At 45.4% G+C, this 56,627-nt stretch carries 65 protein-coding genes and 1 pseudogene (2 of these 66 cut by a window edge); 32 read left to right on the top strand and 34 right to left on the bottom strand.

Features of this window, described 5'->3' with window-relative positions; translation table 11 throughout:
* The 3 genes in view from Q502_RS09220 to Q502_RS09230 are tightly spaced (at most 4 nt apart) and all read left to right on the top strand, a layout consistent with a single transcriptional unit that may run on beyond the window.
* Window positions 1–1,643, top strand: partial view of an iron ABC transporter permease gene (locus Q502_RS09220; RefSeq protein ID WP_102819016.1) — the 3' portion only. The gene continues 52 nt to the left of window position 1, outside the view; 1,643 of the gene's 1,695 nt are visible here — the last part of the coding sequence; its start codon lies off the left edge, out of view; the stop codon is at window positions 1,641–1,643.
* Window positions 1,644–1,647: 4 nt separating this feature from the next.
* Window positions 1,648–2,727 carry an ABC transporter ATP-binding protein gene (locus tag Q502_RS09225; protein WP_102819017.1) on the top strand — a complete coding sequence of 360 codons (1,080 nt, stop codon included), beginning with the start codon at window positions 1,648–1,650 and terminating at the stop codon, window positions 2,725–2,727.
* Window position 2,728: 1 nt separating this feature from the next.
* Entirely contained in the window at window positions 2,729–3,661 is a 933-nt protein-coding gene (locus Q502_RS09230) for a hypothetical protein (RefSeq protein ID WP_102819018.1), read from the top strand.
* A 118-nt stretch (window positions 3,662–3,779) separates the two neighbouring features.
* Here the strand turns inward: Q502_RS09230 and Q502_RS09235 are convergent, their stop codons facing one another.
* From Q502_RS09235 to Q502_RS09255, 5 genes are all read right to left on the bottom strand, one after another.
* Entirely contained in the window at window positions 3,780–4,742 is a 963-nt protein-coding gene (locus Q502_RS09235) for an HD domain-containing phosphohydrolase (RefSeq protein ID WP_258006253.1), read from the bottom strand.
* A gap of 170 nt (window positions 4,743–4,912) precedes the next feature.
* Window positions 4,913–6,004: an RNA-guided endonuclease TnpB family protein gene (locus Q502_RS09240; RefSeq protein WP_102819020.1), complete on the bottom strand. Its 1,092-nt coding sequence runs from the start codon at window positions 6,002–6,004 to the stop codon at window positions 4,913–4,915.
* A 4-nt stretch (window positions 6,005–6,008) separates the two neighbouring features.
* On the bottom strand, window positions 6,009–6,416 hold the full coding sequence (gene tnpA, locus Q502_RS09245; RefSeq protein WP_102819021.1) for an IS200/IS605 family transposase: 408 nt from the start codon (window positions 6,414–6,416) through the stop codon (window positions 6,009–6,011).
* Between the two features lie 87 nt (window positions 6,417–6,503).
* Window positions 6,504–8,723, bottom strand: a complete 2,220-nt coding sequence (locus Q502_RS09250; RefSeq protein ID WP_102819022.1) for a PAS domain-containing protein — start codon at window positions 8,721–8,723, stop codon at window positions 6,504–6,506.
* 150 nt (window positions 8,724–8,873) lie between these two features.
* Window positions 8,874–9,509 carry a 4Fe-4S binding protein gene (locus Q502_RS09255; RefSeq protein ID WP_102819023.1) on the bottom strand — a complete coding sequence of 212 codons (636 nt, stop codon included), beginning with the start codon at window positions 9,507–9,509 and terminating at the stop codon, window positions 8,874–8,876.
* Window positions 9,510–9,651: 142 nt separating this feature from the next.
* Here Q502_RS09255 and Q502_RS09260 point away from each other — a divergent pair, with 142 nt between their 5' ends.
* Window positions 9,652–10,431: a GNAT family N-acetyltransferase gene (locus tag Q502_RS09260; protein WP_102819024.1), complete on the top strand. Its 780-nt coding sequence runs from the start codon at window positions 9,652–9,654 to the stop codon at window positions 10,429–10,431.
* 232 nt (window positions 10,432–10,663) lie between these two features.
* Here Q502_RS09260 and Q502_RS09265 read toward each other — a convergent pair whose 3' ends face one another.
* Window positions 10,664–10,903: a hypothetical protein gene (locus Q502_RS09265; RefSeq protein WP_102819025.1), complete on the bottom strand. Its 240-nt coding sequence runs from the start codon at window positions 10,901–10,903 to the stop codon at window positions 10,664–10,666.
* 126 nt (window positions 10,904–11,029) lie between these two features.
* Between Q502_RS09265 and Q502_RS09270 the strand changes: the two genes are divergently transcribed.
* The 3 genes from Q502_RS09270 to Q502_RS09280 all read left to right on the top strand — a co-directional run bounded on the left by Q502_RS09270 (window position 11,030) and on the right by Q502_RS09280 (window position 13,143).
* Entirely contained in the window at window positions 11,030–11,443 is a 414-nt protein-coding gene (locus tag Q502_RS09270) for a nuclear transport factor 2 family protein (RefSeq protein ID WP_102819026.1), read from the top strand.
* Between the two features lie 121 nt (window positions 11,444–11,564).
* A complete protein-coding gene (locus Q502_RS09275) occupies window positions 11,565–12,818 on the top strand; it encodes an OFA family MFS transporter (protein ID WP_102819027.1) in 1,254 nt (417 codons plus the stop codon).
* Window positions 12,793–13,143 (top strand): hypothetical protein, encoded by a 351-nt coding sequence (locus Q502_RS09280; RefSeq protein ID WP_102819028.1) that lies wholly within the window; start codon window positions 12,793–12,795, stop codon window positions 13,141–13,143. The genes Q502_RS09275 and Q502_RS09280 overlap by 26 nt, the downstream gene beginning before the upstream one ends.
* On the opposite strand, the gene Q502_RS09285 is transcribed toward Q502_RS09280, so the two are convergent.
* The 5 genes and pseudogenes from Q502_RS09285 to Q502_RS09305 form a co-directional block, all read right to left on the bottom strand.
* Window positions 13,140–13,421 (bottom strand): metal-sensing transcriptional repressor, encoded by a 282-nt coding sequence (locus Q502_RS09285; RefSeq protein ID WP_102819029.1) that lies wholly within the window; start codon window positions 13,419–13,421, stop codon window positions 13,140–13,142. The two genes, Q502_RS09280 and Q502_RS09285, sit on opposite strands and share 4 nt — an antisense overlap.
* A 2-nt stretch (window positions 13,422–13,423) precedes the next feature.
* A complete protein-coding gene (locus Q502_RS09290) occupies window positions 13,424–13,630 on the bottom strand; it encodes a heavy-metal-associated domain-containing protein (RefSeq protein WP_102819030.1) in 207 nt (68 codons plus the stop codon).
* Window positions 13,631–13,643: 13 nt separating this feature from the next.
* A complete protein-coding gene (locus Q502_RS09295; protein WP_102819031.1) occupies window positions 13,644–16,124 on the bottom strand; it encodes a heavy metal translocating P-type ATPase in 2,481 nt (826 codons plus the stop codon).
* 357 nt (window positions 16,125–16,481) lie between these two features.
* Window positions 16,482–17,008 (bottom strand): annotated as a pseudogene (locus Q502_RS09300) (type 1 glutamine amidotransferase domain-containing protein).
* A gap of 17 nt (window positions 17,009–17,025) precedes the next feature.
* The gene (locus Q502_RS09305) at window positions 17,026–17,943 is read right to left on the bottom strand and encodes an alpha/beta hydrolase (protein ID WP_102819032.1); all 918 of its coding nucleotides are present in this window, start codon (window positions 17,941–17,943) and stop codon (window positions 17,026–17,028) included.
* A gap of 177 nt (window positions 17,944–18,120) precedes the next feature.
* On the opposite strand from Q502_RS09305, the gene Q502_RS09310 reads away from it, so the two are divergent.
* From Q502_RS09310 to Q502_RS09345, 8 genes are read left to right on the top strand one after another with little or no spacing between them, the layout of a single operon-like run.
* On the top strand, window positions 18,121–20,298 hold the full coding sequence (locus Q502_RS09310) for a bifunctional (p)ppGpp synthetase/guanosine-3',5'-bis(diphosphate) 3'-pyrophosphohydrolase (RefSeq protein ID WP_102819033.1): 2,178 nt from the start codon (window positions 18,121–18,123) through the stop codon (window positions 20,296–20,298).
* Window positions 20,295–20,741, top strand: a complete 447-nt coding sequence (dtd, locus tag Q502_RS09315; RefSeq protein WP_102819034.1) for a D-aminoacyl-tRNA deacylase — start codon at window positions 20,295–20,297, stop codon at window positions 20,739–20,741. Before Q502_RS09310 ends, dtd begins: the two co-directional genes overlap by 4 nt.
* Before the next feature lie 11 nt (window positions 20,742–20,752).
* Complete coding sequence (locus Q502_RS09320; protein ID WP_099829597.1) at window positions 20,753–21,250, top strand: OmpH family outer membrane protein; 498 nt, start codon at window positions 20,753–20,755, stop codon at window positions 21,248–21,250.
* On the top strand, window positions 21,247–21,969 hold the full coding sequence (gene lptB / locus Q502_RS09325) for an LPS export ABC transporter ATP-binding protein (protein WP_102819035.1): 723 nt from the start codon (window positions 21,247–21,249) through the stop codon (window positions 21,967–21,969). Before Q502_RS09320 ends, lptB begins: the two co-directional genes overlap by 4 nt.
* The gene (locus Q502_RS09330) at window positions 21,969–22,496 is read left to right on the top strand and encodes a TIGR00725 family protein (RefSeq protein WP_180977936.1); all 528 of its coding nucleotides are present in this window, start codon (window positions 21,969–21,971) and stop codon (window positions 22,494–22,496) included. Before lptB ends, Q502_RS09330 begins: the two co-directional genes overlap by 1 nt.
* Entirely contained in the window at window positions 22,483–23,904 is a 1,422-nt protein-coding gene (gene gltX, locus Q502_RS09335; protein WP_102819037.1) for a glutamate--tRNA ligase, read from the top strand. Before Q502_RS09330 ends, gltX begins: the two co-directional genes overlap by 14 nt.
* Complete coding sequence (locus tag Q502_RS09340) at window positions 23,879–24,295, top strand: type II secretion system protein J (RefSeq protein WP_102819038.1); 417 nt, start codon at window positions 23,879–23,881, stop codon at window positions 24,293–24,295. The genes gltX and Q502_RS09340 overlap by 26 nt, the downstream gene beginning before the upstream one ends.
* A gap of 1 nt (window position 24,296) precedes the next feature.
* The gene (locus tag Q502_RS09345; protein WP_102819039.1) at window positions 24,297–25,574 is read left to right on the top strand and encodes a HEAT repeat domain-containing protein; all 1,278 of its coding nucleotides are present in this window, start codon (window positions 24,297–24,299) and stop codon (window positions 25,572–25,574) included.
* On the opposite strand, the gene Q502_RS09350 is transcribed toward Q502_RS09345, so the two are convergent.
* Together Q502_RS09350 and queD are read right to left on the bottom strand one after the other, a co-directional pair.
* Window positions 25,564–26,349 (bottom strand): energy-coupling factor transporter transmembrane protein EcfT, encoded by a 786-nt coding sequence (locus Q502_RS09350; protein WP_102819040.1) that lies wholly within the window; start codon window positions 26,347–26,349, stop codon window positions 25,564–25,566. The two genes, Q502_RS09345 and Q502_RS09350, sit on opposite strands and share 11 nt — an antisense overlap.
* The gene (queD, locus tag Q502_RS09355) at window positions 26,343–26,711 is read right to left on the bottom strand and encodes a 6-carboxytetrahydropterin synthase QueD (RefSeq protein WP_099829604.1); all 369 of its coding nucleotides are present in this window, start codon (window positions 26,709–26,711) and stop codon (window positions 26,343–26,345) included. The genes Q502_RS09350 and queD overlap by 7 nt, the downstream gene beginning before the upstream one ends.
* 1,618 nt (window positions 26,712–28,329) lie before the next feature.
* On the opposite strand from queD, the gene Q502_RS09365 reads away from it, so the two are divergent.
* Genes Q502_RS09365 through Q502_RS09375 form a run of 3 tightly spaced genes read left to right on the top strand, consistent with a single transcriptional unit; the run spans window position 28,330 to window position 31,111 of the window.
* On the top strand, window positions 28,330–29,397 hold the full coding sequence (locus tag Q502_RS09365) for a helix-turn-helix transcriptional regulator (protein ID WP_102819042.1): 1,068 nt from the start codon (window positions 28,330–28,332) through the stop codon (window positions 29,395–29,397).
* Window positions 29,397–30,464 (top strand): helix-turn-helix transcriptional regulator, encoded by a 1,068-nt coding sequence (locus Q502_RS09370; RefSeq protein ID WP_102819043.1) that lies wholly within the window; start codon window positions 29,397–29,399, stop codon window positions 30,462–30,464. Before Q502_RS09365 ends, Q502_RS09370 begins: the two co-directional genes overlap by 1 nt.
* The gene (locus Q502_RS09375) at window positions 30,461–31,111 is read left to right on the top strand and encodes an HAD family phosphatase (protein WP_099829608.1); all 651 of its coding nucleotides are present in this window, start codon (window positions 30,461–30,463) and stop codon (window positions 31,109–31,111) included. The genes Q502_RS09370 and Q502_RS09375 overlap by 4 nt, the downstream gene beginning before the upstream one ends.
* Here the strand turns inward: Q502_RS09375 and Q502_RS09380 are convergent.
* The 4 genes from Q502_RS09380 to Q502_RS14755 all read right to left on the bottom strand — a co-directional run bounded on the left by Q502_RS09380 (window position 31,108) and on the right by Q502_RS14755 (window position 33,341).
* Complete coding sequence (locus Q502_RS09380; protein ID WP_102819044.1) at window positions 31,108–31,761, bottom strand: Crp/Fnr family transcriptional regulator; 654 nt, start codon at window positions 31,759–31,761, stop codon at window positions 31,108–31,110. The two genes, Q502_RS09375 and Q502_RS09380, sit on opposite strands and share 4 nt — an antisense overlap.
* Window positions 31,762–32,499, bottom strand: coding sequence for a GNAT family N-acetyltransferase (locus tag Q502_RS09385; protein ID WP_102819045.1), 738 nt, complete (start codon window positions 32,497–32,499; stop codon window positions 31,762–31,764).
* Between the two features lie 299 nt (window positions 32,500–32,798).
* A complete protein-coding gene (locus Q502_RS14750; RefSeq protein WP_258001898.1) occupies window positions 32,799–32,942 on the bottom strand; it encodes a hypothetical protein in 144 nt (47 codons plus the stop codon).
* A gap of 189 nt (window positions 32,943–33,131) precedes the next feature.
* Entirely contained in the window at window positions 33,132–33,341 is a 210-nt protein-coding gene (locus Q502_RS14755) for a flavodoxin domain-containing protein (RefSeq protein WP_258001912.1), read from the bottom strand.
* Between the two features lie 214 nt (window positions 33,342–33,555).
* Between Q502_RS14755 and Q502_RS09395 the strand changes: the two genes are divergently transcribed.
* Window positions 33,556–35,286: an ABC transporter ATP-binding protein gene (locus tag Q502_RS09395; RefSeq protein ID WP_099829611.1), complete on the top strand. Its 1,731-nt coding sequence runs from the start codon at window positions 33,556–33,558 to the stop codon at window positions 35,284–35,286.
* Here Q502_RS09395 and Q502_RS09400 read toward each other — a convergent pair.
* The gene (locus Q502_RS09400; RefSeq protein ID WP_102819046.1) at window positions 35,268–35,582 is read right to left on the bottom strand and encodes a hypothetical protein; all 315 of its coding nucleotides are present in this window, start codon (window positions 35,580–35,582) and stop codon (window positions 35,268–35,270) included. The two genes, Q502_RS09395 and Q502_RS09400, sit on opposite strands and share 19 nt — an antisense overlap.
* A 94-nt stretch (window positions 35,583–35,676) precedes the next feature.
* Here Q502_RS09400 and Q502_RS09405 point away from each other — a divergent pair, with 94 nt between their 5' ends.
* The 3 genes from Q502_RS09405 to Q502_RS09415 all read left to right on the top strand — a co-directional run bounded on the left by Q502_RS09405 (window position 35,677) and on the right by Q502_RS09415 (window position 38,439).
* Window positions 35,677–36,753: a ThiF family adenylyltransferase gene (locus Q502_RS09405; protein ID WP_102819047.1), complete on the top strand. Its 1,077-nt coding sequence runs from the start codon at window positions 35,677–35,679 to the stop codon at window positions 36,751–36,753.
* A gap of 5 nt (window positions 36,754–36,758) precedes the next feature.
* On the top strand, window positions 36,759–36,947 hold the full coding sequence (locus tag Q502_RS09410; protein ID WP_099829614.1) for a hypothetical protein: 189 nt from the start codon (window positions 36,759–36,761) through the stop codon (window positions 36,945–36,947).
* 154 nt (window positions 36,948–37,101) lie between these two features.
* Entirely contained in the window at window positions 37,102–38,439 is a 1,338-nt protein-coding gene (locus Q502_RS09415; RefSeq protein ID WP_099829615.1) for a cyclic 2,3-diphosphoglycerate synthase, read from the top strand.
* Window positions 38,440–38,627: 188 nt separating this feature from the next.
* Here Q502_RS09415 and Q502_RS09420 read toward each other — a convergent pair whose 3' ends face one another.
* The 3 genes from Q502_RS09420 to Q502_RS09430 all read right to left on the bottom strand — a co-directional run bounded on the left by Q502_RS09420 (window position 38,628) and on the right by Q502_RS09430 (window position 39,374).
* Window positions 38,628–38,957 (bottom strand): GyrI-like domain-containing protein, encoded by a 330-nt coding sequence (locus Q502_RS09420; protein ID WP_102819048.1) that lies wholly within the window; start codon window positions 38,955–38,957, stop codon window positions 38,628–38,630.
* A gap of 72 nt (window positions 38,958–39,029) precedes the next feature.
* On the bottom strand, window positions 39,030–39,230 hold the full coding sequence (locus Q502_RS15080; RefSeq protein WP_102819049.1) for a helix-turn-helix domain-containing protein: 201 nt from the start codon (window positions 39,228–39,230) through the stop codon (window positions 39,030–39,032).
* The gene (locus Q502_RS09430) at window positions 39,231–39,374 is read right to left on the bottom strand and encodes an AraC family transcriptional regulator (RefSeq protein ID WP_114794144.1); all 144 of its coding nucleotides are present in this window, start codon (window positions 39,372–39,374) and stop codon (window positions 39,231–39,233) included.
* Between the two features lie 54 nt (window positions 39,375–39,428).
* Between Q502_RS09430 and Q502_RS09435 the strand changes: the two genes are divergently transcribed.
* Window positions 39,429–39,623: a hypothetical protein gene (locus tag Q502_RS09435; protein ID WP_102819050.1), complete on the top strand. Its 195-nt coding sequence runs from the start codon at window positions 39,429–39,431 to the stop codon at window positions 39,621–39,623.
* Window positions 39,624–39,687: 64 nt separating this feature from the next.
* Here Q502_RS09435 and Q502_RS15085 read toward each other — a convergent pair whose 3' ends face one another.
* The 6 genes from Q502_RS15085 to Q502_RS09470 form a co-directional block, all read right to left on the bottom strand.
* Window positions 39,688–40,011 carry a DUF4332 domain-containing protein gene (locus Q502_RS15085; RefSeq protein ID WP_102819051.1) on the bottom strand — a complete coding sequence of 108 codons (324 nt, stop codon included), beginning with the start codon at window positions 40,009–40,011 and terminating at the stop codon, window positions 39,688–39,690.
* A gap of 308 nt (window positions 40,012–40,319) precedes the next feature.
* Complete coding sequence (locus tag Q502_RS09450; RefSeq protein ID WP_112109516.1) at window positions 40,320–41,246, bottom strand: 1-phosphofructokinase family hexose kinase; 927 nt, start codon at window positions 41,244–41,246, stop codon at window positions 40,320–40,322.
* 10 nt (window positions 41,247–41,256) lie between these two features.
* Window positions 41,257–41,943, bottom strand: a complete 687-nt coding sequence (locus Q502_RS09455; RefSeq protein WP_102819054.1) for a 16S rRNA (uracil(1498)-N(3))-methyltransferase — start codon at window positions 41,941–41,943, stop codon at window positions 41,257–41,259.
* A complete protein-coding gene (serS, locus tag Q502_RS09460; RefSeq protein ID WP_102819055.1) occupies window positions 41,944–43,212 on the bottom strand; it encodes a serine--tRNA ligase in 1,269 nt (422 codons plus the stop codon). It abuts the gene before it with no gap.
* Between the two features lie 15 nt (window positions 43,213–43,227).
* Entirely contained in the window at window positions 43,228–43,893 is a 666-nt protein-coding gene (locus Q502_RS09465; protein WP_102819056.1) for an LptA/OstA family protein, read from the bottom strand.
* Between the two features lie 16 nt (window positions 43,894–43,909).
* Window positions 43,910–44,368: a MarR family winged helix-turn-helix transcriptional regulator gene (locus tag Q502_RS09470; protein WP_102819057.1), complete on the bottom strand. Its 459-nt coding sequence runs from the start codon at window positions 44,366–44,368 to the stop codon at window positions 43,910–43,912.
* Between the two features lie 154 nt (window positions 44,369–44,522).
* Here Q502_RS09470 and Q502_RS09475 point away from each other — a divergent pair, with 154 nt between their 5' ends.
* The 5 genes from Q502_RS09475 to prmC are packed head-to-tail and all read left to right on the top strand — an operon-like array spanning window position 44,523 to window position 48,183.
* Complete coding sequence (locus Q502_RS09475; RefSeq protein ID WP_102819058.1) at window positions 44,523–45,248, top strand: ribonuclease HII; 726 nt, start codon at window positions 44,523–44,525, stop codon at window positions 45,246–45,248.
* A complete protein-coding gene (gene mazG, locus Q502_RS09480) occupies window positions 45,245–46,030 on the top strand; it encodes a nucleoside triphosphate pyrophosphohydrolase (RefSeq protein WP_102819059.1) in 786 nt (261 codons plus the stop codon). The genes Q502_RS09475 and mazG overlap by 4 nt, the downstream gene beginning before the upstream one ends.
* Window positions 46,027–47,049 (top strand): SurA N-terminal domain-containing protein, encoded by a 1,023-nt coding sequence (locus Q502_RS09485; RefSeq protein ID WP_258001900.1) that lies wholly within the window; start codon window positions 46,027–46,029, stop codon window positions 47,047–47,049. Before mazG ends, Q502_RS09485 begins: the two co-directional genes overlap by 4 nt.
* A gap of 1 nt (window position 47,050) precedes the next feature.
* Complete coding sequence (locus tag Q502_RS09490; protein ID WP_102819060.1) at window positions 47,051–47,353, top strand: metal-sulfur cluster assembly factor; 303 nt, start codon at window positions 47,051–47,053, stop codon at window positions 47,351–47,353.
* On the top strand, window positions 47,350–48,183 hold the full coding sequence (gene prmC, locus Q502_RS09495) for a peptide chain release factor N(5)-glutamine methyltransferase (protein ID WP_102819061.1): 834 nt from the start codon (window positions 47,350–47,352) through the stop codon (window positions 48,181–48,183). The genes Q502_RS09490 and prmC overlap by 4 nt, the downstream gene beginning before the upstream one ends.
* Here the strand turns inward: prmC and Q502_RS09500 are convergent.
* Together Q502_RS09500 and Q502_RS09505 are read right to left on the bottom strand one after the other, a co-directional pair.
* Window positions 48,158–48,913, bottom strand: coding sequence for an NAD-dependent protein deacylase (locus tag Q502_RS09500; protein ID WP_099829648.1), 756 nt, complete (start codon window positions 48,911–48,913; stop codon window positions 48,158–48,160). The genes prmC and Q502_RS09500 overlap by 26 nt on opposite strands.
* Window positions 48,906–49,499, bottom strand: coding sequence for a DUF4897 domain-containing protein (locus Q502_RS09505; protein WP_099829629.1), 594 nt, complete (start codon window positions 49,497–49,499; stop codon window positions 48,906–48,908). The genes Q502_RS09500 and Q502_RS09505 overlap by 8 nt, the downstream gene beginning before the upstream one ends.
* Before the next feature lie 144 nt (window positions 49,500–49,643).
* On the opposite strand from Q502_RS09505, the gene trpS reads away from it, so the two are divergent.
* Genes trpS through Q502_RS09525 form a run of 4 tightly spaced genes read left to right on the top strand, consistent with a single transcriptional unit; the run spans window position 49,644 to window position 52,603 of the window.
* Window positions 49,644–50,627, top strand: coding sequence for a tryptophan--tRNA ligase (gene trpS / locus Q502_RS09510; protein ID WP_112109517.1), 984 nt, complete (start codon window positions 49,644–49,646; stop codon window positions 50,625–50,627).
* A 2-nt stretch (window positions 50,628–50,629) separates the two neighbouring features.
* The gene (locus Q502_RS09515; protein WP_099829631.1) at window positions 50,630–51,319 is read left to right on the top strand and encodes a ScpA family protein; all 690 of its coding nucleotides are present in this window, start codon (window positions 50,630–50,632) and stop codon (window positions 51,317–51,319) included.
* Complete coding sequence (scpB, locus tag Q502_RS09520) at window positions 51,319–51,963, top strand: SMC-Scp complex subunit ScpB (RefSeq protein ID WP_099829632.1); 645 nt, start codon at window positions 51,319–51,321, stop codon at window positions 51,961–51,963. Before Q502_RS09515 ends, scpB begins: the two co-directional genes overlap by 1 nt.
* Window positions 51,929–52,603, top strand: a complete 675-nt coding sequence (locus Q502_RS09525) for a pseudouridine synthase (RefSeq protein ID WP_112109518.1) — start codon at window positions 51,929–51,931, stop codon at window positions 52,601–52,603. Before scpB ends, Q502_RS09525 begins: the two co-directional genes overlap by 35 nt.
* A gap of 28 nt (window positions 52,604–52,631) precedes the next feature.
* Here the strand turns inward: Q502_RS09525 and Q502_RS09530 are convergent, their stop codons facing one another.
* The 5 genes in view from Q502_RS09530 to Q502_RS09550 are tightly spaced (at most 18 nt apart) and all read right to left on the bottom strand, a layout consistent with a single transcriptional unit that may run on beyond the window.
* Window positions 52,632–53,582, bottom strand: a complete 951-nt coding sequence (locus Q502_RS09530) for a glycoside hydrolase family 130 protein (RefSeq protein WP_102819064.1) — start codon at window positions 53,580–53,582, stop codon at window positions 52,632–52,634.
* Window positions 53,583–53,586: 4 nt separating this feature from the next.
* On the bottom strand, window positions 53,587–54,468 hold the full coding sequence (locus Q502_RS09535; protein ID WP_099829635.1) for a glycosidase: 882 nt from the start codon (window positions 54,466–54,468) through the stop codon (window positions 53,587–53,589).
* Between the two features lie 12 nt (window positions 54,469–54,480).
* Entirely contained in the window at window positions 54,481–55,299 is an 819-nt protein-coding gene (locus Q502_RS09540) for a carbohydrate ABC transporter permease (RefSeq protein WP_099829636.1), read from the bottom strand.
* Window positions 55,296–56,174, bottom strand: coding sequence for a carbohydrate ABC transporter permease (locus tag Q502_RS09545; RefSeq protein WP_099829637.1), 879 nt, complete (start codon window positions 56,172–56,174; stop codon window positions 55,296–55,298). The genes Q502_RS09540 and Q502_RS09545 overlap by 4 nt, the downstream gene beginning before the upstream one ends.
* An 18-nt stretch (window positions 56,175–56,192) precedes the next feature.
* Window positions 56,193–56,627, bottom strand: partial view of an extracellular solute-binding protein gene (locus tag Q502_RS09550; RefSeq protein WP_099829638.1) — the 3' portion only. 816 nt of this gene lie beyond the right edge of the window; 435 of the gene's 1,251 nt are visible here — the last part of the coding sequence; the start codon falls outside the window, past its right edge; the stop codon is at window positions 56,193–56,195.

Consider the following 56,627-nt stretch of genomic DNA (forward strand, 5'->3'; position numbering starts at 1 on the left):
ATCCAGTTCTGCTTTTGATAATAGTCCTGATATTCGCTGCCCTGGCAATATTCATTGTCTATCCCCTATTCAGGGTTTTCGCGGTCAGTATGACCGACAAGGAGGGCAGATTTGACCTGAGCGCGTACAGCCACGCCTTCTCGAATCGATACATGAGGCAGGGCTTCTTCAACAGCCTTTTGGTGGCTAGCCTTACGGCAATATTCGGAATGCTTGTCGGGTATCTGTTTGCTTACACTCTTAACAGAACGGATATTCCGCTGAAGGGCTTTTTCAGAACCGTTGCCGTTCTGCCGATAGTCTTTCCACCGTTTATTGGCGCACTTTCTATCATAATGCTATTCGGATTCAACGGGATCATTACCGCCGGGATATTCGGGATCAGGAATTTCCCGGTGTACGGTTTATGGGGTCTCATGATGGCCCAGGTGGTCTGCTTTTTTCCGGTTGCCTTCATCACATTGGACGGCGTTATAGGAACCATCAGTCCGACACTTGAGGATGCCGCCTTCAATCTCGGTGCAAATCGATGGCAGGCCTTCAGGAAAGTAATTCTTCCGATGTCGGTTCCGGGTATTGCCAGCACAATGCTCGTTCTATTCATAGAATCGCTCGCCGACTTTGGAAATCCTTTGATTCTTGCAGGCAGCAAATTTCCCGTGCTCTCAGTTCAGGCATACCTGCAAATAACCGGAATGTTTGATACTAGAGGGGGCGCTGCCCTCGCGGTCTGGTTGCTATTCCCTTCCATAGTGGCATTCGTAATCCAGAAGTACTGGGTGGGGAAGAAGAAGTACGTCACGGTTACAGGGAAACCGACGACTTCCGTCCTGAAAAGCGTCAGTAAACCGGTGAAATGGATTCTATTCTCCCTATGTATGTTAATTGCGGTCTTCACGCTGACTATTTATGCAACTATATTCTGGGGAGCTTTCGTTAAGGCGTGGGGGATGAACAACACCTTCACCCTCGAGAATTTCAGATACGTCTTTGATGTTGGACTGGAAGCAATCAAGGACACTCTCATTATTGCTTTCACATCCACACCGATATCTGCCGTTCTTGGCATGATAATCGCGTTTCTTCTGGTTCGTAAAGTCTTTCCCGGAAGAAGAGTAATGGAATTCACTTCAATGTTAAGTTTCGCAGTTCCGGGAACAGTAATCGGAATAGGTTATATTCTTGCATTCAACAAGCCTCCGTTGCAGCTGACTGGTACTTTGGCAATACTCGTTCTCAATTTCGTCTTCAGATATATACCCGTTGGAATACAGTCGGGTGTTGCTTTGCTCAACCAGGTAGATCCTGCGATCGAAGAGGCGGCATATACACTTGGAGCAGATAACAGGCAGGTTTTCACGAAAGTGACGCTGCCCCTTATTATGCCGGCCTTCTTCTCCGCTCTAGTCTTTGCCTTTGTAAGGGCGATGACTGCAATCAGCGCGGCGATATTTCTTGTTTCGGCCAGATGGAACCTGATAACAGTTCAGATACTGAGTCAGAGTGATTCCGGACGTCTATCGGAAGCATGTGCCTTTTCTGTGCTGTTGATCGGTATGATTATGAGCTTCATTCTTATATTGAAGATCTTCCTGAAGAACAAAATTAGTCTATCCAGCGGTGGAACGGCGGGACAGGGGTGATTACATGAGTCTGATTCTGAGAAATGTTAGAAAAGTCTTCACGAGTTATGGTACAGAAACAGTCGCCGTTGACGACTTCGATCAAGAAATCGGGAAGGGGCAGCTTGTAACACTCCTGGGTCCTTCGGGATGTGGAAAGACGACCACATTGAGAATCATTGCCGGGTTCGAAGTTCCGACAAATGGTCGAGTTTTGCTGGATGGGAAGGACGTCACAAACCTGCCTCCCAATAGGAGGAGCATTTCGATGGTCTTCCAGAGTTACGCTCTCTTCCCTCACCTAACTGTGGAGGAGAATATCGCTTTTGGTCTGAAGCTGAAGAGACTTGATAAGAAAACCATGAAGAAAAAGATACGGGAGATGACAGACCTGGTGGGACTTAAGGGTCTTGAAAAGAGACGACCCGATCAACTGTCCGGCGGTCAACAGCAGAGAGTTGCATTGGCGAGAAGCCTTGTTATGGAGCCGAGCGTTCTTCTTTTTGATGAGCCGCTCTCGAATCTCGATGCGAAATTGAGGGAATCGATGAGGCTCGAAATCCGTCGAATACAGCAAGAGGTTGACATCACCAGTGTGTACGTTACTCACGACCAGGTAGAGGCGATGAGTATTTCCGATGTCATTGTGGTAATGAACGACGGAAAAGTAATGCAAATAGGAAGTCCGTTTGATATCTACGCCAGACCACAGAACAGTTTTGTAGCAGATTTCATCGGACGGGTCAATTTCATCGACGGGGAAGTGGAATCTGTCGACGGCGACTCAGTGACCGTGTTGTGCAGCTCTCTGGGAAAGAGGTTTGTAGGCAGTAAGGGAGGTGAATTCGCTGTCGGAGACAGTGTTAGGATAGTATTGAGACCGGAGTCCCTTTCTGACAGGGAAGAAGACAAGATCAATATTCTTAATGGGAAGGTCTTGAAGTATGTCTTCCTCGGATCGAATGTTGAATATGAGATAGAGCTTCCGGATGGAAAGAGGTTGAACGCAGTGACTTTCAACCCAATTGAAAGAAAGTTTCCCGTTGTAGGCAAGGAAACCGAACTTTTCTTCTCAAAGAAAAGTGCATGGGTCATAAAGAGCTGATATGGATGGTCATGATGTTCTGACCTATTACTGTCTGGATAGGCGCAAGGGCTTTCTCTCTGAGAAAGTAGAGGTTACGCCTTATACTTATGAAGAAGAAGACCCAGGCCCTTACAGTCTTTCAGAGAGAGGCTTCGAAGATTATCTGGGGCGACAGTACCTTTCCGATTCGGACGAAGAGTTGCGGTTGGATTTCTTCGAGAATTCGTTGCCGATCGAGGGCAAAGCCCCCGCCTGGCAGATAATGACCGTTTACTCTTATGAACCTGATTTTGGAATGGATAGAGACCTGAAGCTTTCTCCCCTGCAAAGGTTTGTGGGAAGCAGCGGAGCGTGGCGACATGAAGAGTTTCACATCATACTTCGCTTTGGCGAAGTGACAAAGAGATTCCTTCATTTCGATCAAATGAGCGAACTAGCTATGCAAAAGGGTGACAGGTACTGGGCTCTGAGATTTGCGGCCCGTGCCATTCACTATCTCGAGGACTGCGGAACCCCGTACCACACCTCTCCGGGGACCCTCTTCGAAGTACTCAAGATTCCTTTTCTATACAAGAGGCAGTTCAAGAAGATAAGCACATTCCACAAATTCCACGACAGGTACTTAGGCTACCGGCTTTGGAGAGAGTACGGTACGTACATTGAAGAGATCAAGACCGCGGAGCCCAACGATCCAAAATCCCTAGAAGTCGTGGCTAAAACAACGAGAAGGGAAGCATTGCGGCTTCTTCCCGAGACCGAGCGATCAATCAAGACTTTGCTCGACGAGGACCCGCCGATGTTTTCCGGAATAGAGTGCTCAAAAGATTACTATGACAATCTGGTTGCTTGTAAAGATACAAGCGAACTTGACCGAATAAGTCGTAAAGTGCTGAAGAACACCTCTTCAGCTGTGAAGACATACCTGAAGCATCTTGACCGGAGGTTCTCTTAGAAGATCCATTGGGGAAAGAGCCAAGGCACAGAAAAGCCTCTGGGGACGCAAAGCTGCCTTCGGCAGGTGGCGAGGAATCAACAACGAACAACTTCATTCTTGAGAGAGTATCAGAGCTTTAGGATTTGAACTCAAATCCCTCGTCGAAGACTTCTAGGCAAACATTAACGACCTTTCTGTCGTAATACTTGCCCGAGTTTTGGATTATCTCTTCAAGGGCCTTGTCCATTCCCAGCGAAGCTCTGTATGGTCTGTGTGAAGACATAGCTTCAACAACATCGGCTACGGTGATTATTCGGGCTTCAATTCTAATATCGTCTCCCTTAAGTCCTCGAGGGTAACCCGAGCCGTCAAGCCTTTCATGATGCTGGAACACTATTTCCGCTATAGGCCACGGGAAATAGACTCCCTTAAGTATTTCGTAACCCTTTGCAGAATGCTCTCTAACAAGGTGATACTCGAGATCGTTAAGTCTCACGGGCTTTGTCAGTATTTCTGTCGGTACCGCACTCTTTCCTATGTCGTGAAGCAACGCGGCAACTCGAATCGATTCGATAATGTCCTTGTATTTATCATTATCTGAATATAGTCTTCGGGCAATAGCAACTGAAAGCTCACTCACCCGTTTCTGATGGCCGGAAGTGTATGGATCTCTCGCCTCGACAAGAGATGACAGTGTGTTTATTAGTGATTCAAGGCTTCTTTGAACCGACTCCTCTGATCTCTTTCTTTCGGTAATATCTAGAACGATCGCGACGAATACACGCTCATATTCGTCTTCATGTAGTTGAAGTCTCACTTCCACGGGATAGGCAGTTCCGTCTTTTCTGACATGCTCGGTCTCAAAGACTTCATAGGACATCGGGTCTTTTTTGAGTCTGTTCAGAACTTCCTCAAAAACTCCTCTATCCATCTTAAGTTGCAGATCCAGAGGAGTCATTTTACGCAGTTCATCAAGAGTGTAACCCGAGTTTTCCGTAGCCCCTCTATTCGCTTGAAGGAAACGCAATGAGTCCGGGTCGAACAAATACATCTCGTTGAACGAGAGATCTATGACACTCCCAAGCCTCTTAAGGGCCATTTCGGCAATCCTTCGACTTTTGACACTCCCCATGCGTAAAGGCAGGGGATTCTTGGGTGATTAAACCGAAGTCCATTTCTGGTATCGGAGTATGACCCCAAGTTCAGGGCTGTGCCATCAGCCCGTCCCTAGGCAGAGCATATCAGCTCCTAGGGCTGGCAGACTATCGCTTACGCTACACCATCTGCCACAGTTGCGGAAATAATATTTATCGCTCCCAACCTATCCCGGTGGGTTTTAAATCCGCAACCGCACACATATTTTCTATCGTTGGCTTTGTTGCGTTTACCACATTTCGGGCATTTCTGGCTTGTATATTCGGGATTAACGTATTCTATTTTAATTCCTGCCAGAATTGCCTTGTATTCGATGTACTTTGCCAGTCGATAGAAACTCCAAGTATGCAAATTCTTCTCATTTTTGCGGCTTGTTTTTGCCGTGTTGCGGATATTCGTCAAGCGTTCCATACGAATAACTGCAACATGATTTTCTTTCGCAGAATTAACAATTCGGCGGCTGATTTTATGGTCTTGGTCTTTCATCCAGCGCTGTTCCTTGTCGTGGCGTTTTTTTATAGCTTTGAGCTTCTTGAGTTCGCCGAGTTTTCGCCGTACTGAACGATGTTTGCGCTTGATAAATTTATTTTGTCTGCCATTACCAATGAATTTGGTTTTTCCTCCTTCCACAACGGCTACAGCAGGATTTTTAAGACCTAAATCCACACCCATGATTTTATTACTGGTCTTAGACTGTTCTTCATCCATTTCTACGGCTATTTGGGCTATGTATTTACCTGATTTTTGAGTTATACGAAGACTACCGAGTTTGCCGTTTAACCGTTCCCGTTGGTAGTCGGTCAGCACTGCTTTAACTTCAATACGTTTAGACTTATCGGCAATTAATACAGGAAACGACAGGATATTTTCTTTTAGAGAATAGTTCTGGTTGTTCCAGATTCCAACAGGTTTTTTAAGAATTGGCACTCTGACTTCTTTCTGGTCTTCTGGTTTTAATCTGGCATTGGCACAAACATTCTTTTTATACTTTTCGAAAACGCTTTTAGCGTCTTGTATCGCTTGGTTTTTTACTGCACTGGGAAGCTCCGCAACAACGGTTTTACTAGTATATTTAAGGGGTGTATCGGATTTTACGAAGTCTGCTACGATGTGGTTGACCAAGCGGATGTATTCTTGAGTTGTTGCTTGAAGAAGAGTATCCTGTTCTCTAGTCGGCTCTAATTTAATTTTGACGGTGATTTGCACTTTTTCACCTCCTTTGCGAAGTTTTTTGGCTTTCGATATACTGTTTAATTGCGGAAAGTGGCGCACCGCCTACTGTAGCAGCAAAATAACTGTTTGTCCAAAGTGTAGGCAATTTCGTCGTCAAGTGTTTGAATTCTTGCCTAAGTATCCGTGAAGTATGACCTTTAATTGCTTTAATAAGTTTATGGACTCCATATTGCGGGTCTACTTCGACAAGCAAGTGAACATGGTCAGGCATGATTTCCATTTCGATGATTTCTGCTTGACGTTCGGCACAGATACTTACAATCAACTCCTCTAATCGTAGTTCTACATCACCAACCAAAACTTTCCTACGATATTTAGGGCACCAGACTATATGGTACTTGCAAGAGTGTACAACATTGTTGTTCGACTTAAATTTAGTGTTCATACATGTATTAGACCATATCACACTATCTGATACAAATAGAAGAATTAAGCCGATTGAAAAACATCGAGTTTTCTAATCGGTTGTGCCTCATATCCCCATAGCTGAAGCAAGGGGCTTTACGGCACTTTCGGTAATGTCCAGAGCGATAGCGGCGATCATCGGTTTGTCGCCTTCGGAAGGTATGGGGAATTTCTGTACATAGAGGATCTTCTCCTGACCGTCGGCAGCCATAATCCTTTCTTCCCTCACTATCTGTTCTCCATTCTGAGTTCGCAGGTCGTCGTCAAGTATATCTCTGCCTAGCTTTCCGGGGTAGTTTTCCTTCGGATCTCTTCCAATCCAGTCGTCCTTGAACCCGAACATCTTGCTTGCAAAATCGTTGAAGTATGTCATTCTCAAATTGCTGTCCGAAATGAATACTGCTCCGGGAAGTCTATCCATGAACAGAGAGAATCTTCTCTGGAGAAGTTTCTCGTTCTTCTCAAGCTTGAGCTTGCAGATTGCGTAAGAGATATCGTCGACTATTTCGGAGAAGAGGTCTCTTTCTTCCTTTGAAAGATAGAAACTTGCCTTAATGACAACTGCCATGGCCCCCATGCAGTTGTCAGCAACTCTTAAGCCTTTTGCAAACACCGCAAGATCACCGGAGTCGCTAAATGTCAAGCACTTCTCGTGGTATTCCTTACTTCCGATCGAAATAACGCCTTCCCTTTCCATTGCCTCTCTCAGCATGGGAGGAATATGACCTGATTCTAAACTGGATTCTATTTCCAGCAGTTGAGATCTGCTGAAGCCCGAGGCGGCCCAGCTTGAAAGGTCCCCATTATTGGTCAACAGAATCATGCATCTCTCAAACCCTCTGGAGCCGGTCATCAACTCGGCACTCTTCTTTATGAGATCATCGATATCATTTTCGGTAACGATCAGACGATTAACTCTTCTAATTGAGGAAAGAACTCCGCTCTGGTGTTCTAGCTGAGCTTCAATTCTCATTGATGAAATGCCGAATGAGATGTCTTCAGCAAGCTCCTCCAAGAGTCGAACTTCCTCGCTATCAAAAGCGTCTTCATACTCCGAGTAAATCACCAGGCTGCCTATTACCCTCTTATCGACTAAAAGAGGGATTGCAACCGAGGCTTTCAGCCCGTACTTCAAAACAGTGTCTTTCCAAGGCAGATAATCGGGGGAACGATCAATGCTTCTGGTAATAACGGTCATTCCGGTCTTAATAGCTTTTCCTATGGCACTTCTGCTCAGTTCGCTTTCATCCCAGGTAATTGCAACTTCAAACGGATAGTCCTTTGCCTTTCCGCTGACGGCAACCGGGTCAAGAGTCTTTTCTCCGGGCCTCTTAAAAGCTACCCAGGCAAGCGGGAAATCTCCAATCTTGGCGACGATATCACAAAGTCCATTGAGAAGAGATGCTTCTTCCTTTGCATGAACCAAGAACTCATTTGCCCTTAACATCAGTGTTAGCAACTTGTTAAGCCTTTGGAGTCTCATTTCGGCCGCTCTGTGCTGTGTTAGATCCGTATGGATCCCGACCATTCTCAAGGGTTCGCCGCTACTGTTCCTCGATACTACCTTTCCACTGTCGAGAACCCAGACAGACGAGCCGTCCTTCCCAATAAGCCTATACTCCAGCTGATAATTGGGTGTCTTGCCAGTAAGGCATTTCTCCAGAAGAGACTCCACTTCAGCGAGATCTTCCGGATGAACTCTCTTCTTCCATTCCTCTACGCTACTGGAGATCTCTTCATCAGAGAAACCCAGCATCTCCTTCCATCTTCTTGAGAAGAAAACGTGACCGGTCTTGATATTCCAATCCCACACACCTTCTTCCGAGGCGTCTATTGCAAAAGTCAACCTTTCTAGACTGTCCTTCATATCGTCCTGAATCGAGATTCTCTCTAGGGTATTTGAAAGAACCGAAGTCGCGGATAAGAGTAGCTTCCTCTCTTCTTTCAGGAAAGGTTCATCTTTGAAGAGTGATTCGTTGATAAGCGATATACTTACCTCTCCCATCTTCTTTCCATTTACGACTATGTCGGAAGAGATCGCCCTTTCGTTCGACCAATTGTCTCCAGAATTCCAGATACTCCCGTTGAATTCGATTCTTATAGATACTTGATCGGTGAACCTGAATCCTTTGGGAAGCTGATCAATTAGCAGACTGACAGCTTCATTTGCTGTCGAGGATCCGTGAAGCGCGCTGGAGATCTTGTAGATACAATCCAGTTCTTTCATTCGCTCCTGAAGAGCGAAGACGAATTTCTCCAGCTTGTCGCTACCTTCTTCAATCGTCACATAAACGCCTCGCTCTGCAGTAGTCTAGAATCATTCTAGCATTAAACAGCCAGACAACAAAAGGTTATGATGACAACGAAAATAACCGCCCCGAAGAGTGCGGGACGGTAAGTAAGTGTTTCAGAAGGCATCACTACTATGGGTATTCAATCACTCGGATCTAGAGTATGTTATTGACAGTTTAGGACACTTTTCCTTGCACTTGAGGCAAACGAGGCACTCTGAATTGTCTATCTTCATTCCATCACTCTCTTTTTCGATGGCGCTAACGGGGCAGACCTTCTGGCAGATTCCGCAGGATACGCATGAAGGTTTGTCAACCTTCATACTGAAAAACGGTTTCTTCGAGAAAAACGTTAATAGCGTTCCAAAGGGACATATATACCTGTGCCAGAACTCCTCCTCAAATATCAGAGTAACCAATACCGAAAACGCTGTGATGTAAAGAAGGAGATTGATCTTGATTTTGAAAACCCTAACCGAAATCATAAGCACCACAAAGAGTATCAGAATCGCCCATCTGAATACGCCGTTCTTGAATATCGCCGGCGTTCTTAGCCTCTTCAGCCTCAATTTCGCATACAACCAGTCTATTGGCCTGAACAGGGTCTCCATGGGGCAGATCCATTCACAATAGATTCTCCCCAGAAAGAGAGCGCCCAGAAGTCCGACGCCGAATACCAAGAACCATCTCTGCAAATCCCTGTTTCGCAGCAAGAATACGAAGAGAGCGAGAAAAAGGACCTCCACGATCACTCTTAGTGTTGCAGCTTTCTTGCTAGACATAATCATCTCTCCTTTCATTCAGAGTCTATAGCAAACAGAGAGTCAAGTACGTGACATAAGTCACGAACTCGGTATTATCAGTCGAAATCGAATTCAAGCTGGTATAGTCTTCTATATGTCCGTAAATGCGGGGGGTGTTTCTTTGAAGAAGATCGAAGGAAGTGAATGGAAGAGACTCCTACCTTTTCTGTACAGAAACAAGGAGTTCAACATGTTCATTATTGGAGATATCGAGAATACGAGTTCCGATTCAGAGCATATGGAGATATTCCTCGATGGAGATCTAGACGACCCGAAAGGTGTCCTCCTTCGTTACTACAAGTTCTTCATTCTAGCCGATTCCAGTAGAATGGATTTTCGAGAAGCTGCAGGTATCATAAAGAGGGATGTTCGGGCAATGATGCTTACCGGAAGCGTCTACGGGATAGACAAAATGGCTCCGTATCTTAGTGAGATGTGTGAGGAAGAGGACGCTCTGCGTTTTGCCGTCATGAAGGAACCCAACCTTGTCGAGTCTGTATTCGAAGTGAGAAGAGCAACGATGAAGGATGCCACAAAGCTTCTGGAATTTCTTTGCTCAGTAGAAGAGTTTCATGCTACGGAAGAAGAGTCTTTCATGGCCACACTGAGAGACGGAAGCACTCGAAGATATATAATTGAAGATAGGAGCGAAATCGTGGCTACGGCTGCCAGTACTTCCGAGAGTTGCGATATGGCGATGATCATTGCAGTTGCGACTAGGAAGGACCATAGAGGGCGAGGCCTGGCATCGGCAGTAGTATCCAGACTCTGCGGGGATCTCCTTGCCGAAGGAAAGACTCCCTGTCTGCTCTACGACAATCCTGATACGGGTAGAATCTACAATCGACTTGGATTCAGGGAGATCGGGGAGTTAAAGACGCTAAGATTCAAGAAACCATAGATTCATTTAGAAATCGATTACTAGACCTACTTGACCCATCGGGACGAAACTGGTTTCTGGAGAAATGATTCTTTGGACCACGTTCAGGTTCAACCCTAGCTGGAATCCGGCCTTAAGTCCAGGTGAGATATTTCATTTCGTTTCCAGAAGCACGCCCAGAACTGCTGCGAGACTAAACGATTCGGAGATGATCGCTCCCAGGCAACCTCTCATAAGCGCTGAAACTTCCATTCTATCCTTTCGTAGCATTATCGATGAGCAACTGTATCCCCCTGTGAAAGAAAAAGGCCAGGGGCTGCCGGTCCGAATATCGTGATCGGCGGTATGCTCCAAATCCAAAGCAAAGACCAGAATCCATCTCAAAGGACAGACCGAGTATTGAGAGACCTTCAATCCCCATCCTCAACGTAAGCCCCGGAAGTAACGAAATGAAAAGGAGAATCGCAATAATCGAAGCGAGAACTTTCCGCATGATCCACCTCCCTTCTTCGGGAAGATTATATTGTTTTGTCTTTCATAAATAGCCTCATCTTGTACACAGATGATCGGCAGGTTGATGATAAAATCTTACTAGTGACAAAGAGTGAGGTGTGAGTTGATGGAGCATGGCAAGATATCGCCTAAGGAAGTAGTTGAGAACTTCTTTGACAGTTATAGAAATCACGATCTCGAGTCAATCGAATCGCTATGCTGTGCTGATATTACCTATGTGAATCCCGAAGGGCTCGTAAGTAATGGGAAGGGTGAGTTTCTTGAGCTTCTGGAAAAGGAGTTTGATTCGTTTGGGGTTCTCTTTGAGCCGATATCTTGGGAAGTTACAGTTGAAAGAACCTCGTTCTGTTTTGTTTCATGGAAACGAGGTATGAAAATCGCAAGAAAAGCTGCATTCAGGAGAGTAGAGGTATTCGGTTCGGCACTTGTTGTGAAAGCAGATGGCAAGTGGCAACTGATGCACTTCCAGCATGGCTTTACAAGTTCTTACGCCGGCCTTCTGAAAGCCAAGAAGAAGTGATTGCAATCTCACGGATCGCTTTTTCTCGCTAAGGATCGTACATCTAAGTGATTTTCGGCACTACGAACCGACTAAACAGATTAGCCCGGCAATTAGCGTCATTTATTAGGAGGACAAATCTGTGGAAAACAACAGGAAAGCCTGGCTCGTAGTCTTTAGTGGTTTGGGGGTCAATTTGACTCTCGGGGTCCTTTATTCGTGGGGAATTATCTCAGCGGCCTTGATAGACGACTTCAACTGGACAGCAACGCAGACTCAGATTCCTTATATGCTTGCTTCAGCGGTCTTTGCTTTAACCATGATTCCAGGAGGAAAGCTGCAGGATAGATTCGGTCCAAAGCCAGTTCTTTTCGTATCCTCACTTCTTGCGGGGATGGGTTTTATCTTCTCGGGGATGAATCTTACCGTAGCCGGGTTAACCTTCTTTTTCGGGTTCGTGTTCGGGCTTGCGATGGGATTTGGCTATTCATCGCCAACACCGGCTGCAGTCAAGTGGTTTCATCCCGATCACAGAGGGCTGATATCAGGTATTGTTGTTAGCGGTTTTGGATTGGCACCTGTGTATATAGCGCCGCTGACTTCGAGCCTCATTGCTATGTTTGGACTGCCGACGGCTTTGGTGATTCTTGGTGTTCTCTTCTTTCTGATTGTCTTTTCCCTCACCTTCCTAATCTCCAACCCTTCCGATGGTGTGGAAAAGGTAAAACTTAAGAAGAAGCCTAGAAGAACCCATAGGCTGGCGACAAAGGATTACTCATTGTCCGAAATGATGAAGACACCGCAGTTCTATATTTTGTGGACCATGTTCTTCTTTGGTACGTTTGCAGGACTGCTCATTATCGGTCAGATGTCGAAGATAGGGTTAGAGCAGGCATCAATTAGCAATGGATTTCTGCTGGTGGTTGTTTATGCGATTTTCAATTTCATTGGCCGGGTAACGTGGGGCACGATATCTGATTATATTGGAAGAACGGCCACCCTATTCACTATGTTTTCCATTCAGGCTCTCATATACTTCCTGTTCAGTTCATTCACCAACCCTGTTGCTCTGTTGATAGGGAAGAGCGTTGTGGGATTCACTTTTGGCGGAATGCTCGCAATCTTTCCGGTTGTAACTGCCGATTTCTACGGTGTGAAGAATCTTGGACTGAATTACGGGGTAATGATAACGGCCTGGGGTGTAGGCGGAGTCATCGGCCCTTTGCTAGGTGGGATTGCGCGCGACCTTACGGGTGGATACGGGATAAGCTACATAGTCTCAGCTGTTCTGAGTGTTATGGGTGCAGTGCTAAGTCTTATAATCAGACATCCAGAAGCAGAAGACCGCAAGGGACGTTTGGGGGAACCGGATGGTAAAACGGGTGGAAGCACTTGAGAAGATCAGGAAGACTCTGGCCGTCCTATCGGACGACGTTCAGTGGAAACTAGATGACATCGTCCAAACGATAGGAGATCTCATAGATGCGGAAAGAGAGATAAAGGTGGATTCTCTGAGAAAGATAGCAGCGATGAGTTCCCACAGAAGAAGACTTCTAAGCTATTACCTGACGGCTGTCGAAGAGAGAAATTCTTTTCTGAAGCAGAGAATTGAAGACTTATGGCAAGTAGAAGACAATGAGCTTCAGGAGGTTATCGAGGATCTTCAAGAACTGTCCAGAGATTCTCAGGACATGAAGAACGAACCTCCGGCTGGAGACTAGAGGCTCTTCTCTATATATTTCATGAGTGTTTCTAGCTCCGCTATCTTCTCCTCAATATCGCCGGAAACCACTGCTTCTCTTATGCAGGTTTCGATATGCTTGTTTACAACTGTTGTGTTTGCCTTCTTGAGGAGCGAGATGACAGCGAGAAGTTGAGTGGAAATATCTATGCAGTATCTCTCTTCTTCTATCATCTTGATTATACCGTCTATCTGACCTCTGGCCGTCTTAAGAATCTTGAGAGCCCCGTCGTGTTTGTGATGAGAATGTGTATTCATAATTACTCTCTGATTCCCCTAAATGAATAACCTGCATCTTCAATAATCTCTCTCAAGCGGTTCTCTTCAATATTCTTGGTTGTGAAGATTTCTGCGATTCCTTCATCAATGTCTACCACTGCGTCCTCCACGCCTTCCACAGACTTCAACGCTCTTTCCACTCGCATTTTGCAGTGATTACAGCTCATTCCTCCAATTTCAAGCTTCATAGTATTCCTCCTTCTAGATTCGTACTCTCTTCAACCTCAGTGCGTTTGCGACTACACTAACACTGGAAAAGGCCATGGCTGCACCGGCTATCATAGGGTTAAGCTTTATTCCGGCCACTTTGTAAAGGAGACCGGCTGCCACTGGTATTCCAATAACGTTATAGAAAAAGGCCCAAAAGAGATTCTCTTTGATGTTTCTGATGGTTGCTCTGGATAGCTTTATTGCCTTCGGAACATTATTAAGATTGTCGCTGATAAGAACGACATCTGAAGACTCGATAGCGATGTCGGTTCCCGATCCGACGGCAATGCTTATATCGGCCTCCGCCAGTGCCGGGGAATCGTTTATCCCGTCGCCAACCATCATGACGGTCTTGCCTTCTTTCTTAAGATCAACAACCTTTCTCGCCTTGTCTTCGGGCATTACTTCGGCAAGGACATTCTCGATTCCTACCTGTTCTGCGATTGCTTTCGCGGTCCTGGTATTGTCTCCCGTCATAATATAGGTATCTATTCCCATTTCTTTCAGCGTTGATACGGCTTCCAAAGAATTCTCTTTCACAACGTCTGCAATTCCAAACACCGCCGCCGGTTTGCCGTCTACGGAGACAGAAACGGGGGTCATTCCCTTGCTGGAAACCTTGTCCACTAACTCCATCTCTTCCGCAGATAGACCAACAAAATGGTGATTCCCGATTCGTACCTCTCTTCCGTTAACTACTGCGATGATTCCCTTTCCAGGGTATGCCTCGAATGAAGAGACTTGCAGCAATGTGCCGTGATAAGCAATCGAAATAGCCGAGTCTAGAGGATGAGAGCTTCTTCTGGCGACGCTTGCAGACAGTTGTAATACCTGATCGCTGTCTAGAGATCCCATTGTGTGAATGTCTACAAGCTCAGGTCTTCCTCGCGTTATGGTTCCTGTCTTGTCGAATACGATAGCATCAACCTTATGGGTTACTTCCAGAGCTTCTCCGTTTCTAAAGAGGATCCCCAACTCTGCTCCCTTTCCTGTGCCGACCATGATTGCTGTAGGAGTAGCGAGTCCCAGGGCGCAAGGACAGGCAATCACAAGGACTGCGATCATCATTGACATGGAGAACGCGAATCCGTAGCCTAGGAGTATCCATGTAACAAAGGTGACTGCAGCAGCAATAAGTACAAAGGGCACGAAGTAGCCGCTCACGATATCTGCCATCCTTGCTATCGGAGCCTTAGAAGACTGAGCATCTTCAACGAGCTTTATTATTCTCGATAAAACTGTATCGCTCCCTACTACAGTAGCCTTCATCTCAAATATTCCGCTGATGTTTGTTGTGCCGCCGATCACCTTAGCACCCTTCTGAACGTCAACGGGGATAGATTCCCCGGTTATTACCGATTGATCGATGGAGCTCGTTCCTTCCAAGATTTCCCCGTCTACCGGAATTCTCATTCCGGGCTTGACAAGGAGAGTATCTCCAACCTCGGTTTCCTCGATCGCAATTTCTTCGAAGCCGTCGCCCCTCTTCACATAAGCCGTTTCCGGAGATAGACTCATTAACTTCATTATTGCATCGGAAGTTCTGCCTCTCGAAAGGTTCTCTAGATATTTACCAAGCGAGATCAAAGCAATAATCACTCCTGCCGATTCAAAATAGAGATCTGCTACGTAAACGTGGTTACCAAGAGCGATTTGAGCCGTTGCAAAGATACCGTACGCAAACGCTGCGCCTGTTCCGAGACCAACAAGACTATCCATATTTGGATTGCCTCTGAAGAGATTCGGTATTCCCTTAAGATAAAAATCCTTTCCGGCAATTACTATCGGGATTGTTAAGAACAGCTGAATCATAGCGAAGTTCAACGGATTCATATGAGGATCTATGATTATGGGCAATCTGAGCCCGACCATATGGCCCATGGCAACTATCAACAAGGGCAGAGCAAAGATTGCGGAGAATACCAGCTTCCTCTTGTAAGAGAGCGTCGCCGCCTCTTTTCTTAAGCGGCTTGCTGCAAGGTTTTCCGTTATGAGGCCTCCAGCCTTATAGCCTGCCTTTTCGACGGCCGCCTTAACTTGACCGATTCTAAGAACGTCGGGATCATACTCAAAGGAAACGGTATCTGAGGATAGATTCACGCTGACGCTCTTGATACCTTCTAGTCTACCGATCGCTTTCTCAACAGCTACGGAACATGCTGCGCAGGTCATGCCATCAATTTCCATTACGGCCTTTCTTCCGGACTTCACTTCTTTGAGCGAGTAGCCAGAGTTTTCCACTGTTTCAAACAGCATTTCTCTATCTATTCTGTTTGCAGCTTCGATAGAAAGTCTTTCCGTTGAAAGATTGACGGTCGCACTCTTCACCCCTGCGATTTTCAAGGCAGCTCTTTCAACCGCTTTTGCACAGGCTGCGCAGGTCATACCTTCAACGATATACTCTTCTTTCAAATCTAATCCTCCCCTTAATTTTTGGTTCTCCTTCTGGTTCTCGCTAAGCACTTTCCGCATCTAGTTGAGACCGCGCACTTTTCCAGTTCCTTCTATGACCAAACTCTCCTTACACTGAGAAATTCGAAAATCGGCCTATTTCCATGAACTGGCTGCAAACTCTTCTTCATAATGCTCGTAAAGAGCAAAACTCAAATCATCTTACAACTCCCCTCCCTGGGGGGAGGTATTATTATAATACAATAAATTCTGTCGGTTTTCAACGAATCTGAATTGATTCTGGGATTTGTACCCTATAAAAAGTTCTGAAGAAAGTTGAAGAGAATTATCAGATAGATTCTTTTCTCCTTGGAAGTTATATGATTGTTTAGGATCTAATCTGGCTGTCTGAAATAACCCGCTTGCTGAGATTGAGTATCAGCGGATTCTGCCTTCCATTGCTCTGACAAGTTCTCTGCAGAAGTCAGGAATGTCCTTCACTACACGCCCCCAAACTAAGTTGCCGTCACTGAAAGCTGGTTCATCCAACCAGATTGCGCCTGCATTCAACAGGTCATCCTTTATGCCGTCGCTGCCGACAGATTTTGAACCTTCTACGATTCCGGCTGAAATGCCGACAAGTCCTGCGTGACAAATCATAGCAATAATCTTTTTCTGCTCGTTTGCAGTCCTTATGAGGTCTTTAACATCTTCAAATCGTCTGAGCTTGTCGGGTGCCCACCCGCCGGGTACTAGAATCCCATCTACTTCTGAAACATCTATCGATTTGAAGTCCGCATCTGATATTGCGGTAAGCCCACCCTTGCCCTTGTACAGCCTATTCTTCTCTTTTCCGGCGACAGTAACTTCTGCGCCCTCCTCTTGAAGTCGCTGGGTACCCAGAACTCGAGATCTTCAAATCCGTCTTCTACGAGAACTACGACTCTCTTTCCTCTCAGCTTCACGTTGCACCTCCGAATCGCTAAAGAGTTATTAGAAACCATTCGAGAGTGGCTTCAATGATTTCCATTACTTTATCTCGCCTATCAAAAAGATCGAATATGTGGCCCGAATCCTGTTCAAGGAGCCTGTCGACTCCCTTGTGGTATCTGGTAAAGAGCCTTGAAGCTTCCGGCTGAGGGAATACAATATCGTCCTTAAGCCCTGATACGACAAGAAGAGGACCTTCATAAGAGACTATCTCGGCCACAGGATTGACTGAAAAAAGCTCATCAAAAAACTCCCTTCTCAGTACGGTAAAACCTCCCCAGGAAATGTTCGCTTCTATCTCCTCCAATGGAGAGGCTATCATTGCCCTCTCAACAGAATCTACACCGAGAAGAGCTGAGTACGAGTGTATAGGTATTGCAACCGCAGACCAGAGAGCGACACTTCTTACTCTTGAATCTCGACCGGCAAGGCAAGCAGCGACCAGGCCGCCTTGACTGAGGCCGACCACGCCAATTCTTCTGCTGTCAACGCTATCTAGAGATGAAATGAAGTCAATAGAGGAGACAGCATCAAGGATCTGCTTGTTAAAAGTAGTGTCCTTCCACTCTCCTTCACTGATTCCCGAGCCTCTGAAATCGAATCTCAAAGTGCCAATACCCTTTTCGGCGAAGGCCGTTGCGGTGATCTCAAATAGCGATTCTTGCGAATCATACACGATTAGATCGTTCATGTGGCCAAGAAATCCATGGAGGAGCAGCACAATTGGTACATAGCCTTCTTGGAGCTCCGGTATGGTAAGAACTCCGTTTATTCTCAGCCCTTCACTGTAGAAGTGGACGGCGGTCTCTGAGACAATGTACTCTGAGTCGGAAAGGGCTGCATGCGATGATACTGCAAGCAGAATGAAAACGGATAGAATCAGAATTTCTTTTAAGAAGTGTCCTTTCACTGTTCACCTCCGTGTTTTTGCACTATCGATTTCATTCTACTCTCTGAAGAGGAACTAGGGCCAGAATTTGCTCATCAGTGAAATCACGCTTAGACTCGATTATCTAAGTGGCATGCAGACTTCTCACTGCATTCAGAACTTGCTTCATGCTAAAATAAACAAATAGAAGGTGAGAGAGTGGCCAGAACAGAAATTGATGCTCAGATTCTTCTGAGCGACCTCGAAAGTATTCTTCAATATCGCCTCAAAAGGAGAGACAAGGAGCGGATTTTCGACGCCTACGAGTTTGCACGCTTTCATCATCAGGAGCAAATGAGAGACTCGGGTGAGCCGTTCATAAGTCACCCGGTAGAAGTCGCGAAGATTCTTGCCCAGTTCTCGGCCGACAATGATACTATAGTCGCTGGGATACTTCACGACATAGTTGAAGATTGCAATGTGCCGCTTTCCGAGATAGCTGAGAAGTACGGTGATACGGTTGCTCTGATCGTCGATGGTGTGACGAAGATAAGCAATTTGAAGCTCAACGAAAAGCTTGAGTCGAAGATAGTGAAGTCGAGAATGAAGGTCGAGACTCTACGCAAAATGCTTCTCGCGTTATCAGAGGACCCGAGGATCATAATCGTCAAACTTGCAGACAGGCTTCACAACATGCGAACTCTTGACTTCCTCAAGGATCCAGAGAAGAAGCGCGACAAGGCCAAAGAGACGATCCAAATCTATGCTCCAATAGCTCACAGAATAGGTATGCACAGAATACAGGCAGAGCTTGAAGATCTTGCCTTTAAGTTCGAGTATCCTGAGGAATTCAAGGAACTGAAGTTCAAGGTCAACAAGAAGCTTAAAGAGCGTCAGGACATAATGGATGAGTATAAGGAGATAGTGCTCAGAGAACTGAGAAAGAACAGGATACCTGCTTTGATAGAAGGCAGAGTGAAACACCTTTATAGCATATGGCAGAAGATGATAAAGAAGAACAGATCCTTCGACGAGGTGTTCGATCTTATTGCCCTGAGGATAATTACGGGTGACGAAGTGAATTGCTATAAGATTTTGGGTGCAGCACACTCTCTATGGCCTCCGATGCCTGGAAGGTTCAAAGACTACATTGCCGCACCGAAGTCGAACGGTTATAAGTCGCTTCACACAACCTTGATTACCCACAGAGGAGAGCCTCTTGAGATTCAGATAAGAAGCGAGAGAATGCACAAGGAGGCCGAATATGGAGTGGCCTCTCACTGGGTCTACAAAGAGGGAATTGATGTAAGGGATAGAACCTGGTTTACACAGCTCGTCGATTGGCAAAAGGATTTCATCGAGAGTTTCAAGGACATGGAGTCGATTTCTCGCGAACTTGAGGTCGAAGAGGTGTTTGTCTTCACGCCGAAAGGCGAGGTTGTTCATCTTCCAAAAGGAGCCACACCGATCGATTTTGCCTACGCAATTCACACGGAAGTGGGCCATCATTACGCGGGTGCGAAGGTTAATGACCGGCTAGTTCCTGTCAATTATGAACTAAAGCTCGGAGACAGAGTTGAGGTTGTCGTAAACAAGGCAAGTGAAGGTCCAAGTCTTGACTGGTTGAAGTATGTCAGGGCAAATTCTACAAAGGCAAAGATAAAGAGATACTTCAAAAATGAGTATTCGGCGAAACTCGTTGAAAGAGGTAAGGAGATATTCAGAAAGATCAGCAGACGGCTCTCCGTATCGATGGATGACTTGATAGAGGGAGAGCAGATAAAGTCCCTGATGAGCCGACTGGGGGCGCACAACGAAAACGATCTCTTTAGCAAGCTTGGCGACGGGTCGATAACGATGGGAGAGGTACTCAGTCTTCTTGCACCGAAGGAAGAAGAGATAGATGTTCTTCCCGAAGAGACCGAATTGATCAAACAGAAACAGGCGAAGGGGAACGAAGTCGTTGTTGGCGGCGAGACTGGAATCGCCGTCTACTTTGCCAAATGTTGTACTCCTCTTCCGGGCGACGACATAATCGCGGTGATGAGCAGCAGGGGTATATCAATTCACAACCGCAACTGCCGAAATCTGAAAGACATAAGTGAGGATAAGCTCGTGGATGCCCACTGGAACCTTGTAACGGGAGGGAGATTCAGTGCCTGGATTGTTGTGGAGTTTGACAGCACGGATAGAACTCTTATAAATAAGTTTCTTGAGAGACTGGAAAACAAGAATGCAAAAGTAATGAAGTACTCCGTTGAAGCAGGAAAGTGGGGATATGATACACTGATTGCGAATATCCTTGTAAAGGATGTTGCCCATCTGACTTTGGTGATGGAGAACCTCAGGGGTATGAAGGGTGTTCAAAACGTGAAGAGATTTGGAGGGGTTGCGTGAGGGCCGTAGTTCAAAGAGTTAGCAAGGCCAAGGTAACCGTAAGTGGGAGAATAACTGGAGAGATTGATAAGGGCCTTCTTGTTCTTGTTGGGATCGGTCGAGACGATGACGGGAGTGACGTGGAATGGCTGGTTGATAAGACACTCAATCTTCGTGTGTTTGAAGACGAAAATGAGAAGATGAATCTTTCGCTAATAGATGTCTCGGGAGCGCTTCTTGCCATTTCACAATTCACAATAATGGGCGATGCCAGAAAGGGAAGAAGGCCTTCTTTCACCGAAGCTGCCGAACCGGAAGCGGCCAGAGCGCTTTTCAACGATTTTCTCCAGATGGCGTCTAAGACTGTGAAAGTTGAAACAGGGATCTTCCAGGCTCACATGGATGTTGAGCTTGTTAACAGTGGGCCGGTAACGATTCTATTGGATTCAAAGAGAGTATTTTAGGAGGTGTTCTTGTGAAGAGATCCATGAAATTTATTCTTATCGTAATAATGGTTGCGGCGGTCGGGGCGATTGTTGTCTCTGAGAGCAGTGCGGGGCCTTCCAATCCTGCAAAAATCGCGTTTGCAGATATGCAGAAAGTCCTTGAGTCAACGAGAGACTGGGTTACATTGAATACCGACTATCAGAAAGACACTCAGTTTTATCAGGGCCAGTTGGACAGCTTGAGTAGAGAGTATCAGGACTTGGCGAACTCTGGAGCTAGTCAAGAAGCGCTTCTCCAGAAGCAACAGGAGATTCTTACCAAGAAGAGTCAGTACGAACAGACACTGGAAACTACTTACAATGCAAAACTGCAGGTCATATTGGAACAGGTTAACAAGAGAATCAGAGATTACGCAACGTTTATTGGTATAGACATGGTAATATCCGACGAAATAGTTGTATATGGTTCCTCTGCTTACAATATTACTGACGCGATAATCGAGTATATGAAAGGGTTTCAGAATTGAGTGATCCTTCTTATCTGAAATGCGAACATCTTGACAAGCGCTACGGAAGAAGAAGAGTACTGAAGGATGTATCAATAGAGGCATCATCGCTTGAGGTGGTGGGACTGCTTGGACCCAACGGTGCAGGCAAGACCACCGCCTTCAGGTCTATTCTCGGAATAGTTATTCCGAACACTGGGAGTATATTTCTCAATGGCGAGAATATAACTCATCTTCCAATCCACGAAAGAGCCAAGAGAGGAATAGCTTACCTTCCGCAGGAGACATCGATTTTCAGGGGACTCAAGGTGATTGAAAACCTGACGATGGTCATGAGACTCACCGGTCAAGAAGAAAGTCACTATGAGAGGGCGAGCGAGATACTGGATGAGTTCGGAATCCTTTCGTTGAAAGATCAGGTTGCTTCGTCGATATCGGGTGGGGAGAAGAGAAGACTGGAATTTGCCAGGACGATGACCCTGTCTCCTTCATTCATACTTCTCGATGAGCCTTTCGTTGGAATAGATCCTATGACTGTGAAGGATATTCAGAAGATGATCAGAAAGCTTAAGAGCAGGGGAATAGGTGTTATAGTTACGGACCACGATGTCTCTTCTATAGCAAAAGTTGTTGACAGACTCTATGTGTTGTACAAGGGAGAAGTCATCTCTTCCGGAGACCCGGAAGAGGTCCTTGGAGACAGCCAGGTTGTCGAGAAGTACCTGGGAAGTGACGATTGATGCTTCATGTCGCTGTAATTGGTTATTCGGGCCCCACGGACAGAAGTCCCGTGAAGGAGCTTCACGTAGTCTGTGAAGAAGTTGGAAGAACTCTTGCAAGGCGTGGTCACGTTGCGATGACAGGTGGGAGAGACGGAGTAATGGAACTTGTTTCAAGATCTATGTCGGAAGAGGGAGGTCGGGTAGTTGGAGTACTTCCTATCGGAGACGAGGGCAACAAGCACAATGAGATCAGGATAAGAACCGGGATGGATTTTGCTATGAGATCCCTGATACTTACAAAATCCGCCGATGTAGTAATCTCTATTGGAGGTCAGGCAGGAACTTTGCTGGAAGTAGTTTCCTCGTACTCATATGGCCGTTCAGTAATCCTAATGGAGGGTACCGGCGGCTGGACAGACAGAATCAGATATGTGTTAATTGACGGCAAGTATCTTGACGAGAGAAAGACTGTAGAAATGAAGCTGGCAAGTAATATAGAAGATCTTGAGACGTACCTTGAGGAGGCTGAAAATGGTAAGGTGTAGATTTGCGCCCAGTCCTACCGGCAATCTTCATGTTGGTGGTGTTAGGACGGCGCTGTTCAACTGGCTCTTTGCGAAAAACCAACATGGAAGTTTTGTGCTGAGAATAGAAGATACGGATATCGAGCGTTCTGAGAAGAGATTTGAGGATCAGATCCTTTCCTCCATGAAATGGTGTGGACTTGATTGGTCGGAAGGGCCGGATGTAGGCGGGGATTATGGCCCTTATAGACAGAGCGAGCGTGTCGCTCTCGGTTTCTACGATAAGTTTGCTCAAGAGCTCGTCGAAAGAGGTCGGGCATATTTTGCAGTCTACTCCAAGTCAAATCAGGAAGAGGTTTTACGGATTTCAGAGGAGATTCCTGAGCTATCTGATGATGAGATATATACAGTGAAGTTCAAGATACCGGACGGTACGACCGGCTTTTCCGATCTGTCTAAAGGAGAGATGAGTTTCGAAAACGAGAATTTCTCCGATTTCATAATAATCAAATCGAATGGATTCCCGACCTACAATTTCGCTGTAGTTGTAGATGATCATATGATGGAGATTACTCATGTTTTCAGAGGAGAAGACCATCTCACAAATACTCCGAGGCAGCTCATGATCTATAGAGCCCTGGAATGGGAACCACCAACATTCATGCATATTCCTCTGATTCTTGGTAGTGACCGGGCTCCTCTTTCGAAGAGGCATGGTCATACTAGTGTGGATCATTTCAGAAGAGAAGGGTACTTGAGTGTGGGACTGATGAACTACCTTGCGCTTCTTGGATGGACAGTTGATCAGGAGATCTTTGATTATCACGAAAAGGTCAGGGACTTCGTTCCATCAGATATCTCCAACAAAGGAGTCGTCTTCGATTACGAGAAGCTTGAGTGGATTAACGGAAAGCACTTGAGGTTATTTGATCCCGACGAACTGGCTGTGCAGTTTGGATTGTGGCTGAAGTTCACTGGAAGGTTTGACTATTACGCGAACATGGAAGCCGATCAGTTTTACTCGAGAGAAGTCCTAACGATGTGCCGCGAGAAGATCAATACTCTACAGCAGCTGTTCGATTTCTCGGCGCCTTTCTTCTGCGAAGAGGTTGATTACCAGGAAGACTACGTTGTCAAGTATCTTAAAAATGACTGGAGCAAAGATCTTGTTTCTGCTGCTATCAGGCGGTTTGAAGACGCACGCGACTGGTCCGTTGAAGGTGTTGAGAAGACTGTTAGGGAACTTGCGGATGAGAAGATAACATCCAAGAAGAATACTTTTCAAACTCTAAGAGGGGGGGTAACTGGTAGGCTTGTGACTCCGGGACTCTTTGAGACGATCTCCGTACTTGGTAGAGATAGAGTTCTTGAGAGGTTGGAGAGCCTGCTCGAGTTGATTGAGTATGAGGAAGGGAATATCGCTGATTGAGATGGTAGTCTCTCTGGCAGTATCTGCTCTCTTACTGATTTCGATCTTCAAAATTGTTAACATGTGGCTGGCTATGTCTTCCAGCATAGTTCAGGAAACGAAAACGAACATGTCTTTGTCGAGAACCTTCGACATCGTCGAAAGGGACCTTAATCGTTCCACGGGAAACTTCTTATGGGGGGTTTCCTTTATAAGCTTCGATGCAATTGTTGATGGTCAATACAAAAGGATAAGGTACTACGTGTCTGGAAACAGGATAATGAGAAGGTCTGGAAATTCATATAATACCGTGACCGAGTTTAGAGAGTCTGCAGGCTTCTTTGAAGAAGAAGGGACAGTCAGATTCATAATCGATAAAAGAGAAATCTTGATAGGGACAAAAGGTGGATAGGATGAATCCAAAGGATATCAGGAAGATGCTTCAGGCTATAGAAGAGGAGATTCTCTCCAGAACAGAAATGGATGTAAAAGAGATGCTGGATTCACCTTCGGCATACGTAAGGGCAAGAGCTGTGAAGTCTGCTGCTGATAGAGAGATGAGAATAGAGAATATTGAAAGCTTTCTCGAAGACCCTTCTCCCGAGGTCAGAAAGAATGCAGTGGTCACTATGGCAAAATTGAGTGAGAACCGAGATTCTATTCTCAAAGCATTGGATGATCCGTCAGATCTTGTCAGAAGCACAACAGCGAAAGAACTCGTGGAATTTGGCTATGAAGACGAGGATCTTGCGAGGCGAATCGCCGCCGACCCCTCCAAAAAGGTTAGGAAGACTTTTGTTGTCGCTCTGGCTGAAGCCGGGGAGAACGAACTCCTGAAGGAGTTTGACGAAGACCCGAGTAACGATATTCGGAGTATCCTGGCGGCCTGCAAAGGGCAGCTCAGGCTTGAAGAAGAGGAGCTTTCATCTCTTTCGGGCAAGTTCCAGAAGGTGGCGCTTCTTTCGAGATTGGGCCAGAGAAACTCAGGCGCCGCTGAAGAGCTTCTAGTTCTCTTGAAGGATTTCCGATCCTCAAAAGTCAAACAGATAATTGTTGAGACTTTCGAGTCCTTTCCTGATGATATCGCACTTCCCACTCTCAAGAAATTGATTGATTCCGATGATAGAACAGTTGCTATCTCCGCAATGAAAACTCACAGGAAGATCAAAGGGTACGAGGTTTCGATGCTTCGGTCAGCAGAGAGATTCATGGATTCTGAGGATGAAGAGATGAGATTCGCAGGCGCACAGTATATTAAAGGTCTTGTAGAACCGTCTGCAGCAGAGATTTTACACACTGGATTAGAAGATCCTTCTGACAGAGTGAGAGCCGTATGTATGGAGGCGCTGGCAAGTCTTATGGATCATTCTATTGCAGATGTTATCGACGAATCTCTTAGATCAACATCATCCCGGCTAAAAAAGGCATCGCTAAGGGCCGTGAAGAAACTTAAGACTATCGATATCGAAGATCATATTACTAGAATTCTTTCTAACAGAAAAGAGGACCTTCAGACAAGAGTACTCGCTTCTTCCGTAACGGGACTTCTAAAACTGGAAGGACCTCTTCCTTATCTTGAAGAAATCGCTCTAAATGCTTCCATTGAAAGCCGCCTAAGAATCTCTGCGGTAAGAGCTATGGCAAGGATAAATCCTTCTCGTCTGGCCGAACTTTTCGGCTTCACAGTATGATGGCGGTCAGAATCGAAAGCATCGTTACTACTAAGAGAATCGAGTCACTCAAAGACCAGCTTTTTTCTTTGAGGCAAGTTAACTTGTGTCCAGGTCTGTATCCTCTAATTTGAAGGGCGGCAGCAGTGTCCTGAGCCTTCTTCAGCGAGGTTGCAATTACCGGGATCACTACGGAGATTGAGTTTTTCACTCTTGAGAATATGCTCCCTTTGTCGAACTCTATTCCCCGCGCCTTCTGTGCCAAGATTATTCGGTTTGTCTGAAGGGAGATAAGGGGGATGAAAGTGAGAGTTAGAGAAAGCGCCATTCCAATTTCAGAAGACCGCTTCTTGCCCCCGGGGAGTTTTCCAATAATCTCTTCCACAGAAAAAGAGATCTCCAGGGGTGTTGTTGTAAGTGAAAGCATTATACTGAAAAGCACCGCAAGAATCATTCTGGCCGAAAGCACCGCAGCGTTTATCAAACCCTCTTCTGTGATCCTCAAAACCTTTAAGTCCAGCAAGACTCTTCCGTGAGTAAAAAGGATCTGAAAGACTACGATCAACAGGATTAACAACCTTATCCCCCGTAGCGTCTTCACGAACTCCCTGAAAGGAACTGCTGAAAGTGCGGAGAGAACAATCCAGAGTGATAGGAAGACTGTGAAATCTGCAATCCCGCTCAGAAACAGCGAGCCTATTGATAGCGAAACAAAGGCTATGGTCTTTGCTATCGGTGACAATTTGTGAATCACCGAGTTCGTTGGAACGAATCGCCCAAGAGGAACTCCTACCAAACATCTCTCTCCCTGTAACGGACAAAACTAGTCGGTGTTTCCCACACCGCCACTTCGTAAAGCTCATAATCGCTTCCTCCAACCCTGGAAGCCAGGCGTTTGAATATCCACTCGGCTATGTTCTCTGCGGTCGGCTGAGGTATAACATCATTTATGTATGCGTGATCGAGCAAGCTCAACACTTCTGACTTGACTATGTCCTTGAGCCGCAGAAAATCGATGACCATATCTTCTTGATTCTTCTCTCCGGCAACTGTTATCTGAAGCTTATAGGTGTGGCCGTGAAGCTTCTCACACTTTCCGTGATAACTGGTCAGATTGTGAGCCGCATCAAATGTGAACTCCTTAGTTAGGAAGAACATGAGTCTCTATCACCATCCTTTTTCACTACCAATACAGACTCTCCATGAGACTATCATATCGTATTCTCGCTTGTCAGAAGGGTAACACCAAGGAAATGCTGATGATTTGTCCTGCCATTGAGCGGAGGAATCCCTTTAACGGATACCAGCATCGGTGTTTCGCTGCACAATGAAGAACGAGAAAGACTAAGAGTGAATAGGTCCTCAAAGTGATTTACTGGCCATAACAGATGCTCAATGTGGGAAAAGATTAGCAGAGCATAGAATTTCTGAAGAAGATGTCGATAATTATCAGCTGACAAACCGGTCGAGCTAACTCACTCTATAGTTAGATAACTGTGGAATTTGTATGAATATGTTTGACATTCATCTAACTATGTGTCATAATAGTACTGTAAGAGATGTATCGAACCGGGGAGGGATGATAGGTGTCAGAAAATCAGATGAAATCGATGAAGGAAGTTACAGAGCAGATAGAGAAAGTGAGAGTTGAGATTCTCAAGACGAGATCATTCATAACTTTCTGAGAAAGTGCTGGAAAATCACGAGAGAGCTTTCGGGCTCTCTTTTTTTGTTGAAACTCCTGGCGTTTGGCGCATGTCTGTGAGACCAACCGAGAAAAATCATTGTCGGGAGTTTTGCTTTGAGAGTGCGAGAAATGATCGTCGTTGACCGTTACGGGTCAACCGTCCGAGAACACCGCGAACCAGTCCACCGAAAAGAACAATCGAGAAAGAGCACTGTCGAGACGTTCGCTGCGCTCACGAGAAGACGAGAAATTCAAAGCCAGTCACCTTCGGTGGCCAGTCTTTGCTTCGCAAAGGCCGGTTCCGCTTCGCGGGCTAAGAACCGCTGTGCGCTTAAGATCAAGGACCCACTTTTCAATGGGAAGGGCCGCTTTTAGCTTTTGTTCTTATAACATGGAACTTGCAACTGATGTGCTTCTCGGAGGACAGAGAACCGATAACGGATAACCGTTTTCTCATTCAACTTGCATCTTGGCACTTGCAATTTGTCTATTTCGGAGGACGGAGGATCGTTGACGGCCAACGTGGTTTTCATCAACGACCAAGGTCTCTTTGCTTTTGATAGTAGGAGGTCCTTCCCCTACTTTGAAAGGAATGAAAAAAGGGCCTCTGCTGAGACCCGAAGTCATCTTTCTTTCCGTGGGGGAAAAGGGGGGTTGCTTGTATGTCGCGATTCTACTGGTAAATTCTTCAGAACGCCAGGAAATTACCGTGTTTTGCAGAAGCCGATCTTGCCTTGTCAATTTCTTTCTGAATGTCTTTTCGTATTCTCTTTGGTTCTCTCTTCATATCGACTCCTCCTTTTCGTTGCGTTCGATTCATCTCTTACATTTTGATCTTAGCATTGGGTTTGATAATTGTCAAACCTTAAATGTTAACGAACAATGAATTTCTAACTATATGTCGTTTAAGGACCTTATATTCTCTGATCGTTGAATGGTAGGGATCATAAGCATGAATAGATTCGTGTTGGAGCGAGTTCTGCAAAGCCTAAGAGCTATGTCTAGTCAGAACAGAGAGATCAGTTCTAAATTACTCTAACTGTATCTGTGCTATAATTCAAGACAAGTCGAACTTGAGAGGTGTATTCCTTGAAAATCATTCCGGGATACGTTGAACTTGTAGAGATTTTAATGGCATGTGGGTTTGCTGATAGAAAGAGTTACTTCGATGCACTCTCGCAAGACCTGGGGTTTGATTTCGAACCAGGAAGAGAACTTGCCGAATTTCTTGATAGAGTTAGAAGTAATGATAACTGGTCGATAAGAGTGGCTGTTGAGGTCTTCTCCGAAATAAAGGACAGTGTCATATTCTTCTGTGATTTTCCAAAGGAGCCCGGAGGCGAGCTTCTTCTTGAAGAGGCCATAGAGAGCCTGGGAAAAAGTTTTGAAGAAAAGGCAAGGTGTGTGGTTGACAGCATCTTGTTGAACAATCTAAATCTCTCTCAAGAGGACGTGAAGAAGACGCTAGACGGTGACTTGAGCATCGTTTCGGAGGCCGTTGACAAGGCAGAAGACCTTTCTGAGAACACGACTTGGTTCATCACTCAACTGATCAAGTTTCCCAAACAGTCTAAGGAGATTCTAATCTTTGCTCTGAGAGAACTTAAGAAGCACTATGAAGAATCAGGGCTCAGAAAGAAGAATCGTGACAAGATTGCTGAAAGGCTAAGACTATTCAGAGCCGAAGAGTACGAGGAAGTTGCGGAGGATTTCCTGAAATTCTACGGTATAAGGCCCAGGGAAGATTTGCCTCTTCACCTTTTATTTCAGAACACTCTCAAATATTCGGGCCTCAAGTTCGCCAGCGCCTGCGATATCCAACTCATAGTTTTCAGTGAGCACCTGAAACAGATTGAAGAGATCATGAATCCTGTGGTAACCGACAACACTCTCAGATTATTTCTTAGAAATCTTTCCGATCAGACAAAGATGCAGATTCTTAAGGCGATATCCGACGAGCCGAAATACGTAGATGAGCTTGCGAGAATTGTGGGTTTGTCGAAGGCGACCGTTTCCTACCACCTTTCTACATTGGGTGAGCTGGCTCTTGTCACGAGTCGTAAGGATCACAGAAGGGTGTACTTTTCACTTAATAAAGAGCGTCTCGAGAAGATACTTAAGAGATTGGAAACGCTGTACGAAGAGGGTGAAGAGTAATGGAATTGATTACAGGATACTTCGAGATATACGATCTGACGATGGCCATTCAATTCTCGCTCAACACTGGTCCGGTTGAGAAGGTGCTTAAGACACTCGGAGTTGATTATGAGCCATCAACGCAGCTGATGGAATTCAGAGGGGATTTGTTGAAAGACACAGAATGGTCAACAAGGATGTATATTACCTTCATGAATGAATTAGGTGTGATGGCTCCCATACTCTTTCCAATTAGGCAGAAGCTGCAGGACGGAATGTTCGTAACAATAGAGGAAAGCCTAAACATAGCTGAGGAAGGCGTAAAGCTGATAAGAGATCGATTCATTCGTGTCTTTGCCGAAAGAAGACTGAAGATTTCACACGATGAACTTAATCTTATGATCCATGAGAACCCTCAGAAGGTCTCGCAGGCTATAGAGGCAATCGGCGGAATAAGTGCTGACACAGTATGGTTCATAAACCAGCTGCTTTTCTTCCCGAAGACCGCAATGGATTTCCTCTCTTCCAATACGCTGAAAATCCTGAATTACTATGAGCGCAGTGGATTGAGGGAGCTTAACATGAGGCTTGTAAAAGGGTACGTGGAGAACAGTTCTCCTCAGAGGATTAGAGATGCATTCTCGAACTATCTGGACTATTATGGCATAACGCTGGACGAGTCCAAACCCTTGTATATAACACTTCAGAACTCTGTGCCCCACACAAACTCCGGTGTAATGACCTATCCGACGTTCCACCTCCTTATAATGGGTCTTGAAGAAGTTACTGAAGATTTCTCGGGCAGAATACCTAAAGAGGTAAGGTTGAGGAGTCTTCTGAAAGTCTTGTCAGATGAAACCCGTTTCAAGATCTTGAAGAAGTTGAATAACGAGCCCGCCCTGCAGAGAGATTTAGTTGAGTTCACTGGACTTGCAAAGTCGACTATCTCCTATCACATTGGTCTTCTTTTCAAGTCATCGTTGATAGATGTGGACCCATTTAACAGCGTCATCTACGTAAGAAAAGAGACCATAAGTAGGGCAGCTGCAGATATTAGAAATCTGTTGAACATAAGGGAGAAAAGATGATTAGAGCGGTAGTATTCGATATGGACGGGGTCATTATCGATTCGGAAAAAGTCTATAGAAAGGCATGTACGGAACTGGTAACCGAGCTGGGCGGTAAGATAAGTGTTGAGTTGTTTGAAAAGCAGATGGGTCTGAAGATGACAGAGACCCAGAAGGTCGTTGTAGAAACGGCGGGACTAGATATGAAACCTGAGGACTTTGGCAGAAGATACATGGAAAGGTACATGAAGCTTGCAAGGGAGACTCTAGAACCAAATCCCGGATTGATCGACCTTCTCGCTTACCTGTCGGAAAAGGTTAAGCTGGCCATAGCTTCATCTACAGAGAGGGCCGCCATTGAGGAACTTATGAGAAAGATTAACGTACTCGATTACTTCGAGGTAGTTGTGGGTGGTGATGAAGTTCATGAATCTAAACCCTCACCTATTATCTATCTCAGAGCTGCGGAGCTTCTTGGAGTCAAGCCTGAAGAGTGTGTTGTTGTTGAAGACTCGCCAAATGGAATAAGAAGTGGCGTTAGAGCTGGAATGGAAGTGCTGGGTGTTAGAAATGAAGAGAATGCCCATCTAGATTTGTCTTTCTCGAAAGATGTTTTCGAAGATCTTTACGGAGTAAAAGAGTATCTCGAAAAACTTCTTGAGAGTTAGTCGAAAAGCAAGTTTTCCAGGCGCTTGAGATTCCTTATCTCCACTGTGTTTCTATCAGGCATGGAAATGATCCCCTCTCTTTCAAGTTCCGAGAAGTTTCTGGACACCACCTCTCTCGTTGATCCTATTAGACTGGCCAGAGTCTTCTTTGTGCAGGGAAGCTTCAAAGTTTGGGAGTCCTTTTCAAGAGATAATTCAAGCAGATAACTGGCGATCTTTTTCTTCACAGTGGATAGTGAAAGAATCTCGATTATGCTTGACAGATTCAAGATCTTCTCGGAAATGCTTCTGAGATAAGTGAGAAGAAAGCGCTGATTCTTGAAAGCATACAGAAGCACTTTCTTGGGGATGTTGAGAATCTCCGAATCCACCTCTGAAACCACATAAGAAGCATACCTTCTTCCTGCAAAAACCAACGCCTCGCCGAACATCTGCCCCTTTTCCAGACGGTTCATAATCTGTTCCTGGCCTGAAGGCAAAAACTTCGATATTCGGAGTTTGCCTTCGAGAACAAGACTTAGCGAATCGCACCGATCATCGGGAGTGTACAAGACCTGGTTGCTTGAAGAGTGCATCCTTCGAGAGCCAACAAGTATTTTTTCTATTTCGCCGGAGGTCAAATCGCTGAAAAGGTCTATGCTTTGCAGCATCTACTTATCAACCCTGTACCAGTACTCGTATTCCATCTTAAACCCGACTCTTGAATAGAGTCTTATCGCATTTATGTTAGGTTTGTCTACTTGAAGATAGGCGATTCTAGCGCCCCTTTTCTTTCCGAGTTCCAGCAGTTTCTCGGTTATCTGTATTCCATAACCCTTTCGCCTTTCAGTTTCGAGGACAGCTATTCCGAATAATCCTATATGGTCTCCTTCAATGACTGCCAAACCACAACCAACATCGTTTCCCTCCTTCTTGAGTAGCACGAAGAAGCTCTCGGATATTACCATCGAAAGAAGTTTCTTTGCCCAAGACTTATTACCCCGTGCTCTCTTGTTAAGTGAGAAAAAGATGTCGAGCCATCTTTCTTCCGGTGTTGGGAAGATATCGAGATCGGAGATATCTAACCTTTTGCTGTCCAAGGTCTTAGTCATGACGAGAGCCCTGTCTATCTCTTGAAAGCCCATCTCTTCAAGGGTTTTGTCAAGGAAGACCGGCTTAGACTCCTGTGTCAATTTGAACATTGGAGGCAGATCCCTGGAACGGTAAAATGATCTGACCTCTTCGATCTTATGAGAAAGAGATTCGTGAGAATCATATAGTGGATATACTGAGTTTGACCTGTTTGTGTATCCGCCGGCGTATCTCATTATCCAACCATCCCTCAACCTGCTGTAGGCGGCGGGCCAGGAGTTCAACGTAATCTCTTCAAGCTTCCTGATCCTTGACATAGTACCTCCAATCTCACCAATTTCAGGTAAATCCTACTTCATAACTGACTAGCCATTTATTGTTGACATGAGTGCGGTAAATCACTGGTTTCTTGATGAGCTGCTGCCTCTGACATGGTACGTTATGACCTATGCAGAAGGCAACTCCACTAAGGAAATTCCAGGCTGATGGGATCGAAAGAAACTCGACACAAATATCTCTCCATTGTTGATTTCTGAAGCAAATCTTAGCCAATTCATTTACTGATTCATCCAACAGATTCACGGTGAGCTGATCTTATGCGGCAAATCGCTTAGTCTCAAGTGCTTTCTGCCAGATATTCTCGAACACTCTCGACAATTGGTTCGATCGCCTTTCTTTTTGTGAAATCGACGGCCGTTTCATACGCAGCAAGCATGCCTTTTTCATCGTCGGATAATTCTTGTCCGTACCTCTTCTTCATCTTAAGCTTTAATCTCAAGAGAGACATGAGGATTTTGTCTTTGATATTCAGTTTATTGAAGTCAAAGCCCCCCTTAGGTGATGAAATTCTGCATGGCATATCATTTCAGGAGTTAAGTTCTTGAGCTTAATCTCTTCTAGTACTTCTGGTCTTGCCGGTGATGCTCCTGCCGAGAAGAGAACTACTTTCTTAATTTCTTAGGGTTTCGAAGTTCTCATTTATCACATTTATACCAATAAGCTCGCTCGCGTAGAGAGAGCCGCCGAAGACAACACATTCGTAACTATGAAACTTCTTGGCATCGAAACTATCTGCAGCGAACAGATCTGCCTCCAGTTCTTCTGCAATCCACGTCGCATACTTTTCCGAGCTACCATACCGGCTCTTGGATAAAAACAGCTACTCTTGGCACAAGATTTCCCTCCTGTTTTTCTTAACTCTCCTTCTCATTCTAACAGCAAAAGTAGCGATCTAGTCTTGCCAAGAGAGTTCAGAAGAACTATCTAAAAGGGCCATTCAAGTTCAACTATTCAGAAGATTCCTTTCAACCTTGTTATCTAGATCTTTCTAATGTAGAATTGAGACGCTTACCTTACTACATAGGAGGCCTACAATGATTCGAAAGTTCATAGCCTATTATCGGCCACATTTGAGGCTTTTCATACTTGACATGGCCTGTGCTTTTATGATCGCTGGAATAGATCTGGTGTTCCCTAGATTCACCACATTAGCGCTTGACAACTATATACCATCAGGGAATATGAGAGGTATAGTGATCATCTCAGTGATTATGGCGATGCTGTTCATATTGAGGGCCGTCTTCAACTACATTGTCAACTACTGGGGTCATGTTGTGGGAGTAAGAATGGAATACAACATGAGAAAGGATATCTTCTCCCATCTCCAGACTCTTTCTTTTAGTTATTTTGACAAGGTAAGAACAGGAAAGATAATGTCGCGAATCGTCAATGACCTAAGAGAGATAACTGAACTCGCTCATCACGGGCCTGAAGATCTTTTCATTTCGGTCGTCACTCTGGTCGGAGCTTTCGTCATTCTCATGCAGAATGACTGGAGGCTCACTCTTGTGGTCTTTGCTTACATACCTTTCATGATTTGGTACGGAATCAAGAAGAGGCAGAAGATGGCAAGGGCATTCAGACTCGTGAGGAAGAAGATTGCCAATGTGAATGCTCAACTGGAAAACAGTATTTCGGGAATAAGGGTTGCACAATCGTTCACCAACGAGGAATTCGAAAAGAACAAGTTCGATCTTGGGAATCAGGAGTTCAAAGAGTCGAGACAGTTTGCATTCAAATCAATGGCTGAGATGACAACCGGTATCGACCTGATGATGAACATGCTCAAGGTCACCGTGCTCGCTCTTGGAGGTTATTTGACTTACTCAGGCGAGATAACGATTGGCGCCTTTGTCGCCTATTTTCTATATGTGGACCTCTTCTTGCAGCCTATAAGAAGACTTATGCAGTTCGCTCAGCAATATGAAGACGGTATGTCTGGATTTGAAAGGTTTGTAGAGATAATGGAGACAAAATCCAGTATCACCGATTCTCCTGACGCTATTGAACTGACAGATGTCAGGGGAGATGTAAGAGTAGAGGGGGTATCTTTCGCATACGACGGCGGAGAAAACGTTCTGAAGGATATCAGCCTTCATATTCCAGCAGGAGAAATGGTGGCTCTTGTCGGCCCTTCTGGGGGAGGGAAGACAACGTTATGTCATCTGATACCGAGGTTCTATGATGTCAATAGCGGAAAGATCACTATAGACGGAATAGATATACGAAATGTGACTCTGCATTCCTTAAGAAGCCATATAGGGATAGTTCAGCAGGATGTTTTCCTTTTTGCAGGAAGCATTCGTGACAATATCGCGTATGGCAAGGGCGACGCTACAGACGAAGAGATAGTTGAAGCGGCTAAGAGAGCAAATATCCATGACTTCATTCTGAGCCTGGAAAATGGGTACGATTCGTATGTCGGCGAAAGAGGCGTAATGCTTTCAGGTGGTCAGAAACAGAGAATTTCAATTGCCAGGGTATTTCTCAAGAATCCTCCGCTTCTGATACTGGATGAGGCTACCTCTGCTCTTGACAATGAAACGGAACTCAAGATACAAGAGTCTCTGGAAGCCTTATCAAAAGGCCGTACCACACTGGTAATTGCTCACAGGCTTTCAACGATAAAGAATGCAGACGAGATAGTTGTCATAACAAGTGACGGAATAATTGAGAGAGGCTCTCATGACGAGCTTCTCGAGAAGGGTGGGCACTACGCGAGACTCTACAGGGCTCAATTCAAGGGTTACATCCCCGACATGTGATTGCTTCTTTCTATGTAAACGTATCTGTCAGGTAAGCTGAGGACAGTTGTGATGAACTCCTCGAGGATGCTCTTGGGAATACTCCTGAAAGAGTTTCCAAAGTAGGTTTCTTCAAGATGTTGCTCAACTTTCTGCCAGTAATCGGGATCAAAGGAGGCTGGCTCGGAAGGCCTTGATGACGATGAGGGCTTGAATTTACCTTCAGAAAGCGATTCGTGCAGCTGGAGTTTTTCAACCGTCTCCCAGTTATCCGAGTATCTTGTTGGGAAGAGACAACTCCTTACTCTGTATCTCATACTTTCACCCCCTTGAAGATTATGACTCTCAATCTGGACATTAAGGTTTATTTGTTATACTTAAAGCTAGCCGGAGTTCTTTGGAGGGATGCTTATGGACATAGAGAGAGGTTTTCTTTTCAAATGGTATGAGCGTCAGTTACTTGTAGAAGGAGTGACTAAGCCTTTGCTTCTTCGACTTGCCGGGGAGACATTCGGTGGACTATCAAGTGAGATCGAAGAACGAATAGCTGAATTGTTGATAAGGAGCGGCCTATCCGGGATTACTGGAGACTTTCCCAGGCAGAAAATCCTTCCCTTCTACTCTCCGTTGATCTACAGGCAGAAAGCTACAATAGAATTCATTGACGGGGACGAGATAAGCATTGAAGAAGATGAAGGGAAGAAGATTGTTGCTTTTCCTCACACTCTACCGTTAATATACGCTCCGGTGATCGCCGCAAATGTATTCTTCCAGTTGATGAGTGACGCGTCGAGCGAAGCCCCCGTAAAAGAACTCCCAGTAAGTCTTGACAGGTTAATTAGAAAGGGCAGAGTGATGGTTATTGGAGCAGGTGGATTAGGGTGTCCCCTAATAAAGACCTTGCTTGATAGCGGGGTTGATGATGTTTGCATTGTTGAGCCCGGTGAAGTGAAGCTTAACAATTTGCACCGACAAATTTTGTACGATTATGGAGATATAGGTCTTTCAAAAGCAAGTGTTATTGAGCGAAAGATTTCACAGTATTACAGTGGAGTAAGCGCAAAAGTTTATCGGAAGCAGTTTGATCCGGAGCTAATTAGATCTGAAAGACCGGATATTGTTGTCAGCTGTGTTGACAACTATGATGCCAGGTATCTGATAAACGACTCGTGCTATCGAAATGGAGTCCCTTTCGTCGATTCTGGAGTCGAAGGCTTCAGCGGCTATGCTATGTTTAGGGATAGAGAATCGCCATGCTACAGGTGTTTCATGGGCGACAATAGAAAGGATACCGCTGCTCCCAAAGGAATACTGCCGTTTGCCAGCTACTTCGGCGGATTGCTTGAAGCAGCAATCGTGATAAGCTACCTCAACAAAAGACCTTATGAAGGTGAAGTCTTCTCTTTCGATCTGAAGAGAAACCGATTCGAGGAAATATCGGTTGAGCGCAGGGAAGACTGCCCGATCTGTTCTAAAGCGAAGAGGTGACTCTCTTGGAAGTGGTATACGGAGACAGGAAGTGGGATTTCGACAGAGATTTGACATATGGAGAACTTTTAGAGGAGACTCGACTCGGGAGAGTCTCAGTTCTGGTTATGGTGAATGGCCGTCTGGTAAGGCAGGGAGAGTTGATTCCGGCCAAGTCAAGAGTTCTCATAATCAATGCTGCCAACGGCGGATAAACTGGCGCATACTTACGCATACTTGCGTATAAGATCAGTTGGAGCGATTTATTAAGCCCTATCGGTTTGTGGGAGAATTGAGTTTTTTTGTACATTGACTCTTTTGAATGTAGAATTTTGATGGATAGTTTAAATAAAAACGGAGGTGTAGAAATTGGAAAAGAAAAGGGTTTTGATTCTCGGCGCCGCAGGACGCGATTTTCACAACTTCAATACTTATTATCGGGATAATGACGAATTCGAAGTTGTAGCCTTCACGGCAACGCAGATTCCCGGTATCGATGGAAAGAAGTATCCTGCAGAACTCGCAGGCAGGCTCTATGCTAACGGCATCCCGATATTGCCAGAAGATGACTATGGAAAGTTGATTGACGAGCACAAGATCGATCAGGTAGTGCTTGCATACAGCGACCTTCCGAATCAATATGTTATGGAGAGGGCGGCAATAGCCAATGCTCACGGAGCAGACTTCGTACTTCTTGGTCCGAGCAAGACGATGGTCAAATCCTCGAAACCGGTAATCTCTATCTGCGCAGTTAGAACAGGTTGTGGCAAGAGCCAGACAACGAGAAGGGTCCTAGACATTCTGAGGGCAAAGGGAAAGAAAGTTGTATCGATAAGACATCCCATGCCATATGGAGACCTTGTGAAGCAGAAGGTTCAAAGATTCGCCGATTATTCGGATCTCGACAAACACGAATGCACGATAGAAGAAAGAGAAGAATATGAGCCTCACATAGACCGTAAAGCAGTTATCTACGCAGGCGTTGACTACGAGGCGATCCTCAGAGAAGCAGAAAAAGAAGATGTAGACGTAATTATCTGGGATGGCGGAAACAACGACTTTTCCTTCTACAAGACAGATCTATTTATCACTGTAGTCGACCCTCACAGAGCCGGTCACGAGACTACATATTACCCCGGCTTCACAAATCTGATGATGGCCGATGTAATCGTTATCAACAAGGAAGAAACCGCTTCTCCGGAGGACATCGATACCGTCCGACAGAATATTGCGAAACACAACCCCGATGCAATCGTTGTCGATGGTGCTTCTCCGATCACCGTAGAGGGGGGCAAGGCATCTGAAATAAAGGGCAAGAGAGTACTGGTTGTTGAGGACGGACCGACTCTAACCCATGGTGGAATGAGATATGGGGCCGGCTGGGTAGCGGCCAAGAAATTCGGTGCTGGAGAGATAGTCGATCCAAGACCGTATGCAGTTGGATCACTCGTTGCGACTTACGAGAAGTACAATCACTTGGATCAAATCCTTCCGGCCATGGGATATGGCGAAAAGCAGATGAAGGAGCTAGAGGAGACCATTAACAAGGCAGACGTTGATCTCGTCATAATTGGAACCCCGATAGACTTGAGAAGAGTCATCGACATAAAGAAACCGGCAGTTAGGATAGGCTACGAGCTTCAGGAAATTGGGAAGCCCGATTTGGAGGACATAATCGAGGAATTCCTCAAGAAGCATAATATCTGACGTCTAAGAAAGAGGGGGACTGGAATACCAGTCCCCCTCTTTCTTGTTTATTGTTTCTTCTTGAAAGGTATATAGATATCGAACTCCGAGTCTTCTTCTCCCGTGAATCTCCCATCATATAGCTCAAACTCATTCAGTCCGACAGGTTCATACTCGGAGTTCTGAAACACTTGCCGTATATGTACTCGTTAAGTATCCTGTAGTGAGTCGAGCTTTCCCTTGTGGGTAAAGGCAGCGTAAGTTGCCTCGGGTATCTCGGCCCCCACCATTCCCACCGGTATCTTGTCCAGGCTTGAAACTTCTGCGGAAGCAATGTAGTCGAACTTACCGTCAACGAAATCCTCTTTCCTGGTGCACATTATTCCATAGTGCTCCTGTGAAGGTATAACATTCTCGATCTCTGAGTATCTCTCCATGAAATCACGCCAGAGCTTCGGACAATTATTCACCGGATCGTTTCCCCAATACTTGAGGCCTACTACCTTGAATGCTTCTTTGTGAACGATTTTCGGTTCCATTCCTATCCCTCCCTCAAGACTCAAAATGTCTCTCCTGTGAAGTCTCTTCTTCTGGATAACGGCGAAGTGAAGTTAGAGTCTTCGATACTTTCCCGGGGTAATAAAATACTTGCTTCTGAATGCTCTGGTGAAGGATTCTTGGGAATCATATCCGAACTGAAGAGCAATTTCGAGTATTGGCATTGAAGTTGTTGCTAGCCTATCAGCCGCTTCGCTAAGCCTTCTACCCTTGAGATACTGTCCGATGGTTTCGCCAACTGTATGGAGGAAGATTCACTGAAGATGAACAGGCGAGTAGAATGTCTCTGCACAGAGATCGCTGATAGTAACTTGAGCTGACAGACTCTCTTCAATGTAATCCATAACAGAATTGACGCAATCGACGTAATCTTCCTTCAATACGGTATCCTTAACCATCCCTTCACCTCCTCCGTGTATGCAAGATTATACATTAGCGAAGAGAGTGGCTTTTTGATAGGAATTATCATGATCCAAATAGAAACCTTGAGACTTGGTTATCAACTTGGTGGAGTCAAATGGTTCAATGAAGAAATGGAAAATCAGTATAAGACGAGTCTTCCAATTGCTCTGGCAGCTTCGATAGTGCTGATAACTTCCTTCGGTAGAGGCGGAATTCCTTCAAAGCCAGTCTTCTCAACGAAATAAATCAGCATTAGCCTCAGTTGTTCCGATTCCCAAGAAGAGAGATTGTCAAGTGTACCCACACTGTTTATATTCTGCAGCAAACACCCACACCTGCCTCATAGTACAGTCTTGCCCGTACGCCTTTCATCCCTTTCAACCGCGAGAGATCTGAAAGTTTCAAGTTTTCTATTATCTTGTGAATTTCGATGCCTGTCCGTTGAGATAGGCTTTCCCTAAGTTCTGGAGTAAATGCAGCTTCGATCATCTGGTCAGTTCGGATGATCCCTGCCTGTGCGAGTTTGTCAATAACCTGTCTGTCGTGCCCCAGGAAACTATCAAGTCCTTTTCGGTCCGAAGATACTTCTTTCTCACGAAGCTCGGCAGCACGTGCAGCGAGTGAAGGTTGCAAGAGAAAACAGAAATAGAGCGCTATACTCCTCAGAAGTTTCTTCGGAAAGCTTCTCTCTTCCGCAAAGACTCTGCTGAAATACAGAATATCTTCTGTTTCTGTCTCTTCGATTGTTTTGCTTTTCGAATCAAGGAGGAACCTTTCAAAGAAGATTCTACTAGACCATCAATAACACTTGATTTCTTGCCCTTTCTTTTGAGGAAAACCGAGAAATTTTCTTTATTACATCGATCGCCCTTCTCATTATGAAGGAGACACGGAACCTTCAAGAAGCAGGCAGAAACGTTGATGGTACGCGCTGAAAGTCATCATAGCCTTTTTACTTCGATTGTTGGCAGGAGTTCAATAACATCGTTGTACTTGCAGAGTTCAGTACCCGGAGTCATAACAGCCGCAGAACTTGCAGCTCCAGCCATTTTCAACGCAACCTCTGCTGTTTCTCCCAGCTCTCTGGACATGCAGTAGGCGGCAAGGAATGAGTCGCCGGCGCCAACTGCGCTCTTTACAGGAACTTCAGGAACGTTTATTCTATAGAGGCTGCCGCTCAGAAGTGCAAGAGCTCCCTTTGCACCCATAGTAAGAAGAACTTCCTCGATCGAGTACTTTTCAGAAACTTCCTGAACTGCCCTTCTGAGGTCGGACTCTCCTTTCAAGTCTCGTTTCAGCAACCTCTGAAGTTCGTGTGTATTCGGCTTTATTCCTTTGGGACCGGCCTTAACTCCTTCAGAAAAAGGTTCTTTATCGGAATCAATATAGACGTTGACACCAATACCCCTCATTCTTGAACACAGCTGCCTGTAAATATCGTTGCTGACTCCTTCTGGAACACTTCCGCATAATAACAGATAGTCATCCTTTCTAAGCAGAATATCGACCGTCTTGAACAGCTTGTCTACTTCTCTGTTGGAGATAACAGGTCCCGGAAGACTCAACCTGTACTGTCCTTTTTTCGTTTCAATGAGTATGTTCGTTCTCGTCTCCTTATCACTTCTTACCGTTGCATAAACAACACCTTCTTCATCCAGCATTTCCTCTACTATCTTTCCGGTGTGTCCACCAAGAAAGGCAATTGATACAGAGTGACCACCCAGTTCGTTTACTACTCGAGACACATCTACTCCCTTTCCGGCGGGGTAATCCTTCACTCTCTCTACCCTTACGGTATCGTCTTCTGTAAGTCTTTCTGTGTAGAGAAATCTATCCAGCGCTGCATTCAATGTCAGTGAAAAGATCATCATCTTCCTCCTATATTCTGCCAAGAAAGTAATTGATAATACTTAGAATGACAATAACACCTGTCTCCACTCTAAGCGTTCTACTACCGAGAGAGATAGAAGTGCAACGATCGGTCAACTCCGCAATCTCCTTCTGAGTAAACCCTCCTTCAGGTCCAACAATCACTCTTAGATTACGTTCCTCAGCAAGATCTTTTTGCATCTCCCTAATTGCTCTTCCTCCAAAGTCAAGAAGCAGATTACGCGATCCTTCCAAGGCGAAACTCTTCAGAACAGATACTTCTGGAACACGAGGGTTCACACTCTGTTTTGCGGCCTCTTTGGCTACGGTCAGGAGCTTTGCGGTCTTGCTTTCGTCTAGTCTCGAGACTGACCTCACACTGTTGAAGACTTCTATTCTATCGACTCCGAGTTCAGTAGCTTTCTCAATAAGAATGCGAAGCCGTGGCCACTTCGTTGATGCCACGGCTACAGTTACTCTTTTTTTATCTCGTTCTATGTATTCTCGTTCGATTATCTTTCCAGAACTACTCGACTTTCCCAGCTCTTTAAGAACGAATCTGTAGATAGTTCCCCTTCCGTCGATACCTATCAGTTTGTCTCCCGGATTAGCCCTCATCACCTTAAGGTGCTTCGTTTCATCGCTGTCAAGAGTGACCGTGTCACCTTCTGCCAATACAAAGTAAGCATTCGGCAATTAACCGATAACCTCCTGTCCCATATACGGCACGAGCACTTTGGGAACAACGATTTTTCCGTCCTCTCTCTGGTAGTTCTCCACTATTGCAACCAGAGTTCTTCCAACTGCAAGTCCCGAACCGTTCAGGCAATGCACGAACCTCAGTTTGTTATCGTCGTCTCTGAATCTGATGTTTGCCCTTCTCGGCTGGAAGTCTTCAACATTTGAACAGGAAGAGATCTCTCTATATGTATTGTATGAAGGCAACCAAACTTCAAGATCGTATGTCTTGGCTGATGCAAATCCGATATCTCCGGTGCAGAGAGATACAACTCTGTAAGGGAGTTCAAGCTTCTTCAAAACGTCCTCGGCATCGGCAGTGAGACTCTCCAGCGCATCATAGGACTTGTCGGGATGAGTGAACCAGACGAGCTCCACCTTGTCAAACTGATGGACCCTTATCATTCCTCTTACGTCCTTTCCATAAGATCCGGCTTCTCTTCTGAAGCAGGCGCTGTAGGCAGTGTACTTCTTTGGAAGATCGCTATCTATTATTTCATCCATGTGTTGTGCCACTAGCGGCACTTCGGCCGTCGGTATCATGAACATATCATCGGGATCTATCCTGTAAGCCTCGTCTTCGAACTTGGGAAGCTGACCTGTTGCCTGCATTGTCTCCCTCTTCACCATGAAAGGAAGGGCAACTTCTTCGTATCCCTTCGAGTGGTGGAGGTCTAGCATGAAATTCGCGATTGCCCTCTCAAGCCTTGCGAGATCTCCCCTAAGAATAGTGAATCTCGCTCCAGAAATCTTGGCAGCCCTTTCGAAGTCAATCAGTCCTGTGTCCGGACCATAATCCCAGTGAGCTTTGATTTCAAAATCAACTTTTCTCGGTTCACCCCAGAATCTGAGAACTACATTGTCTTCCTCGCCCTTTCCTACAGGGGTCGTGCTTGAGGGGATGTTCGGAAGATACAGGAGTTTCTCTCTAAGCTCTTCGTCAATTTGAGAAGTTCGGTTGTCCAGGTCCTTGACTTCAGACGAAATCTCCTTTGCCCTTTCCATCAGAGAAGCAGCAAGACTCTGGTCTTTACTGGCCTTGGCGCGGGCGATTTCCGAGGATATACTGTTTCTTTCGGCCTTCTTTTGCTCCACAATTTGAAGAGCCTCTCGTCTCCTTGACTCAAGATTCACAATTTCGTCCAGTAGTTCGGAGCTCATACACCTCTGTTCAAGGCCCTTTCTAACAATCTCCGGATTCTCTCGAATCAACCTTACATCAATCATCGTCTCTTCCTCCTGCTAGAAAACAAGCTCTATCTCCACACTCTTTCCTTCGAATGAATCGTCATTTGTATCGTAAATCAGTTCACTGGCCCAGATCTTCCTACTATTCTTGAAGTCATCTACGAAAACGCTTCCTTTAAGGTTCAGGAGTCCCGTATCTCCAAAGTATTCGAAGTAAAGGGTATCAACGTTGAGGTCGCCCTTGTAATCGATGAAGATAAGTTCGGGAGTTGCCTCTTCGGTCTCCTTCGCGAAACCCTCGTAATATTCGCTCTTTTGATCGAAGTTGAGAATCTCTGTCCGATAAATGTTTATGTTTTTTCCATCTTCTTCCTTTGAGTAGATCATCGCTTCAACATTTCCGACAAGCATGCCGGTTGACTTATCAAGGTTGTAATCAAGGGAAGAGGCGGTTGCCTCACCGGTCTGAAACTTGACGAATGTCTCCCCTTCAGTCACAAAGCTTTCCCAGTCAGTTGTGCCTTTCGTGGCCGTTGCAAGAGGAGTCTCTACGTAAATGTCTCCATCCTTATTTATCGACACGTTACCTATAAAAGTAAAGACATCTTTTCGGAGCGACCCCAGAACAGTATCCCCTTTGATTCTCACGGTGCTTGCAAAGATTGTTACTGCAAGGGAAACGAGAATTAGTCCAGTTATAATAATACTCTTTCTCTTCATGAATACCTCCAGACGATTATTCGTTTGCTTTCTTAGAGTCCATTATCTCTAGAAGATTCTTGACAATTACCTCGAGAGCCTTTACCTGATCGGACTTTATTTCAGTCATTACCGATTTCAGGTACTCTACTCTTCTATCGATAACGTTCTCTATAAGTGTTCTTCCAGAATCGGAAATGTCGATTATGAATGATCTCCTATCTTTGTCGGAACGTCTTCGTTCTACCAAATCAGCATCAATAAGCCTTTTCACAAGACCTGTTGTTGTGCTCTTGGTTATTCCAAGCCAGCGACTGATGTCACTCATCCTCTTTTCTCCATTGAAGAAAAGGACCTGCAGGACATCGAACTGGGCCGGAGTGATCGGGAAGTCCCTCAGAACCTTTCTTCCTTCCCTTCTAATCCTCGTAGAAATCGTTCTCAGGTTTTTCTCCAGAACTGCTGCATCTTCCTTTTCGATTTCATTTCCGGACATCACTACACCTCCAAACCCTTTGTATTGGTTGAAAGAAACCGTTACTACTCAAGAGATTATATCATCATCTTAACCAGGGTTATGACTGATTCTAGCGTTGGTGGCGTTCATTCACGGTTATACTTGCATAATAACGGTGACTGAAGGCCGCCGAATGGTGATGTATAATCTCAGTATGAAATCAGCTGAAAGAGAGCTCGCCGATTTGACAAGGTTCGATGTCTCATATAGAGAGGATTACATAACAATTGCCGGAGTTGACGAAGCGGGAAGAGGTCCTTTATCAGGTCCGGTTGTAGCTGCCGCAGTCATTACGCTCGAACCTGTGGACGGTGTCTATGATTCCAAGGCTCTATGCAGAAAAGAAAGAGAGTATCTATACGATAGAGTGATGGAGGCTTCTATAGTTGGTATTGGGGTCTCGTCGCCTGAGGAGATTGACTTGCTGAACATTCTTGCTGCAACAAGGCTTGCAATGAATAGGGCTCTGAACAGTTTATCCGAAAGGCCCAATTACGTTCTGGTTGATGGAAAGTTGCTTAATCTAGATGTTAAGGGCGAGTGCATAGTCGGAGGAGATAGAAGGAGCGCATCGATAGCCAGTGCCTCGATTGTAGCAAAGGTATTCAGAGATAGAATTATGGATTCTTTGGACATTCTGTATCCTGAATATGGCTATCGAAGTCATAAGGGTTATGGCACAGAAAAACATCTGCAGGCTCTGAGAAAATACGGACCAACAACGTGGCACAGATTGACATTCAGGCCGATAAGAGAGCTGATCACAAAGGAATTGGCAACGCATTGGTCAAATGAAGAGGGAGTTGGCAGAGCAAGGCTTTTTAGAGCAGGCATGGTTGAGATGGAGGCAAAGAATTGAGAGACGAGTTTGAGGAAAGCGAATGGGTAAGACTAATCGAAACAATGAAGAAGTTGAGATCTCCCGGAGGCTGTGAATGGGATATAGAACAGACTCATAGGTCCTTGAAACCATACCTGATAGAAGAGGCTTATGAGGTTCTCAATGCTATAGACGAAGGGAATGACAATGAGTTGGCAGAAGAGCTTGGCGACGTTCTCCTTCAGATAGTCTTCCACGCTCAGATTGCTGCCGAAAGAGGGGCGTTTTCTATAACGGATATTGTCAGTATGTTGACTGAAAAGCTTATCAGAAGGCATCCCCACGTCTTTTCCGATTCGAAAGGCTACTCCTATCGCCAATGGGAAGAGATCAAAGCGAAGGAAAAGGGAGGAAATGAGTCTCCCGCTTCTTCAATAGGCAAGGTCAACAAAGCGCTGCCAGCACTTAGTTTGGCCCGCAGGGTTCAGGAAAATGCATCGGTTGTTGGATTTGATTGGGAAGATATGAATGGTCCGCGCGACAAACTGAATGAAGAGATTGAAGAACTGGACTGTGCTATAAAGGAAAGAGATAAGAAGAAGATTGAAGAGGAAATCGGTGACCTTCTCTTTACAATTGCTAATTTATCGAGATTTCTCGAGGTTGATCCTGAATCAGCTTTGAGAAGATCGACAGAGAAATTCGTGAACCGTTTTCACGAGATGGAGAGTCATATTGAGAGATACGGTCTGGATATTGAAAGCATGACCATAGATGAGCTTAATCACCTGTGGGAAAAAGCGAAGGAGGGTACAAATTGAAGAAGCTGCTGATCGCTGCCCTGATTATTATGTTACTCACTGTAGCAACATTCGCGCAAACGGAGGATTTATCCGTGAGTGGGATAGCCGCCAGGGTAAATGGCGAGATTATCACCATGGACGCTTTTCTTTCTAAAGTTCTGCCTAACTACACTGAAATATCAAAAAGAATCGAAGAAGTAGATCCTCTGTTTTCTGAGATGCTTCTGAATACGGAAGCCGGTCAGAAGTTGCTTGAAGAATATGAAAGGAATTCTCTGGAGGCGTTGATTGAAGAGACTCTTCTTATTCAGTACGCGAGAGAAGCTGGGATTGAGGCCAACTCAGAAGCATTGAAGAGCGTTGTGAATAAGTCTATTATGGATACGCTGGCAGAATTGGAGATCGAGAAGTCCGATGCAGATCTCTTCTACATACTTAGGGGATACATCGACGGATTGAGTTCCTATGAGGCGAAAGTTGTCCGGGATCTTGCATACAGAGAGGTTCTTAATGCTCTCTATGAAGCAGTCACCATGAATGCTACGGTTACAGAAGAGGAGATTGAGCAGTATTACATGGCCAATTCGTCCAAGTATGCTGTGGAGGAAGAAAGAGCGAACATGAAGGTACTCCTGTTCGATTCATTCTCCGAAGCCTATTCTGTATGGAAGGCCGCGTCGAGAGATGCAAATCCAGCTTCCGTTCTCGACACTTTTCCCGAAGTTGTTACCGGAAGCTTCACGAGGCAGGAAATTGAAAGTCTCAATCCGGAACTGGTTAAGTCCCTCTTCAAGCCAACGGACGGCGAATTGCTTTCTTCTGTTGTAACTCTTGACAACAGATACGCGGTTATCTATCTTCAGTCATACTCTCCTGCAGGTTCGCAGGGTGTTGAAGATGTGAGGGAAGAGATCGAGAAGAACCTGATCGAAGAGAAAAAGGACTTGTTATGGAGAGTCTGGAAAGAACAAGAATTTAAGCCTTTCAAAGAAAGTGCCATAGTAGAAAGATACTATGAAGCAGATGGAGGAGAATGAATTGAGTGTCATAAAGGAAGATGTAATGAAAGCTCTTGAAGAAGTCTATGATCTCGAAATTGGCTTCGATATAGTTTCTCTGGGACTAGTTTACGGCGTGGATATTCAGGATGGGAAAGATGTGAGAATCAAGATGACGTTGACGACGCCGATGTGTCCCCTTGCCGGACTGATGACGGAAGACGCAAGAAGAAAGGTCAGCGAGATCGAGGGAATTGGGGACGTTAAGATTGAGCTTACCTTTGACCCACCATGGACGCCTGAGATGGCAAGTGATGACGTCAGAAAGATTCTTGGAATGTGAAATCAAGGGAGCTAATTGAGATATCAATAAAGAGGCTCAGTGAAGCGGGAATCGACAATTCCCGCTTTATTGTGTTCTTACTTTCGAAGGAAATCCTATCGCTGACTGAAGTCGATCTGCTTCTTGATACTCAAAGAGAAATCGAATCTTCTCTGACCGTTGAGTTTTTTTCGGCAGTGAAAAGAGTTGCCAAAGGGGAGCCAATAGACTACGTACTTGGCTACAGAGATTTTTTTGGAATTAGACTAGAGCTTTCCCCTTGTGTGCTCATTCCCCGCAGCGAAACTGAAGAGTTGGTTGAGATCGTTATTGAGGAAGAAAAAGACTCTAAAGTCTTTGCCGATATCGGAACGGGAAGTGGAGCGATAGCCTGCGCTCTTGCGCGAAGTCTTCCCTCAGCTACTGTATTCGCGACCGACATCTCAACGGAGGCAATCGCTCTTGCGGAGCAGAATGCCAGAAATAACGGGATATCTAACGTGAAATTCATTGACGGAGACAATCTCAACGGACTCGGAGAATACCTGAACTCTGTCGAGGTTTTGGTTTCCAACCCGCCTTATATAAGAACAACAGATATCGATTTGCTCGATGTCAGCATAAAAAACTACGAACCGTTGACTGCCCTTGACGGCGGTAGGGATGGACTTGACTTCTACAGGGAGTTTTTCAGGAGCCTCCCGCGTGGAAAGAGGGTATATCTGGAAATTTCTCAGTACGAGACGGACGGTCTTCGCAAACTCTTTTCGGAGATCGAAGGTTACTCTTGCGAGTTCAGAAAGGACTTATCAGGGAACTACCGATTCATGATTCTGCTTCCAATAGGCTGATGACTTCTTTAGAAAACCCTTCAAGTTCGACCCTAAAAATATGGTCGGCCAGATAATCGAGACCAGTCTCATCTCTATTCACGATTGCCACTCTGGCGCCAGATGATTTCGCAATTACCGGAAACTGAGCCGCGGGATAAACCATGAGCGAAGAACCTAATGCGAGAAACAGATCTGCAGCAAGCGCAGCATCTTCAGAGCTTCTGATAGCCTTCTCGGGAAGCATCTCGCCGAAAAAGACGATTCTTGGCTTTATCAGGCCTCCACAGCTGCATTTCGGAACATCAACGCTTTCCAGAATGAGCTCCATCTCCGACCTATCAAACTTCCTGCTGCATTGAAGACAATCAAACAGGGAGACTGTTCCGTGCAACTCGACGACATCTCTTGCTCCAGCTTTTTGCAGGAGACCGTCGATATTCTGGGTGATGATTGTTTGAATCAATCCCATCTCTTGCAATCTCGCTAGAAGTATGTGGGTGGCATTTGGTACTGTGTCAGCCATGGTGTGTATTCTCTCTCTTGCTACTTTGTAGTAACCAGCAGGGTCTTTCATAAAGGAACTGAGTTCGAAAATCTCTGGAGAGACTTTGCTGTATAGGCCCCCGGGACTTCTAAAATCTGGAATACCACTGGCAACAGAAACGCCGGCACCGGTTAGTACTGTGGTATTGGTAGATTCTTTTAGAAGAGAAAGGAACGACTTGGCTTCTTGACTGACTTCACTCACCTCTTGCAAACTGAATCTTTGGAAACTTCGTCTTGCCAGTGTCTGCCCATATATATACATTTCCGTCTGCTACAACTGTAGGTGTGGGATTGACTTCGATAATCGTTGCGCCTGGCGGAATTGAGATAGTAAGTGAATAGGCTTCCCCTGTAAGATCGAACTCCATATCTCCCATATCAGTGTTTACTACTCCTTCTTCAACGGCAGCAAAGCCCGAAATAACGGCATGCTCAATTACTCTTACTCTGTTAGAACCGAGAACCGTTGCGGTCGACTGAAAGTCCTCTACATACATAGCCCGGTTGAAGCTCTCTGCAAACTGGGTCATTGACTCCTGGAAGTCTGCGAACTGTTCTTGCTGAGGTTTATCGTATTGCTCGAGAAACTGTGTCATCTGATTTGGTTTATTGAAGATGATCTCGGTTTCAATATCCAAGGTGGCTCGACCTTCGTAGTCATATGAATAGTTGCTGGTAGATGACAGAGTGTCAATATCAAGTCTGTTGTTAAATGCCATAAACATGTTGACTGCAGTCATCCCAACCATAACAACAACGAGTATGATGAGAAGGGTATTGAATTTCATATGTAACCTCCCGATTATTATTAGATTGGTCCTGAGAATATGATAACATCATTCTGTGCTAAAATACATTGTAGATACCTTTGCGATCGCAGTTGACGATCGATATTAGTTGTATATCGGGCTTTTCGGTTTGGAGGGATTTCAGTGCGAGTTCTCAGTGGCATGCGCTCGACCGGCAGACTTCATCTAGGGCATTTCGTAACTCTTGAGAAATGGAAAGAGCTGCAGGACCAGGGAAATGAATGCTTTTACTTCGTGGCTAACTGGCATGGCCTCACTTCCCATATAGATGAAAGTTCTAACTTCTATGACTGGAGTCTTGACATCGTCCGAACATACGTCTCAGTTGGTCTAGATCCCGAGAAATCAGTTCTCTTTGTTCAGTCTGCAATTAAGGAGCACGCGGAGCTGTTCCTGTATTTCTCTATGCTCGTGTCTGTTTCGAGATTGGAAAGGGTGCCGACTTTCAAGGATCAGAAGGAGCAGATCACAAACAAGGACCTTTCAAGTGGAGGGTTTTTGCTATACCCTGTTCTTCAGGCAGCGGATATTCTCATGTATCTGGCGACAGGAGTTCCGGTTGGTGAGGATCAGGTTTATCATGTTGAGCTTACAAGAGAAATTGCAAGAAGGTTCAACAATCAGTTTGGCGAAGTGTTCCCAGAGCCGGAACCGATTCTTGCTAAAGTGCCCAAGCTTCCGGGAACTGATGGCAGAAAGATGTCCAAGAGCTACGGGAACTACATTCTGATCGATACGGATGAGAAAGAGCTCTGGAAGATGATTGCTCCGATGATGACGGATCCGGCGAGAAAGAGAAGAACCGATCCGGGAGATCCGGAAAAATGTCCTGTATGGGATTATCATAAGGCTTTCACTTCCTCCGATGAAGAGAAGTCTTGGGTCGTTCAAGGATGCAAGACTGCAGGAATCGGCTGTTTGGAGTGTAAGAGACTCCTTCAGCAGAACCTGGTTGAAAGACTCTCCCCTGTTTGGGAGAGGCTGTCCTATCTGAAAGAAAACCGTGAGGAGCTTTCCGAGATAATCGAAGATGGAAATCGAAGAGCTGCAGAAGTGGCTAAGGAGACAATGAAGAGGGTTCTTGAAGCAACTAAGCTGGGGTGGTGAAGGTGGAACAGCTTGAACTGGTCTTCAGTTTCCCTGAATTCGAAGGACCGCTTGACTTGCTCGTGTATTTAGTCAGGAAACACCGGGTAGACATTCGTTCGATCCCCATCACAGTCATAGCAGACGAGTTCATTGCACACGTCAACAAGATGAAATCTCTGGATATGGTAGTGACTTCCGATTTCCTGGTGATGGCTTCAACTCTAATGGAGATGAAGTCCAAGGCTCTGCTCCCCAGAATGAGCAATAATGAAGCCGAAGTGTTTGAAAATCAGCAGAAAGAACTCTACAAAAGCGTAGAGGAGTATAAGGCCTTAAAGGACCTGTCAAAAGAATTCCGGGTAAAGCTCTACGATGCTTACAGCTATGAAAGGGCAACAGCCAAACCGGTAGTTGATCAGAAGAGGAAAGAGGATCTTCCGGACGAACTTACGGAAGCTTTCAAAGCCATTCTAAAGGAGACGGTATTAAGAGAAAGAGTATATACAATCGTTTCCGAGAGCATAAACGTTGAAGACCGAATGCTTCAGATAGAACAGCTCTATGAGACAATTGAGCTGTACAAGTTCCTTATGGATCTCGAAAGCAGATCGGAAGTAATTGTCTCCTTTCTTGCAGTGCTTGAACTCCTGAAGCTCAACAGGTACTATCTTGAAAGTGTAGAGCCTCTCGTTCTCAGAAGGAGGGTCTAGTGAACGAGGAATTGACAAAGAAGGCAATTATCGAAGCGCTGATCTTCTCTGCAAGAAGCGGCATTGAGCCGTCAAGAATCGCGTCGATTATCGGTATGAAGCTGAATCAGGTTATGTTACTGCTTGAAGAGCTAGAGGGAGAATACCAAGGACATGATCATGGTGTAATGATTAAGTCCGTTAACGGCAGGCTAAGATTCTATACCAAAGCATCGATTCAGTCATATGTAAGTCAAATATCGGTGAGACCTCTGGTGAGCATTACCGACACTCAGATGGAAGTTTTGGCGACTGTGGCTGTGAAGGGACCGCTAACAAGAAATGATGTTGAACTAATAAGAGGAAGGTCTTCTCAAGCCCAGCTTTTAGAGCTGTCTAAGATGGGACTTGTGGGCAAGAGGAAATCGAAGCTGCCGGGCAGACCTTACCTCTACAAAGTCAGTTCGCGCTTCTACGAATTGTTCCAGGTTGACGATCTCGCGGAGATTGTTCAGGGGTTGGCTATTGGCGGGGGGGAAGATAGTTTTGAGGCTTCACGAGATGATCTCACAGATAACGGGAATGTCGAGAAGGAAGTCGACTCAAGCGATCCTGGACGGGAGAGTGAAGGTGAACGGCAGGATCGAGACATACCCGAGACTTGATGTGATTCCGGAGTCTTCAGAAATTCTTCTTGACGGAAGTAAGCTAAGCTTTTCCATAGAAGAAAAAGTCGTATATTTGGTTAACAAACCTCTTGGTTATCTCAGCGCCATGAGCGATGATCGTGGAAGAAAGACGTTGGCTGATCTGATAAGTGAAAGGATTAAGGAGAGAGTATTTCACGTAGGCAGACTGGACCAAGACAGCTGCGGATTAATAATCATGACGAATGATGGTGATCTCGCTAATCTCGTTTCTCATCCTTCTTCAGAGATAGAGAAGACTTACGTCGTGGGAATAAAGGGAAGACTTACCGATCAGGATATCGAAGCAGTGAGGGCTGGTGTTACACTTGCCGATGGATTCAGAACAGCTCCGGCAAAGATAAGACTGGTCAGAAGTGATAGAGATCTGTCGAAGTATTCGATTACGACTCACGAAGGCCACAAACGAGAAATTAGGGAGATTCTTAGGGTATTCAACAAACAGGTTTCCACTCTTGTCAGAGTTGCTATAGGCACTCTTGGCATATCTCTTGTTCCAAATCCAGGTGACATAAAAAGGCTAAGCAAGAGGGAGATTGAATCGCTGAAGAAAGGGGCCCAGAAAAAGAGCCCCGGTAAGGACAACAAGAGATTGTAGATGTCTTCATTACCAAAGATTCACAGTCTCAGCTACTAAGATCAACAACGAACGCTCCAATGTAGGTGTCTGCTGCACCATAGTACAGAATCAGCTTTTCTTCATGAACTACGGCTCCTTCGATAAATATCACATTTGGGACCTGCCCTTGTTTTTCCCAAATAAGTTCAGGTTCTGCGAGAAACCTGTCAGTCCTCATTATAAGTTTTCTGGGATTGCTTATATCAAATAGCGCAGCCCCCGGCCTGTAGATCGTGGAAAAGTCGGCGCTGTTGTATATGAGAAGAATCCCCTCTTCTGTTATAATGGGCGTCGGTCCCGGCTCTATCAGTCTGCTGTCGAAGTAACCCTGTCTTGGTTCCAATACGGGACGGGGAAATACCGTCCAATTTCTGAGGTCGGTGGAATAAGCGAGTTTTATAGAGGAATCTCCAAAGTACATGAAGTACTTCCCATCAATCTTGGCAGGGACGATTGCGCCTGACTTTGACCAGGTATCGTCTTTGAATACCGGGCCCAATTTCTCCCACTCTTCGAAGTCCTTTGAGACGGCTATGCACAGTCTCGCCTTCCCCCCATCATAACCCGTGTAGGTAAGTATATAGGTATCGTCTATCTTCACTATTCGAGGATCTTCGCAGCCTCCCGGGATCTCGTATGATTCCGTTGGCGAAATCAGAGGATCTGACCGCCTTGAGAACTCGAAGCCATCTGCCGATGTCGCCAGGCCAATCCTTGATGTGCCATTCCATCTACCTGTGCCGGCCCAGTCTTCCGATCTGTAGAGAAGATAGACAGTCGAGTCAATAACTATAGCTGCCGGATTGAATACGGCCTTGCTCTCCCACCCGACACCTTGAGGCATCACTATAGGAAGCTCAGATGCTCTTTCAATGTTATATAGCGATTCAAACTCTATCGAAATGGAAAATACCGATGAACATAGAGAGAGCAATACCACAAGCAGTAGTCTTCTCACATAATCAACTCCTTATCCAGTTGATCACAACCTCTTTCTCGATTGTGGCCAGAGCGATAAGGTTGTCTGCCGCCCCATAATAAACATAATAGTGTCCTTCGTGTTCCACCATTGCATCGGAAAAAACGACATTTGGGACGCCTCCAAACACTTCCCACTCTTCTTCTGGTTCAAGAATCGGTTCATTGCTTCTCTTTATGACCTTCTCAGGGTTCTCTGAGTCTAGTAACATGAACCCCAGTCTGTAAGTAGGTCTAGGAGTGTCTTCCACGCCGTGATACAGTACAAGCCACCCGTATTTAGTTTTGATAGGTGGAGCACCTACCCCAATCTTCAGATTGTCCCACATGCTGGGTCTCGGACCGGCTATAGAAGTGAATCGTGTCCAGGTATTGAGATCGTCTGAATACGCCAGATACATGTCCGGTTCGATTCTGTGGAACATAATGTAGCGTCCGTTCACCTTCTCCGGAAACAGCGCTGCATCTTTGTTGTCGACATCCGGGATAATTACTCCGTGACGCTCCCAGCGGAGAAAATCAGTCGTTGAAGCCATCGAAATTCGTACACCAAGAGGAGAATAGGCCGTGTATTGCATGAAGACTTTTCCCTCCAGCTCCGTTAGCCTGGGGTCCTCAACGCCGTAAAGCTCCCATTGACTTCCGGGAGTAAAGACCGGCTTCTCAAGTCTGTTGAATCTAACACCGTCGAGTGAAACGGCGTAGCCCATTCTTGAAACCATATCTTCTCCCTGGGCCCTGTATAGCATGTGAAAGACTTTTTTTCGTTTGACAACGGCACAGTTGAAAACATACTTAGATTCCCAGTGATGTTGCGGGATCGGAGAGATAAGAGGGTTTAACGGATGTCTTTTCAGTTTGATCACAACTCTCACTCCTTATTTCAATGACATAGAGATTCCTTGAAGGAAGTACTTTCTGAACACCAGAAATATGACTACCATGGGCATAGTCTGAAGGACAGAACCTGCAAGAACCGGTCCCAGGTAACTTCCGTACTGCATATTGAAGCTTGCCAAAAGTACTGAAAGCGGCATCTTTGAATAATCGCTGACAACTATTAGAGGCCACATGAAATTATCCCATATTCCGATGAATGTGAAGAGTCCAACGATAGATACGGTCGAGCTAGTTAGCGGGATCAACACCTTCGTGATTATCCAGAGGTCGTTTGCTCCATCCATTCTAGCTGCTTCAAGGTATTCGTTTGGAACGGCTCTGAAGGACTGTGTAAACATGAAGACACCCCAAGCGGAAACGAGGGAAGGGAGTATGAGGGCCGTTCTGGTGTCAATTAGACCGAGATTCCTTATGAGGACATATAAAGGGACAATAAAAAGAAATCCCGGGAATATCATCTGAAATATTATGAAATTGAATATCACATTTCTTCCTTTGAAACTTAGCCTTGATAGTCCGAAGCCAACGAGAGCCGAGGTCACTAGTACTCCAAAGGTAACGGTTACAGATATGAATATCGAATTGCCAAGAGCTTGAATAAACGGTCTCTCCATCTTGTCGGCGGCTTCTAGAATGAATCTATAATTATCAAGGGTGAACTGGCTCGGCAGGAATCCGCCATAAATTTCATTAGTTGGCTTGAAAGACGATAGCAGCATCCATATATATGGGTAGATCCATACGACGGAGGCGGCAAAGAGAATGACATAAAGGATAATCATCGGTATCTTCTTCATACCATCTCCACCTCTCTTTCAACAAGCTTCCTGGTGAGCAACACGCATCCGTAACTCAGAAGAGCCACTATGATTGCCAACGCCGATGCGTATCCCGGATTGATTTTCTGGAATGCTGTCGTGTAGATGAGCATCTGGAATGTATATGTGGTTCTCATCGGACCTCCTCCCGTAATGAGGAAGGGCTCGGTGAATATTCCAAAAGTTAGAGTAAGGGAGAGAACCAGAACCATAACTATCGACGGATTTATAAGGGGCAGAGTGATCCTGAAAAATCTCGTCATCTTTCCTGCTCCATCCAGTTCAGCAGATTCATATAGACTCTCCGGTATTGCCTGAAGCCCTGAGAAAAGAATGAGACCGTAGTAACCAATGAATTTCCAGGTTACCATCATTGCGATAGATAGCGTTGCCAGCTGTGGACTGCTAAACCAGGGGATTGTGATTCCGAAAATAGACCTAGTAATGCTGTTTAAGGGACCGTTTATCGCAAACAGCTTTTGGAATATGATCGAGTAGGCGACTCCGGAGGAGACGTTGGCAACGAGAAATGCCAGTATGAAGAAGGTCCTGAACATCTTCACCTTCTTCAGGCCAAGAGCAAAGAGTAAGGAGAGACCGAGAACCATTGGGATGAAGTAAAGCATGAAATTGAAGGTGTTCAGGAAGACCCTCCAGAATAGCTCATCCTGGAAGAGCTTAATGAAATTGTCAAACCAGATAAACTTCCTGGGTGTGAAGTAATTCCATTTCGAGAGTGCCAGAATCAGTAACCATACGAACGGGTACCCCCAGAAAATCGCTGTATATACTAGGTATCCTCCTGACAGAGACCAGCCCTTTATTGCGTCGATGGTTTTCAATCTCTTCCTCACTCAAAATCACCTCTTCTCTTAGAAGAGTTCTCTTCTTACTCTTGTTGCCGCATCGCTCAAAGCTTCGAATGGAGTGGATTTTCCATACATTATTTGTTCGATGAGAAATGTCGTGAGAATATCTTGAACCTCAACAGTCTTGGTGGTTAATGCGGGCGGGACAGCATAGGCAACATGGCTAGCGTAAGCGGCGAACTTTGGGTTCTCATCCATGTATTCTTGAAAGATGGGGTTAGATAGCAGATCCTCTCTTGCAGGAGGAAGGTTGGTAACTTCCATCCATTTCCGATCTTTCTCAATATCTGAGTAAACCCACTTGATGAACTTCCATGCGGCTTCCTTATGCTTTGTTGTTGCAAACATTACCAGTCCCTTAGTATCTGCGAACGTGTATATTGGTTTGTCTTCTGGATAGTCGTCCGGGACTGGAGGTGGAGCGATTGCAATGTGGTC

The sequence above is a fragment of the Mesotoga sp. Brook.08.YT.4.2.5.2. genome (assembly GCF_003351125.1).
GTDB lineage: Bacteria > Thermotogota > Thermotogae > Petrotogales > Kosmotogaceae > Mesotoga.

What these genes read in the sequence shown, in the direction of transcription:
- Q502_RS09225 (WP_102819017.1), top strand. Translation starts at nt 1,648, where the DNA reads ATGAGTCTGATTCTGAGAAATGTTAGAAAAGTCTTCACGAGTTATGGT.
- Q502_RS09230 (WP_102819018.1), top strand. Translation starts at nt 2,729, where the DNA reads ATGGATGGTCATGATGTTCTGACCTATTACTGTCTGGATAGGCGCAAG.
- Q502_RS09235 (WP_258006253.1), bottom strand. Translation starts at nt 4,742, where the DNA reads ATGGCCCTTAAGAGGCTTGGGAGTGTCATAGATCTCTCGTTCAACGAG.
- tnpA (WP_102819021.1), bottom strand. Translation starts at nt 6,416, where the DNA reads ATGAACACTAAATTTAAGTCGAACAACAATGTTGTACACTCTTGCAAG.
- Q502_RS09255 (WP_102819023.1), bottom strand. Translation starts at nt 9,509, where the DNA reads ATGTCTAGCAAGAAAGCTGCAACACTAAGAGTGATCGTGGAGGTCCTT.
- Q502_RS09265 (WP_102819025.1), bottom strand. Translation starts at nt 10,903, where the DNA reads ATGCGGAAAGTTCTCGCTTCGATTATTGCGATTCTCCTTTTCATTTCG.
- Q502_RS09270 (WP_102819026.1), top strand. Translation starts at nt 11,030, where the DNA reads ATGGAGCATGGCAAGATATCGCCTAAGGAAGTAGTTGAGAACTTCTTT.
- Q502_RS09280 (WP_102819028.1), top strand. Translation starts at nt 12,793, where the DNA reads ATGGTAAAACGGGTGGAAGCACTTGAGAAGATCAGGAAGACTCTGGCC.
- Q502_RS09285 (WP_102819029.1), bottom strand. Translation starts at nt 13,421, where the DNA reads ATGAATACACATTCTCATCACAAACACGACGGGGCTCTCAAGATTCTT.
- Q502_RS09290 (WP_102819030.1), bottom strand. Translation starts at nt 13,630, where the DNA reads ATGAAGCTTGAAATTGGAGGAATGAGCTGTAATCACTGCAAAATGCGA.
- Q502_RS09295 (WP_102819031.1), bottom strand. Translation starts at nt 16,124, where the DNA reads ATGCGGAAAGTGCTTAGCGAGAACCAGAAGGAGAACCAAAAATTAAGG.
- Q502_RS09330 (WP_180977936.1), top strand. Translation starts at nt 21,969, where the DNA reads ATGCTTCATGTCGCTGTAATTGGTTATTCGGGCCCCACGGACAGAAGT.
- gltX (WP_102819037.1), top strand. Translation starts at nt 22,483, where the DNA reads ATGGTAAGGTGTAGATTTGCGCCCAGTCCTACCGGCAATCTTCATGTT.
- Q502_RS09340 (WP_102819038.1), top strand. Translation starts at nt 23,879, where the DNA reads ATGAGGAAGGGAATATCGCTGATTGAGATGGTAGTCTCTCTGGCAGTA.
- Q502_RS09345 (WP_102819039.1), top strand. Translation starts at nt 24,297, where the DNA reads ATGAATCCAAAGGATATCAGGAAGATGCTTCAGGCTATAGAAGAGGAG.
- queD (WP_099829604.1), bottom strand. Translation starts at nt 26,711, where the DNA reads ATGTTCTTCCTAACTAAGGAGTTCACATTTGATGCGGCTCACAATCTG.
- Q502_RS09370 (WP_102819043.1), top strand. Translation starts at nt 29,397, where the DNA reads ATGGAATTGATTACAGGATACTTCGAGATATACGATCTGACGATGGCC.
- Q502_RS09375 (WP_099829608.1), top strand. Translation starts at nt 30,461, where the DNA reads ATGATTAGAGCGGTAGTATTCGATATGGACGGGGTCATTATCGATTCG.
- Q502_RS09380 (WP_102819044.1), bottom strand. Translation starts at nt 31,761, where the DNA reads ATGCTGCAAAGCATAGACCTTTTCAGCGATTTGACCTCCGGCGAAATA.
- Q502_RS09385 (WP_102819045.1), bottom strand. Translation starts at nt 32,499, where the DNA reads ATGTCAAGGATCAGGAAGCTTGAAGAGATTACGTTGAACTCCTGGCCC.
- Q502_RS14750 (WP_258001898.1), bottom strand. Translation starts at nt 32,942, where the DNA reads ATGAAGAAGAGGTACGGACAAGAATTATCCGACGATGAAAAAGGCATG.
- Q502_RS09395 (WP_099829611.1), top strand. Translation starts at nt 33,556, where the DNA reads ATGATTCGAAAGTTCATAGCCTATTATCGGCCACATTTGAGGCTTTTC.
- Q502_RS09400 (WP_102819046.1), bottom strand. Translation starts at nt 35,582, where the DNA reads ATGAGATACAGAGTAAGGAGTTGTCTCTTCCCAACAAGATACTCGGAT.
- Q502_RS09405 (WP_102819047.1), top strand. Translation starts at nt 35,677, where the DNA reads ATGGACATAGAGAGAGGTTTTCTTTTCAAATGGTATGAGCGTCAGTTA.
- Q502_RS09420 (WP_102819048.1), bottom strand. Translation starts at nt 38,957, where the DNA reads ATGGAACCGAAAATCGTTCACAAAGAAGCATTCAAGGTAGTAGGCCTC.
- Q502_RS09430 (WP_114794144.1), bottom strand. Translation starts at nt 39,374, where the DNA reads ATGGTTAAGGATACCGTATTGAAGGAAGATTACGTCGATTGCGTCAAT.
- Q502_RS09450 (WP_112109516.1), bottom strand. Translation starts at nt 41,246, where the DNA reads ATGATCTTTTCACTGACATTGAATGCAGCGCTGGATAGATTTCTCTAC.
- serS (WP_102819055.1), bottom strand. Translation starts at nt 43,212, where the DNA reads ATGATTGATGTAAGGTTGATTCGAGAGAATCCGGAGATTGTTAGAAAG.
- Q502_RS09465 (WP_102819056.1), bottom strand. Translation starts at nt 43,893, where the DNA reads ATGAAGAGAAAGAGTATTATTATAACTGGACTAATTCTCGTTTCCCTT.
- Q502_RS09470 (WP_102819057.1), bottom strand. Translation starts at nt 44,368, where the DNA reads ATGTCCGGAAATGAAATCGAAAAGGAAGATGCAGCAGTTCTGGAGAAA.
- Q502_RS09475 (WP_102819058.1), top strand. Translation starts at nt 44,523, where the DNA reads ATGGTGATGTATAATCTCAGTATGAAATCAGCTGAAAGAGAGCTCGCC.
- Q502_RS09505 (WP_099829629.1), bottom strand. Translation starts at nt 49,499, where the DNA reads ATGAAATTCAATACCCTTCTCATCATACTCGTTGTTGTTATGGTTGGG.
- Q502_RS09540 (WP_099829636.1), bottom strand. Translation starts at nt 55,299, where the DNA reads ATGAAGAAGATACCGATGATTATCCTTTATGTCATTCTCTTTGCCGCC.